This is a genomic window from Micromonospora sp. WMMA1976, assembly GCF_027497335.1.
GTDB classification, from domain to species: domain Bacteria; phylum Actinomycetota; class Actinomycetes; order Mycobacteriales; family Micromonosporaceae; genus Micromonospora; species Micromonospora aurantiaca.
Genome location: NZ_CP114912.1, coordinates 4,147,703 through 4,204,139 on the forward strand (window position 1 = coordinate 4,147,703; position 56,437 = coordinate 4,204,139).

Annotated in this window: 54 protein-coding genes (2 of these 54 cut by a window edge); 26 read left to right on the forward strand and 28 right to left on the reverse strand. The window is 72.4% G+C overall.

Annotated features, from left to right (window positions below; genetic code table 11):
• Positions 1–908 carry the 3' portion of a lytic polysaccharide monooxygenase gene (locus O7546_RS18915; RefSeq protein ID WP_194803046.1) on the forward strand. Its footprint begins 229 nt before the window's first position, so 908 of the gene's 1,137 nt are visible here — the last part of the coding sequence; its start codon lies off the left edge, out of view; its stop codon occupies positions 906–908.
• Positions 909–968: 60 nt separating this feature from the next.
• Here the strand turns inward: O7546_RS18915 and asnB are convergent, their stop codons facing one another.
• On the reverse strand, positions 969–2,930 hold the full coding sequence (gene asnB, locus O7546_RS18920; RefSeq protein ID WP_194803045.1) for an asparagine synthase (glutamine-hydrolyzing): 1,962 nt from the start codon (positions 2,928–2,930) through the stop codon (positions 969–971).
• A 113-nt stretch (positions 2,931–3,043) separates the two neighbouring features.
• Here asnB and O7546_RS18925 point away from each other — a divergent pair, with 113 nt between their 5' ends.
• The 3 genes from O7546_RS18925 (at position 3,044) to O7546_RS18935 (ending at position 8,712) form a co-directional block, all read left to right on the forward strand.
• The gene (locus tag O7546_RS18925; RefSeq protein ID WP_194803044.1) at positions 3,044–4,519 is read left to right on the forward strand and encodes an aminopeptidase P family protein; all 1,476 of its coding nucleotides are present in this window, start codon (positions 3,044–3,046) and stop codon (positions 4,517–4,519) included.
• A 263-nt stretch (positions 4,520–4,782) separates the two neighbouring features.
• Positions 4,783–6,558, forward strand: a complete 1,776-nt coding sequence (locus O7546_RS18930; protein WP_281599823.1) for a hypothetical protein — start codon at positions 4,783–4,785, stop codon at positions 6,556–6,558.
• A gap of 291 nt (positions 6,559–6,849) precedes the next feature.
• On the forward strand, positions 6,850–8,712 hold the full coding sequence (locus tag O7546_RS18935; RefSeq protein ID WP_269697304.1) for a hypothetical protein: 1,863 nt from the start codon (positions 6,850–6,852) through the stop codon (positions 8,710–8,712).
• A gap of 70 nt (positions 8,713–8,782) precedes the next feature.
• On the opposite strand, the gene pulA is transcribed toward O7546_RS18935, so the two are convergent.
• Together pulA and O7546_RS18945 are read right to left on the reverse strand one after the other, a co-directional pair.
• Positions 8,783–14,278, reverse strand: coding sequence for a pullulanase-type alpha-1,6-glucosidase (pulA, locus tag O7546_RS18940; protein WP_281599825.1), 5,496 nt, complete (start codon positions 14,276–14,278; stop codon positions 8,783–8,785).
• A gap of 143 nt (positions 14,279–14,421) precedes the next feature.
• Positions 14,422–15,066 (reverse strand): cellulose binding domain-containing protein, encoded by a 645-nt coding sequence (locus O7546_RS18945; RefSeq protein ID WP_228533114.1) that lies wholly within the window; start codon positions 15,064–15,066, stop codon positions 14,422–14,424.
• A 196-nt stretch (positions 15,067–15,262) separates the two neighbouring features.
• Between O7546_RS18945 and O7546_RS18950 the strand changes: the two genes are divergently transcribed.
• Positions 15,263–15,862: a GNAT family N-acetyltransferase gene (locus O7546_RS18950; RefSeq protein ID WP_194803551.1), complete on the forward strand. Its 600-nt coding sequence runs from the start codon at positions 15,263–15,265 to the stop codon at positions 15,860–15,862.
• Between the two features lie 39 nt (positions 15,863–15,901).
• Here the strand turns inward: O7546_RS18950 and O7546_RS18955 are convergent, their stop codons facing one another.
• Positions 15,902–16,555: a GPP34 family phosphoprotein gene (locus O7546_RS18955; protein ID WP_128137146.1), complete on the reverse strand. Its 654-nt coding sequence runs from the start codon at positions 16,553–16,555 to the stop codon at positions 15,902–15,904.
• A gap of 198 nt (positions 16,556–16,753) precedes the next feature.
• On the opposite strand from O7546_RS18955, the gene O7546_RS18960 reads away from it, so the two are divergent.
• A complete protein-coding gene (locus O7546_RS18960; protein ID WP_194803552.1) occupies positions 16,754–18,265 on the forward strand; it encodes an APC family permease in 1,512 nt (503 codons plus the stop codon).
• Between the two features lie 52 nt (positions 18,266–18,317).
• On the opposite strand, the gene O7546_RS18965 is transcribed toward O7546_RS18960, so the two are convergent.
• On the reverse strand, positions 18,318–18,707 hold the full coding sequence (locus tag O7546_RS18965) for a hypothetical protein (protein ID WP_194803553.1): 390 nt from the start codon (positions 18,705–18,707) through the stop codon (positions 18,318–18,320).
• Positions 18,708–18,748: 41 nt separating this feature from the next.
• Complete coding sequence (locus tag O7546_RS18970; RefSeq protein ID WP_281599832.1) at positions 18,749–19,555, reverse strand: hypothetical protein; 807 nt, start codon at positions 19,553–19,555, stop codon at positions 18,749–18,751.
• Positions 19,556–19,574: 19 nt separating this feature from the next.
• On the opposite strand from O7546_RS18970, the gene O7546_RS18975 reads away from it, so the two are divergent.
• Both O7546_RS18975 and O7546_RS18980 read left to right on the forward strand, forming a co-directional pair.
• On the forward strand, positions 19,575–19,745 hold the full coding sequence (locus O7546_RS18975) for a hypothetical protein (RefSeq protein ID WP_208578428.1): 171 nt from the start codon (positions 19,575–19,577) through the stop codon (positions 19,743–19,745).
• 41 nt (positions 19,746–19,786) lie between these two features.
• Entirely contained in the window at positions 19,787–20,674 is an 888-nt protein-coding gene (locus O7546_RS18980; protein ID WP_281599835.1) for a hypothetical protein, read from the forward strand.
• 761 nt (positions 20,675–21,435) lie between these two features.
• Here the strand turns inward: O7546_RS18980 and O7546_RS18985 are convergent.
• Together O7546_RS18985 and O7546_RS18990 are read right to left on the reverse strand one after the other, a co-directional pair.
• A complete protein-coding gene (locus O7546_RS18985) occupies positions 21,436–22,089 on the reverse strand; it encodes a DedA family protein (protein ID WP_194803130.1) in 654 nt (217 codons plus the stop codon).
• A 23-nt stretch (positions 22,090–22,112) separates the two neighbouring features.
• Complete coding sequence (locus O7546_RS18990; RefSeq protein ID WP_194803131.1) at positions 22,113–22,469, reverse strand: VOC family protein; 357 nt, start codon at positions 22,467–22,469, stop codon at positions 22,113–22,115.
• Positions 22,470–22,625: 156 nt separating this feature from the next.
• On the opposite strand from O7546_RS18990, the gene O7546_RS18995 reads away from it, so the two are divergent.
• Positions 22,626–25,481: an aconitate hydratase gene (locus O7546_RS18995; RefSeq protein ID WP_194803132.1), complete on the forward strand. Its 2,856-nt coding sequence runs from the start codon at positions 22,626–22,628 to the stop codon at positions 25,479–25,481.
• Between the two features lie 65 nt (positions 25,482–25,546).
• Here O7546_RS18995 and O7546_RS19000 read toward each other — a convergent pair whose 3' ends face one another.
• Positions 25,547–25,861: a hypothetical protein gene (locus O7546_RS19000; protein ID WP_013475922.1), complete on the reverse strand. Its 315-nt coding sequence runs from the start codon at positions 25,859–25,861 to the stop codon at positions 25,547–25,549.
• Positions 25,862–25,949: 88 nt separating this feature from the next.
• Here O7546_RS19000 and O7546_RS19005 point away from each other — a divergent pair, with 88 nt between their 5' ends.
• Together O7546_RS19005 and O7546_RS19010 are read left to right on the forward strand one after the other, a co-directional pair.
• Positions 25,950–26,717, forward strand: coding sequence for a DUF5753 domain-containing protein (locus tag O7546_RS19005; RefSeq protein WP_269697307.1), 768 nt, complete (start codon positions 25,950–25,952; stop codon positions 26,715–26,717).
• Positions 26,708–26,893: a DUF397 domain-containing protein gene (locus O7546_RS19010; RefSeq protein ID WP_194803134.1), complete on the forward strand. Its 186-nt coding sequence runs from the start codon at positions 26,708–26,710 to the stop codon at positions 26,891–26,893. The genes O7546_RS19005 and O7546_RS19010 overlap by 10 nt, the downstream gene beginning before the upstream one ends.
• 6 nt (positions 26,894–26,899) lie before the next feature.
• On the opposite strand, the gene O7546_RS19015 is transcribed toward O7546_RS19010, so the two are convergent.
• A complete protein-coding gene (locus O7546_RS19015; RefSeq protein ID WP_281599840.1) occupies positions 26,900–27,415 on the reverse strand; it encodes a GNAT family N-acetyltransferase in 516 nt (171 codons plus the stop codon).
• 274 nt (positions 27,416–27,689) lie between these two features.
• Here O7546_RS19015 and O7546_RS19020 point away from each other — a divergent pair, with 274 nt between their 5' ends.
• Together O7546_RS19020 and O7546_RS19025 are read left to right on the forward strand one after the other, a co-directional pair.
• Positions 27,690–28,655 (forward strand): hypothetical protein, encoded by a 966-nt coding sequence (locus tag O7546_RS19020; RefSeq protein ID WP_281599843.1) that lies wholly within the window; start codon positions 27,690–27,692, stop codon positions 28,653–28,655.
• Positions 28,656–28,745: 90 nt separating this feature from the next.
• Positions 28,746–28,952: a hypothetical protein gene (locus O7546_RS19025; RefSeq protein ID WP_194803137.1), complete on the forward strand. Its 207-nt coding sequence runs from the start codon at positions 28,746–28,748 to the stop codon at positions 28,950–28,952.
• 144 nt (positions 28,953–29,096) lie between these two features.
• Here O7546_RS19025 and O7546_RS19030 read toward each other — a convergent pair whose 3' ends face one another.
• Positions 29,097–29,327, reverse strand: a complete 231-nt coding sequence (locus tag O7546_RS19030; protein ID WP_194803138.1) for a hypothetical protein — start codon at positions 29,325–29,327, stop codon at positions 29,097–29,099.
• Between the two features lie 95 nt (positions 29,328–29,422).
• Between O7546_RS19030 and O7546_RS19035 the strand changes: the two genes are divergently transcribed.
• Positions 29,423–30,124: a TetR/AcrR family transcriptional regulator C-terminal domain-containing protein gene (locus O7546_RS19035; RefSeq protein WP_269697309.1), complete on the forward strand. Its 702-nt coding sequence runs from the start codon at positions 29,423–29,425 to the stop codon at positions 30,122–30,124.
• Positions 30,125–30,137: 13 nt separating this feature from the next.
• On the opposite strand, the gene O7546_RS19040 is transcribed toward O7546_RS19035, so the two are convergent.
• Entirely contained in the window at positions 30,138–30,542 is a 405-nt protein-coding gene (locus O7546_RS19040) for an SRPBCC family protein (RefSeq protein WP_269697310.1), read from the reverse strand.
• A gap of 84 nt (positions 30,543–30,626) precedes the next feature.
• On the opposite strand from O7546_RS19040, the gene O7546_RS19045 reads away from it, so the two are divergent.
• Positions 30,627–31,097 carry a YfbM family protein gene (locus O7546_RS19045; protein WP_228532958.1) on the forward strand — a complete coding sequence of 157 codons (471 nt, stop codon included), beginning with the start codon at positions 30,627–30,629 and terminating at the stop codon, positions 31,095–31,097.
• A gap of 51 nt (positions 31,098–31,148) precedes the next feature.
• The gene (locus tag O7546_RS19050; RefSeq protein WP_281599846.1) at positions 31,149–31,925 is read left to right on the forward strand and encodes a hypothetical protein; all 777 of its coding nucleotides are present in this window, start codon (positions 31,149–31,151) and stop codon (positions 31,923–31,925) included.
• A gap of 10 nt (positions 31,926–31,935) precedes the next feature.
• Here O7546_RS19050 and O7546_RS19055 read toward each other — a convergent pair whose 3' ends face one another.
• Positions 31,936–32,667, reverse strand: coding sequence for an SDR family oxidoreductase (locus O7546_RS19055; RefSeq protein WP_281599847.1), 732 nt, complete (start codon positions 32,665–32,667; stop codon positions 31,936–31,938).
• 95 nt (positions 32,668–32,762) lie between these two features.
• On the opposite strand from O7546_RS19055, the gene O7546_RS19060 reads away from it, so the two are divergent.
• Positions 32,763–33,611 carry a LysR family transcriptional regulator gene (locus O7546_RS19060; protein ID WP_281599848.1) on the forward strand — a complete coding sequence of 283 codons (849 nt, stop codon included), beginning with the start codon at positions 32,763–32,765 and terminating at the stop codon, positions 33,609–33,611.
• 8 nt (positions 33,612–33,619) lie between these two features.
• Here O7546_RS19060 and O7546_RS19065 read toward each other — a convergent pair whose 3' ends face one another.
• The 8 genes from O7546_RS19065 to O7546_RS19100 all read right to left on the reverse strand — a co-directional run bounded on the left by O7546_RS19065 (position 33,620) and on the right by O7546_RS19100 (position 41,931).
• Positions 33,620–34,102: a GNAT family N-acetyltransferase gene (locus O7546_RS19065; RefSeq protein ID WP_194803145.1), complete on the reverse strand. Its 483-nt coding sequence runs from the start codon at positions 34,100–34,102 to the stop codon at positions 33,620–33,622.
• Positions 34,103–34,131: 29 nt separating this feature from the next.
• Positions 34,132–34,740 (reverse strand): ATP/GTP-binding protein, encoded by a 609-nt coding sequence (locus O7546_RS19070; protein WP_013287415.1) that lies wholly within the window; start codon positions 34,738–34,740, stop codon positions 34,132–34,134.
• Positions 34,721–35,110: a DUF742 domain-containing protein gene (locus O7546_RS19075; protein ID WP_013287416.1), complete on the reverse strand. Its 390-nt coding sequence runs from the start codon at positions 35,108–35,110 to the stop codon at positions 34,721–34,723. The genes O7546_RS19070 and O7546_RS19075 overlap by 20 nt, the downstream gene beginning before the upstream one ends.
• Positions 35,107–35,532 (reverse strand): roadblock/LC7 domain-containing protein, encoded by a 426-nt coding sequence (locus O7546_RS19080; RefSeq protein ID WP_030503283.1) that lies wholly within the window; start codon positions 35,530–35,532, stop codon positions 35,107–35,109. Before O7546_RS19080 ends, O7546_RS19075 begins: the two co-directional genes overlap by 4 nt.
• Positions 35,533–35,598: 66 nt before the next feature.
• Positions 35,599–38,085, reverse strand: coding sequence for a nitrate- and nitrite sensing domain-containing protein (locus O7546_RS19085; protein WP_194803146.1), 2,487 nt, complete (start codon positions 38,083–38,085; stop codon positions 35,599–35,601).
• An 80-nt stretch (positions 38,086–38,165) separates the two neighbouring features.
• Positions 38,166–39,725: a prenyltransferase/squalene oxidase repeat-containing protein gene (locus O7546_RS19090; RefSeq protein ID WP_194803147.1), complete on the reverse strand. Its 1,560-nt coding sequence runs from the start codon at positions 39,723–39,725 to the stop codon at positions 38,166–38,168.
• Positions 39,722–40,597: a terpene synthase family protein gene (locus tag O7546_RS19095; protein ID WP_269697313.1), complete on the reverse strand. Its 876-nt coding sequence runs from the start codon at positions 40,595–40,597 to the stop codon at positions 39,722–39,724. The genes O7546_RS19090 and O7546_RS19095 overlap by 4 nt, the downstream gene beginning before the upstream one ends.
• Positions 40,594–41,931 (reverse strand): cytochrome P450, encoded by a 1,338-nt coding sequence (locus O7546_RS19100; protein WP_194803197.1) that lies wholly within the window; start codon positions 41,929–41,931, stop codon positions 40,594–40,596. The genes O7546_RS19095 and O7546_RS19100 overlap by 4 nt, the downstream gene beginning before the upstream one ends.
• Before the next feature lie 311 nt (positions 41,932–42,242).
• Here O7546_RS19100 and O7546_RS19105 point away from each other — a divergent pair, with 311 nt between their 5' ends.
• On the forward strand, positions 42,243–42,491 hold the full coding sequence (locus tag O7546_RS19105; RefSeq protein WP_013287422.1) for a DUF2630 family protein: 249 nt from the start codon (positions 42,243–42,245) through the stop codon (positions 42,489–42,491).
• Positions 42,492–42,537: 46 nt separating this feature from the next.
• Here O7546_RS19105 and O7546_RS19110 read toward each other — a convergent pair whose 3' ends face one another.
• From O7546_RS19110 to O7546_RS19120, 3 genes are all read right to left on the reverse strand, one after another.
• On the reverse strand, positions 42,538–43,467 hold the full coding sequence (locus O7546_RS19110; protein WP_281599849.1) for an RIO1 family regulatory kinase/ATPase: 930 nt from the start codon (positions 43,465–43,467) through the stop codon (positions 42,538–42,540).
• A 238-nt stretch (positions 43,468–43,705) separates the two neighbouring features.
• Complete coding sequence (locus O7546_RS19115; RefSeq protein WP_194803150.1) at positions 43,706–44,350, reverse strand: HAD-IA family hydrolase; 645 nt, start codon at positions 44,348–44,350, stop codon at positions 43,706–43,708.
• A 59-nt stretch (positions 44,351–44,409) separates the two neighbouring features.
• Positions 44,410–45,255 (reverse strand): carbon-nitrogen hydrolase family protein, encoded by an 846-nt coding sequence (locus O7546_RS19120; RefSeq protein ID WP_281599850.1) that lies wholly within the window; start codon positions 45,253–45,255, stop codon positions 44,410–44,412.
• A 105-nt stretch (positions 45,256–45,360) separates the two neighbouring features.
• Between O7546_RS19120 and O7546_RS19125 the strand changes: the two genes are divergently transcribed.
• From O7546_RS19125 to mug, 6 genes are all read left to right on the forward strand, one after another.
• Positions 45,361–45,933, forward strand: a complete 573-nt coding sequence (locus O7546_RS19125; RefSeq protein WP_194803152.1) for a TetR/AcrR family transcriptional regulator — start codon at positions 45,361–45,363, stop codon at positions 45,931–45,933.
• A 104-nt stretch (positions 45,934–46,037) separates the two neighbouring features.
• On the forward strand, positions 46,038–46,955 hold the full coding sequence (locus tag O7546_RS19130; protein ID WP_269697314.1) for a TIGR04222 domain-containing membrane protein: 918 nt from the start codon (positions 46,038–46,040) through the stop codon (positions 46,953–46,955).
• The gene (locus tag O7546_RS19135) at positions 46,952–47,770 is read left to right on the forward strand and encodes a DUF692 domain-containing protein (protein WP_194803154.1); all 819 of its coding nucleotides are present in this window, start codon (positions 46,952–46,954) and stop codon (positions 47,768–47,770) included. The genes O7546_RS19130 and O7546_RS19135 overlap by 4 nt, the downstream gene beginning before the upstream one ends.
• Positions 47,767–48,213: a hypothetical protein gene (locus O7546_RS19140; protein WP_281599851.1), complete on the forward strand. Its 447-nt coding sequence runs from the start codon at positions 47,767–47,769 to the stop codon at positions 48,211–48,213. Before O7546_RS19135 ends, O7546_RS19140 begins: the two co-directional genes overlap by 4 nt.
• Positions 48,214–48,244: 31 nt before the next feature.
• Positions 48,245–49,006 carry an SDR family oxidoreductase gene (locus tag O7546_RS19145; protein WP_269697316.1) on the forward strand — a complete coding sequence of 254 codons (762 nt, stop codon included), beginning with the start codon at positions 48,245–48,247 and terminating at the stop codon, positions 49,004–49,006.
• A 112-nt stretch (positions 49,007–49,118) separates the two neighbouring features.
• Entirely contained in the window at positions 49,119–49,739 is a 621-nt protein-coding gene (gene mug, locus O7546_RS19150; protein WP_194803157.1) for a G/U mismatch-specific DNA glycosylase, read from the forward strand.
• A gap of 81 nt (positions 49,740–49,820) precedes the next feature.
• On the opposite strand, the gene O7546_RS19155 is transcribed toward mug, so the two are convergent.
• The 3 genes from O7546_RS19155 to O7546_RS19165 all read right to left on the reverse strand — a co-directional run bounded on the left by O7546_RS19155 (position 49,821) and on the right by O7546_RS19165 (position 52,974).
• On the reverse strand, positions 49,821–51,803 hold the full coding sequence (locus O7546_RS19155; RefSeq protein ID WP_194803198.1) for an ABC transporter ATP-binding protein: 1,983 nt from the start codon (positions 51,801–51,803) through the stop codon (positions 49,821–49,823).
• A 132-nt stretch (positions 51,804–51,935) separates the two neighbouring features.
• On the reverse strand, positions 51,936–52,703 hold the full coding sequence (locus tag O7546_RS19160; protein ID WP_194803158.1) for an enoyl-CoA hydratase/isomerase family protein: 768 nt from the start codon (positions 52,701–52,703) through the stop codon (positions 51,936–51,938).
• Between the two features lie 43 nt (positions 52,704–52,746).
• Positions 52,747–52,974 (reverse strand): helix-turn-helix domain-containing protein, encoded by a 228-nt coding sequence (locus tag O7546_RS19165; RefSeq protein WP_007072022.1) that lies wholly within the window; start codon positions 52,972–52,974, stop codon positions 52,747–52,749.
• 467 nt (positions 52,975–53,441) lie between these two features.
• Between O7546_RS19165 and O7546_RS19170 the strand changes: the two genes are divergently transcribed.
• Complete coding sequence (locus tag O7546_RS19170) at positions 53,442–53,966, forward strand: cadmium resistance transporter (RefSeq protein WP_281599852.1); 525 nt, start codon at positions 53,442–53,444, stop codon at positions 53,964–53,966.
• Positions 53,967–54,164: 198 nt separating this feature from the next.
• Positions 54,165–55,217 carry an IS30 family transposase gene (locus O7546_RS19175; protein ID WP_228533124.1) on the forward strand — a complete coding sequence of 351 codons (1,053 nt, stop codon included), beginning with the start codon at positions 54,165–54,167 and terminating at the stop codon, positions 55,215–55,217.
• A gap of 91 nt (positions 55,218–55,308) precedes the next feature.
• On the opposite strand, the gene O7546_RS19180 is transcribed toward O7546_RS19175, so the two are convergent.
• A protein-coding gene (locus O7546_RS19180) for an ABC-F family ATP-binding cassette domain-containing protein (protein WP_064445312.1) crosses the window boundary here: on the reverse strand, positions 55,309–56,437 show its 3' portion. The gene runs 479 nt beyond the window's last position; the window shows 1,129 of its 1,608 coding nt (coding positions 480–1,608); its start codon lies beyond the right edge, outside the window; the stop codon is at positions 55,309–55,311.

Sequence of the window (56,437 nt, forward strand, 5' to 3'; positions counted from 1 at the left end):
CGCTGTACAACTGGTTCAGCGTGCTGCGCTCAGACGCAGGCGGGCGCACCGTCGGGTTCATCCCCGACGGCAAGCTGTGCAGCGGCGGCAACCCCGGCTTCAGCGGGTACGACGCGGCGCGCAACGACTGGCCGCTCACGCACCTGACGGCCGGGCGGTCGATCGAGTTCCGGTACAGCAACTGGGCCCACCACCCGGGCACGTTCTACTTCTACGTGACCAAGGACAGCTGGAGCCCGAACCGGCCGCTGGCCTGGAGCGACCTGGAGGAGCAGCCGTTCCTGCAGGTGACCAACCCGCCGCAGCGCGGCGCGGTCGGCACCAACGACGGTCACTACTACTTCACCGGCAACCTGCCGTCGAACAAGAGCGGCCGGCACATCATCTACTCGCGCTGGGTCCGCTCGGACAGCCAGGAGAACTTCTTCGGCTGCTCGGACGTGACGTTCGACGGCGGTAACGGCGAGGTGACCGGGATCGGCTCGGGCGGCAGCACCCCCCCGACGACCGCGCCCCCGACCACCGCGCCGCCGACGACCGCGCCCCCGACGACCGCGCCGCCGACCTCACCTCCGCCGGTGACGACCAGCCCGACCATGCCGGCCGGCTCGTGCATGGCGGTGTACAAGGTGGTCACCGCCTGGGGCGGCGGTTTCCAGGGCGAAGTGACGATCATGAACCACAGCACCCGAACCTACTCCGGATGGACCGCGAACTGGACCTGGCCCAGCGGCCAGACCATCAACCAGGTGTGGAACGGCACGTTGAGCGGCAGCGGGGCGTCGGTGAGCGTCTCCAACGCCGCCTACAACGGCAGCGTCCCGCCGGAGGGCACCACGACCTTCGGCTTCACCGCGAACTTCTCCGGCACCAACACCCTGCCGACAGTCACCTGCACCGGTCGCTGATCACGCGCTGAGAAGGGCCCCCGGGGAACATCCCGGGGGCCCTTCCTCGTCACGCTCGGGTCAGCGGACCATGCTGCCCACGACCGGCTTGGTGAGCAGCGCGGACTGGTTGCGCTGGATGCCCGGGTCGAGCGTCTTGGCCACGAAGATGGCGTGCCAGATGCAGAAGATCAGCACGGTCCACACCTTGCGGGAGTGGTCGGCCTCCTCCCGCTTGTGCTCGTCCAGCAGGCGCAGCGCGTACGACAGGTCGATCAGGTCACCCGCGCCCGAGGTGGACAGCACGTGCCGCGCCCACTCGTACATCTCGCCGCGCAGCCAGACCCGGGTCGGGGTCGGGAAGCCCAGCTTCTTGCGGTTCACGATGGCCGGCGGCACGACGCCCTGCAGCGCCTGGCGCATCGCGTACTTGGTGGCCTCGGAGCGCGGCGGCAGCTTCAGGTCGACCGGGATGCCGGCGGCGACGTTGAACACCTCCCGGTCCAGGAACGGCACCCGCACCTCCAGCGAGTGCGCCATCGAGATCCGGTCGGCCTTGACCAGGATGTCGCCACGCAGCCAGGTGTAGAGGTCGACGTACTGCATCTTGGTGACGTCGTCCAGCTCGGTGCACTCGGCGTAGATCGGCGCGGTCACGTCCGTGTAGCGCACCGAGGGGTCGTAGCGGCGCAGCAGGTGCTGCTTCTCCTCCTCGGTGAACATCCGGGCGTTGCCGTAGTAGCGCTCCTCGATCGGGGTGGTGCCGCGCTCCAGGAAGCTCTTGCCCTTGACGCCCTGCGGGATGGCCTTGGACACCGCGCGCAGGCCCTTCTGCACGCCGTCGGGCAGGCTGTTGACCGCGTTGAGCGACAGCGGCTCCCGGTAGATCGTGTAGCCGCCGAAGAACTCGTCCGCGCCCTCACCGGAGAGCACCACGGTGACGTGCTCGGCGGCCTTCTTCGCCACGAAGTACAGCGGCACCAGCGCCGGGTCGGCGACCGGGTCGTCCAGGTGCCAGACGATCTTCGGCAGCGCGTCGATCATGTCCTGCGGCCCGATCTTGGTCGGGATCGTGGTCACGTCGAGGTGCCGGGCCGAGTCCTGGGCCACGTCGATCTCGGAGTAGCCGGGCACGTCGTAGCCGACGGTGAAGGTGAGGATGTTCGGGTTGAACTCGCGGGCCAGCGCCACCACCGCGGTGGAGTCGATGCCGCTGGACAGGAACGAGCCGACCGGCACGTCCGAGCGCATGTGCATCCGGACGCTCTCGCGCAGCGTCTCCCGGATGTCGTGGTAGAGCCGCTGCTCGTCGGAGACCGGGGCCGGCCGGAACACCGGGCGGTACCAGCGGCGCACCTCGATCCGGCCACCAGGGGTCCAGGTCAGGTACTCCCCCGAGCCGATCCGGCTGATCCCCTTGTGCAGCGTGCCCGGCTCGGGAACGTACTGCAGCGTCAGGTAGTGGCTCAGGTTCGCGGTGTCGATGCCCGCGTCGCCCTGGTATGCCGAGTGCGCGAACGGCAGCAGCGCCTTCTTCTCCGAGGCGAGGTAGAGACCGTCCTGCGTCTGGAGGTAGTGCAGCGGCTTGATGCCGAAGTAGTCCCGCGCGCCGAAGGCCCGCCGCTCCTGCCGGTCCCAGATCACGAACGCGAACATGCCGCGCAGCTTGGTGAGCACCTGCTCACCCCAGTAGTGGTAGCCGGCGACGATCACCTCGCCGTCGCCGTTCGTGGCGAACTGGGCGCCGTAGTCGCGGATCAGCTCCTCGCGCAGCTCGATGTAGTTGTAGATCTCGCCGTTGAAGGTGAGCAGGTACCGCCCGCCCGCGTAGGGCAGGGGCTCGTGGCTCAGCGCCACATCGATGATCGCCAGGCGCTTGTGCGCGAACACGCCGTCCGCGTACCGGCCGGAGGCGTCGCCGACCACCTCGACCCCGGTCTCGTCCGGGCCACGGTGGTGCAGGCACTCCAGTGCGCCGGCGATGTTGTCGCGGTGGGCGGCGGCGTCGCCGCGCGCGCTGAAGAAGGCCAGGAGTCCGCACATGGCCGCCATCTTTCCACGCGCCGGAAGCCGCCGTCGCGGCACCGCAGGCACCTCCCGCTGTCGTGCGCGCGGTACCGTCGGGACCAGCGACGAGGCTCAGGGAGGGGCGGATCATGGCCGAGGAGCGGACCCGGCAGGGCAAGGCGGCGGACGGCACGGAGTCGCACGACCCGGATTTCCCGGAGGCGTTCCTGTCGTTCATGCGGCAGGGCTGGCGGGACACCGAACTGCCGGTCACCCCGCGCGCGGAGGTGCCCAACCACGCCAAGCGGCGGGCCGCGCTGGCCGAGGCCTTCCCGGGCGAGACGCTGGTCATTCCCACCGGCAACGAAAAGGTACGCGCCAACGACACCGAGCACCGGTTCCGGCCGGGCAGCGACTTCGCGTACCTGACCGGCGACCTGGAGCCGGACAGCGTCCTCGTGCTGCGGCCGGGCGGCGAGGCCACGCTGTTCATGCGGCCCCGGTCGTCGCGGGTGACCGACGAGTTCTTCCGCAGCCGCCACGGTGAGCTGTGGGTGGGCCGCCGGCCGACGCTGCGGGAGAAGTCGACCGAGCTGGGCCTGCCGACGGCCGACCTGAGCGAGCTGGACGCGGCGCTGGCCGACCTGGCCCCGGGGCGCACCCGGGTGCTCCGCGGTTTCGACCCTCGGGTGGACGCGGCGGTGCGTCAGTACGACGGCGCGCGCGCCGAGGGTCAGCCCGGCCGCGACCGGGAGCTGGCGATCGCGATCGCCGAGCTGAAGCTGGTCAAGGACGAGTGGGAGATCGCGCAGCTCCAGGAGGCGTGCGACGCCACGGTGCGCGGCTTCGAGGACGTGGCGCGGGCGCTGCCGGCCGACCGCGGGGTCTCCGAGCGGCTGCTGGAGGGTGTCTTCGCGCTGCGCGCCCGGCACGACGGCAACGACGTCGGCTACGGCTCGATCGTCGGGGCCGGCGAGCACGCCACGATCCTGCACTGGGTGCACAACCACGGCGCGACCCGTCCGGGTGAGCTGCTGCTGATGGACATGGGCGTGGAGAATCGCAACCTCTACACCGCCGACGTGACCCGGGTGCTGCCTGTCGACGGCCGGTTCACGCCGTTGCAGCGTCAGGTCTACGACGCGGTGTACGCCGCGCAGCAGGCCGGCATCGAGATGTGCCGGCCGGGCGTGGCGTTCCGGGACGTGCACCTGGCCTCGATGCGGGTGCTCGCCGAGGCGCTGAAGGATCTCGGGCTGCTGCCGGTGAGCGTGGACGAGGCGATGGACCCGGCCTCCACGGTCTATCGGCGGTGGACGCTGCACGGCACCAGCCACATGCTCGGTATCGACGTGCACGACTGCGCCAACGCACGCAAGGAGACCTACCGCGAGGGGCCGCTCGGCGAGGGGTACGTGCTCACCGTCGAGCCGGGGCTCTACTTCCAGCCGGAGGACGAGTTGGTCCCGGAGGAGCTGCGGGGCATCGGCGTGCGGATCGAGGACGACATCCTGGTCACCGCCGACGGCCCGGTGAACCTGTCGGCCGGGCTGCCGCGCGCCTCCGCCGAGGTGGAGACCTGGCTGGCCGAGCAGCGTGAGGCGGGCCCCCGCCTGCCCGGCTGATCCCCGCGGCCGCGAACCTTCGGGCCCCACCACCGCGCCTCGACGGCGGGTGGTGGGGCCCGCCGCCGTCTGGGCCGTTGCGGTCCCCCTGACGTGGTTGGTCACCGACCGCCGTTCGTGGGAGGAATGCGGGCTTTTTTCGGATACGTCTTCCTCGCGAGGAACCTTCTCATACGGTGCTGATCAGAGGCTACAACCGGTTTGTAGCTGGTCGCCCGGCCTGGGGCGGTGCGACCCGTTTGGGAAGAACCGAAAGGGCTCTCATGTCGAACGACGTAACGACACCCGACGGCGGCGCTCCGATGGCGCCCCCGCCGCGGACGAGCAAGCGGCGGGCGCTCTGGGTCGCCACCGGCGTGGCCGGGCTGACCGGCGTCGTCGGGCTGGCGGCACTCGGCGGGCTCGCCGCCCGCGACGACAAGTCCGGCACCGAACCGGTGGCGGAGAACCACGCCGCCGCGCCGCAGAACGCCGCCGACGACTCCCGCGCCGAGGGCGGGAAGGGCGGCGAGAAGGGCGAGGACGGGTACGGCAAGGACGGCAAGGACCGTGGCCAGGAAGGCCGCGACCGTGGCGAGTGGGGCCCGGACAAGGGCGAGTGGGGCAAGGACGGCAAGGACGACCACGGCAAGACCCGCGAGGTCCCCTGCAAGGACGACGCCCTGATCGACGCCCTCGAACTGGCCAACCGCGACCACGGCGGCACCATCAAGCTCGCCGAGAACTGCACCTACGAACTCGGCGTCAAGGACCGCAAGTTCGGCTCCGCCCTGCCCGAGATCAAGCAGGACGTCACCATCAAGGGCAACAACTCCACCATCAAGCGCGACGCCGAAGACACCTTCCGCATCTTCCGCGTCGTCGACGGCGGCGACCTCACCCTCAAGGACCTCACCGTCAAGGGCGGAAACGCCAACGAATTCAAGTACCCCGGACCGTCGGTACCGAAGACGGCCGGACCGGCCGACCTGGACGACGACAAGCGGTTCGAGGGCGACGGTGGCGCGCTCCTGGTCGAGCGTGGCGGCAGCGCCTACCTGGACAACGTGAAGCTGGTCGACAACAACGCCGAAGGTGACGGCGGCGCCATCGCCAACTACGGCCGCACCTGGCTCAAGGAGAGCAAGGTCGTCGACAACCACGCCCAGGGCGACGGCGGCGGCATCTACAACGAGGGCATCCTCAAGGTCGAGGAAACCCACGTCGACGACAACACCGCAGGCGGCAACGGCGGCGGCATCGCCAACGGCGGCGGTGAGCACCACGGCGGGCCGGTCGACCTGGCCTCGGCCGCGAAGCCCGGCAAGGGCGACAAGGGCGAGCACGGCAAGCACCGCGCGGGCACCGTCGAGATCATCGGGGCGCACGAGGGCAAGGACGCCTCGCTGAGCACGCTGAGCCACAACCGGGCCGGTCACAACGGTGGCGGTCTGTTCAGCAGCGGCGGCTGGGTCACCGTCTCGTTCACCGCGATCGGCGGCAACGTCGCCTGCGAGAACGGCGGCGGCGTCTACGCCGAGAACACGGACCTGCTCCTGGAGAAGGTCCACGTGGCGGGCAACCACGCCGACGGCGACGGCGGCGGCGTAGTGACGACCGGTGGCCGGGACTGGGCCGGCAACGGCGCCGAGAAGGACGGCCTCGCGGGAAGCGCCACGATCGCCGACAGCGCGGTGGTCGACAACACCGCCGGCCGGTTCGGCGGCGGCATCTTCAACGGTGAGTGGCTCATCAAGATCGAGGACGGCTTCCTCACCCGCGACCACGACAAGGACGACAACGCCACCCTCACCATCCGCGACACCGACATCAAGGGCAACACCGCCCTCAACGGCGGCGGCATCTTCAACAACAAGGCGAAGATCACCCTGACCAAGACCCACGTCACCAAGAACACCGCCACCGACTCCAGCAAGCTCCACCGGGTCGCCGGCGGCGTCCTCAACAACGAAGGACGCGTCAAGCTCGACGACAAGTCCCTCATCAGCAACAACGACCCCACCAACTGCGCCAACACCATCGAGGACTGCTTCAACTGATCGAACCACCACATAACCGGGGAGCCCTCCTCGCGCCGCTGACGGCGTGCGGAGGGCTCCCACCCCCGCCGGCGGCCCGACTGGCCGCGGTGTCCCCCGCCGGGGCGTCCGGACCGCACTGCGCCCGCCCATCCCACCCGCACCCTTATGCGGGTTTTTTTCGTATATGGCCACGAGGCGAAGAAGGTTCTCATACGGTCATCTTCAGCAGCTACAACCGATTTGTAGCGAAGGCCGCCTCGCCAGGGCGAAGCGACCTTGTCAGGTACAAGGAGAGGGCAGAGAGCTCCGATGTCCAACTACCTTCGCAATAACGATGACGCCACCAGCAAGACCATCTCCCCGCTCCGGCGTCGCCGGATGTGGCTCGCCACCGGCGTTGTGGGCCTGACCGGAGCGGTCAGCCTCGCCGGCGTGGCCTACGCGACCACCGGGGCCACCGGCCCGCACCGGCTCGCCGACGTCAAGTGGTCGACCACGCAGCAGCTCAGCGACGACGACCACGGCGACAAGGGCGCCGAGGGCGACTACGGCCGCGACGGCTACGACAAGGACGGGTACGGCAAGGACGGCAAGGACCGTGGCCAGGAAGGCCGCGACCGTGGCGAGTGGGGCCCGGACAAGGGCGAGTGGGGCAAGGACGGCAAGGACGACCACGGCAAGACCCGCGAGGTCCCCTGCAAGGACGACGCCCTGATCGACGCCCTCGAACTGGCCAACCGCGACCACGGCGGCACCATCAAGCTCGCCGAGAACTGCACCTACGAACTCGGCGTCAAGGACCGCAAGTTCGGCTCCGCCCTGCCCGAGATCAAGCAGGACGTCACCATCAAGGGCAACAACTCCACCATCAAGCGCGACGCCGAAGACACCTTCCGCATCTTCCGCGTCGTCGACGGCGGCGACCTCACCCTCAAGGACCTCACCGTCAAGGGCGGAAACGCCAACGAGTTCAAGTACCCCGGTGGCGGCCAGCCGCCGGCCGCCGCTCCGGCCGCCGCTCCGGCGGTGGCGGCCCCGGCCGCTCCGGCTGTCGCGGCTCCGGCCGCGGCGACCACGGCCGCCGCTGTCACGCCCGTCGCCGACGGCATGAACGGCGGCAAGGACGACGACAAGCGGGTGGAGGGTGACGGTGGCGCGCTGCTCGTCGAGCGTGGCGGCAGCGCCTACCTGGACAACGTGAAGCTGGTCGACAACAACGCCGAAGGTGACGGCGGCGCCATCGCCAACTACGGCCGCACCTGGCTCAAGGAGAGCAAGGTCGTCGACAACCACGCCCAGGGCGACGGCGGCGGCATCTACAACGAGGGCATCCTCAAGGTCGAGGAAACCCACGTCGACGACAACACCGCAGGCGGCAACGGCGGCGGCATCGCCAACGGCAGCGGCCTGTCCGGCGGGCACGGCCCGGCCGCCTCCGCCGCGCCGAAGGGCTACGACCCGAAGGGCAAGCACCACGAGGCCGGGATCGTCGAGATCTTCGGTTCCGACCACGGCAAGGACGGCGTCAAGTCCAGCCTGTCGGACAACCGCGCCGGCAAGAACGGTGGCGGTCTGTTCAGCAGCGGCGGCACCGTCACGGTCTCCTTCACCGCGATCACGGGCAACACCGCCTGCGAGAACGGTGGCGGCGTCTACGCCGAGAACACCGACCTGCTCCTGGAGAAGGTCCACGTCGCCAAGAACCACGCCGACGGCGACGGCGGCGGTGTGGTGGTCACCGGCGGCAAGCACTGGGGCTACCCGGAGAACAAGGAGCACGCCAGCGCCACGATCGCCGACAGCAAGATCGTCGACAACACCGCCAACCGCTTCGGCGGCGGCATCTTCAACGGTGAGTGGCTCATCAAGATCGAGGACGGCTTCCTCACCCGCGACCACGACAAGGACGACAACGCCACCCTCACCATCCGCGACACCGACATCAAGGGCAACACCGCCCTCAACGGCGGCGGCATCTTCAACAACAAGGCGAAGATCACCCTGACCAAGACCCACGTCACCAAGAACACCGCCACCGACTCCAGCAAGCTCCACCGGGTCGCCGGCGGCGTCCTCAACAACGAAGGACGCGTCAAGCTCGACGACAAGTCCCTCATCAGCAACAACGACCCCACCAACTGCGCCAACACCGTCGAGGACTGCTTCAACTGACCTGACGGCCCGGGGTACGCGACCGGCCCCCTGCCACGTGACGTGGCAGGGGGCCGGTCGGCCGTGCGGGTCAGCTCTGGACGAACACCGCCACGCTGCGCGCGGGCACGGTGAACGTGCCGGCGGCCCGGTCGAACGACGCGGTACGCAGCGCCGGGTCGGCCGAGTTCCGCAGCACCGGGTGCAGTGCCACGTTCGCGCCGCGCAGCCCGGTGACGGTCTGCTTCGCCGTCTCCGGCGTGGCGTTGAAGACGACAGTCACCGACTTCCACGTCCCGTCCAGCCCTCGCGCGTCGAGGGTCATGGTGAGCACGCCCGGGGTCTCAGTCGTCCCGGACAGCGGGAACGCCACCCGCTTCTGCACCTGCTCGGCGGTGTCGAGCCCGAACACCGGCGAGGACCGGCGTACGCGCAGCAGCTCCGCGTACCGGGCGTCGGCCAGGTCGATCGCCGCGCAGTCCGGCACCAGCGACGGATCGGCGAGCAGCGGCTTCGCGTACGACCACTTGTCCTTGTTGTCGGCCTCCGGCGGCAGACCCGCGCCGAACCCGTTGCCCTGGGCGCAGTCCCACCGGATCTGGTTGAACCAGTCACCGGAGTTGTACGAGTTGCGGTCCAGCGACTTCGAGCGCAGCCGCTCCGAGCCGGTGGTCACGAACCCGGCGCCCTGCCCGAGCGCTGTGGTCGCCAGTGCGAGCACCTGCATCCGGGCCCGGTCCTGCGCCGAGGTCCCCTGCGGCAGTTTGTACGCCAGTGCGTCGTACAGGATCTCGTTGTCGTGCGCGTCGACGTAGGTGACCGCCTCGCCGGGCGCGGCCGTGTATCCGGCCGGGGCGCCGTTGTAGTCGACCTGCGCCCCGGTGACCCGCTTGCCGGTGGAGTCGGTGAACCGGTAGCCGCGCAGGTTCCCGGTCAGCCCCACCTTGATCAGGTCGTGCTGGTGCAGCAGCCGGGCCCGCTGCTCGGCCGCCGAGCCGTTGACGTCGTCGCCGTTGGGGTCGGTGTAGAGGCCGGAGGCGAAGCCCTGCACCCGCGGGTTGGCGTCGAACGGGCCGCCGCCGCGCACCGCGTCGCGGAGCCGGTCGTTGAACGTGCCGAGGCCGGTACCGGCCATGTTGGCCTGGGTGGCCTGCGTGAACCGGGCGTCGTCGGCGACCTCGCCGAAGTTCCAGCCCTCGCCGTACAGCAGGATCTTGCGACCGTCCACGCCGTCGCGGGCGAGCGTGAGCTTGTCCAGCGCGGCCCGTACGGCCAGGATGTTCGCCTTCGGGTGGTGGCCCATCAGGTCGAACCGGAAACCGTCCACCTTGTACGCCTTGGCCCAGGTGACCAGCGAGTCCACCACGAGCTTGCCCATCATGGCGTGCTCCGGCGCGGTGTTGGCGCAGCAGGTGGAGTTGGCGACCGTCCCGTCCTCCAGGAGCCGGTGGTAGTAGCCCGGCACCACCTGGTCGAGCACCGACTTCGGGTCGGCGCCGGCGGCCGAGGTGTGGTTGTAGACCACATCCATGACCACCCGCAGGCCGGCCTTGTTCACCCCGGCGACCATCTGGCGGAACTCGGTGGTGCGCTTCGCGCCGTTCGGATCGGTGGCGTACCCGCCCTCGGGCACCGTGTAGTGCAGCGGGTCGTACCCCCAGTTGTAGCCGTCGGTGCCGGCGACCGCCGCGACGCACTTCTGCTGCTCGTCGGAGTCCGGCGGCAGCGCGGCCAGGTCGCAGTTCGGCCGGGCCTGGTCGGCCCGCTTCTCCGGGATGGTCGCGAAGTCGAAGGCCGGCAGCAGGTGCAGGTAATTGACCCCGGCGTCGCCGAGCTTGCGCAGGTGCTTCATGCCGGCGCTGTTCGGGTCGGTGAACGCCAGGAAGGTGCCCCGCTGGTCGGCGGAAACCGTGGTGTCGGCGATGGAGAAGTCCCGTACCGACAGCTCCGAGATCTGGACCTTCGACGCCGGCACCGGGGCCGGCTTGCGCAGGTTCGCCCAGCCGGCCGGCGCGAGCGCCGGGTCGGTCAGGTCGACGATCTGGCTGTGCGTGGAGTCCGCCGCGAGCGCCACCGAGTAGGGATCGGTCACCGAGGCGGTGACCATCTTCTGCGTGGCCGGCTGCCACGCCTGCACCCGGTAACGGTAGTAGCGGCCGTTCCACGCCTTCGTGCCGCGGACCGACCAGACGCCGGTGCGGTCGTCGCGGTGCATCGCCACTGTGGTCGGCCGGGCCGTGGGCGAGTCGAACAGCTCCAGCGACACGGTCCGCGCGGTCGGCGCCCACACCGCCAGGGTGGGCACCCGGCCGGCGAACGTCGGGCCGAGCTTCGCGCCGGTCGCCGCCGCGTAGACGTCGTCGAGCACGCCGGGAATCTGCACGCCGGTGGCGGCGAGCAGCACGCCCTCGGCGTCCCGCTCGGTCACCACGATCTGGCCGCGCAGCGCCGCCGGCACCTTGGCCAGGTCGGCGCGGTCCAGCGTGAAGGCGCGCGAGGCCCAGAGATGGGGGTACGCCTGCCGTTGCGCCTCGGTCAGCCCGTTGCGCTGGGCTCGCAGGCCGATGGTGGTGTACGTGCCGGTCAGCTCGCCGTCGGCGAGGCCGATTCCGCCGGCCGGGGCGACGGCGAGCGCATACCGCCTGCCGTCGGTCGGCCCGGTCGCCCAGGCGACTGTGGACCTGTCGATCCACTGCGCCTTCTGCTTGGTCAGGTCGAGGTCCTTGGCGGCGCCGGACGTGGTGGTCGGCAGCAGCCGGCCCTTCACGCCCGCGAGCAGCCACACCTCGCGCCCGGCACCGGCGAAGTCGAGCCGCTGGTCCTCGGGCTGATCCTTCTCGTCGCCTCGGTGGATGATGTAGCTCAGCCCGGTCGCCCCGGCGGCCAGGGGCACCCGGAACACCGCGCCGTACGCGTCGATCTTCTCCGGCTTGAGCGGGGCCGCCCAGTCGGTCGGGGTGGCCGCACCGTCCCACAGGTGCAGGCCCCAGCCGTCGTAGTTCCCGTCGGCCTTGCGCCAGTGGATCAGCGCGGTGTCCTGCGCCACCGGCGGGTCGGGCTCGCCGGTGGCGGCCTGCCGCGTCGGGTAGACCGCCGGGTCGCCCTGCTTGACCCAGACCTCGCCGGTCGCAGTCACGTCGATGGTGCGGTCGTTCGCCACGTCCTTGTTGCCGTCGCCGTCGATCACGAGGAACCCGACCGTCTTCGCGCCGGGCTTGAGCTTGACCCAGGCGAACCGGCCGTACGAGTCCTCACCGGCGAACGGCTGCCCGGCGGGCCACTGCGTCACGTACGCCGGGTCGATGTCGCCCCAGGCGTACAGCCGCCAGTCGTCGTACCCGCCGGCCGGGCGCTGGTAGTGCACGATCGCCCAGTCGCGTGACGCGCCCTGTGCGGGGGTGCCGACGGTGCCGGTGGCGCGGGCGGTGGCGGTGCGGCCCTTGCCGTCGCGGACCACCGCCTTGTACTCCACGCGGGTGCCGCCGGGCAGGCCGGTCAGGTCGTGGTGCACGGTGTACGGCGCGCGCTGCGCGCTGCCCAGCAGCGTCCACTTGCCGCCCGCGACCCGGGCGGCGAACGTGACGGTGGCGAGCGGGTCGCCGGTCACCTGGGCGGTGACGGCGGCCTTGCCGGGGACCGGGGTGTCGCCCGGCTCGGTGATCGTGATCGTCGGTGCCCCGGCCTGCGGGATCGCCCGGTCGGCCTTCAGCACCAGCGCCGACATCGCCGGCACGGTGACGCTCAGCTTGCCGTCCGCGCCGGCAGTCGCGCCCGCGGCGCCGCCGTACACGCCGGTGAAGCGGGCGCCGGCCGACCAGGTGTCCACCGTGACAGTCTGCGGCGTCGCGGCGTTGTTCACCGCCGCCACGTACTCGATCCGGTCGGCGGGCAGGACGCGGGAGAACGCGAACACGCCCGGCCCGTCGGCCGCGTGCCGGGTCACCTGCACGCCGTCGCGCAGCGCCGGGTGCGCCGACCGCAGCTCGCCCAGCTCGGCGATGGTCCGGTAGAGCGGGTGGCGGGTGTCGTACTGGTCGGCGGCGTGGGTACGGGTGGTGCCGATCAGGTCGTCGTCGAGGTAGTCGGCGGTCCGTGAGGCGAACATGTCCTGCCGGGCGTCCTTGTCGCCGCCCGGTCCGGTGAAGCCCTGCTCGTCGCCGGAGTAGACGACCGGCTGGCCCCGGGTGAGGAACATGAGCTGGTGCGCGAGCCGGCTGCGGTTCAGCTGGGTGGCGTCGTCACCGCCGGCGGCGGCGACGAACGAGCCGATCCGGCCCATGTCGTGGTTGCCCAGGAACGTGGTGAGCCGGTTGGCGTTCGTGTCCCGCGCGGAGTACAGGTCGTCCTTGGCGTAGACGTCGGCGAGCGCCTTGGCCGAGCCGTCGGCGGCGGCGTACCCGCGTGCCGCCTCCTGGAACGAGAAGTCGAGCGTGGCGGGCAGTCCGCCCTGCCGCACGTAGGTGGACTGGATCTCCTGCTCGGCGCTGTAGACCTCGCCGAACATGAAGAAGTCCTTCTTGCCGGCCCTGGCCGCGGCGGCTTCGACGCCGCGCGCGAACTGCGGCCAGAAGTCGAGGTTCGTGTGCTTGACCGTGTCGAGGCGGAACCCGTCCACGCCGGCCTTGCCGATCCACTGGGCGTAGATGTCGGTCATGCCGCGGACCACCTCGGGACGCTCGGTCCACAGGTCGTCGAGGCCGAAGAAGTCGCCGTACTCGCTGTTCTCCCCGGCGAACGTGGAGTCACCGCGGTTGTGGTACATGGTCGGGTCGTTCAGCCACGCCGGCACCTTGACCTTCGCGTCGGCCGGGGTGGCGAACACCGGGGTGTACGGAAACGACTTCTCGTTCACCGCCGGGAACTTCCGGGTGCCGTCGGCGTAGTTGCGGTCCTCGAAGGGGCGTCCCTGCGCGTCGCGGTAGGGGGCGGTCTTCTTGTCCACGTAGCCGTACTTGTCCTCGGCATACCGGATGACGTCGGCGGTGTGGTTGACGATGATGTCGAGGTAGACCTTGATGCCCCGCCGGTGGGCCAGGTCGACCAGCTTCTTCAGCTCGGCGTTGGTGCCGAAGTGCGGATCGACCTGGGTGAAGTCGGTGATCCAGTAGCCGTGGTAGCCGGCCGAGACGTCAGCGCCGGTGCCCTGCACCGGCCGGTTCTTGAAGATCGGCGCGAGCCAGATGGCTGTGGTGCCGAGGCCCTGGATGTAGTCCATCCGGTCGATCAGGCCCTTGAGGTCGCCCCCGTGGTAGAAGCCCTTGTCGGTCGGGTCGAGGCCGGTGGTGAGCCGCCCGCCGGTCAGGCCGCCGGTGTCGTTGCGCTTGTCGCCGTTGGCGAACCGGTCCGGCAGGACGAAGTAGAACTGCTCCGCCTTCTTGGTGCCGGCGGCGGCCTTGAGCAGCGCGTCGGGGGACGGCTCGCGGTTCCACTGCGGAGCGTTGCCGGCGGCCAGGACGTCGGGGGTGGCGGCCTGGCCGGTGGCGTCGGCGCCGAGCTGGTGGAGGGCCACCGGCACGCCGACGAGAGTGAGTACGAGGGAGGTGACCAGGGCGAGCAGCGCCTTGGGGGATATCGGCGGGGGTTTCATCGACGGCCTTTCTCTGGTCGCTGATTCGCCCGCACGCTAGCCCTTGCCGAAACATTCTGCAATACCTTGCAAACACTGCCGCAACAAAGCAGACAGCTTGCAAGAAGAGACGTGGACGCCGGCCCCGGTCCGGGGCGCCGGAACTACCGCTCGGCGCAGGGCGAGCGGTCGACGGTGCAGCTCAGCGGCCGGGTACCGGCCCGCTCGATGTGGAACCGCACCGGCAGGGACTGCCCGGGGGCCAGGTCGAACCCGCTGCGGTAGGTGAAGACGCCGTCGTCGAAGCCGAACACGCCCTGCTCGGCGCCCTCGACCCAGGCGGTGACCAGCCGGCCACCGGGGAACGTCGCGCGGACCGTCCAGCCGTGCGGCGTACGCGCCGTGTTGACGAGCAGCACCTCGCCGATGAAGCCGCCGTCGAAGGAGCTCATCACGCTGTACCGGCCGGTCACCGCCGACGGCGGCGGGGGCGGCGGAGACGGGGGCAGCACCGGCCGGGCCACGCCCCTGGGGCTGGGAGTCGGCGCGGCAGGCGTCGGCCGGGCCGGCACCACGGTGGACCGGGGCGACAGGCCCGGCACCACCGCGGCGGTGGCGGAGACCGGCGACGGACCGGTGGCGCCGACCTCCGTGGGGGTCAACGGCATGCCCGGCAGCGACATCAGCGGATCCGGCGGACCGGCCGCCGGGAACGTGCTGCGGCCCCGCACCGAACCGAGCGCCACCACCAGCAGGACCACCATGACGACCACGCCGGCGGCGACGAGGATCCAGGGGGACGAGGTCATGGCGGCTCCGGGCTGCGGGCCGGGGCGGCGCGTGCGGGACATGGTCCTCCTGTCGGGGTCCGAGCCAGCGTAGCCACCCGGGACGGGTCGCGGCGAGCGCCGGAGATCGGGGTCTGCCGCACGGCGTTGGCACCTGATACCTTGCACGCCGATCAATGACCACAATGGCTCGTCGAGCCGGTAGGACGGTTGGCCAGTGACTGAGTGGCAGGACAGTATCCGGCGGGCGTCCGCGGCGGACGCCGCCGTCGTGACCGCGATTCTCGCCGAAGCGTTCATGCGGGATCCGGTGAGCGGCTGGGTCTTCCCCGACGACGGCCACCGCGCGTCGGTCCACCGCGCCTTCTTCGGACCGTTCGTCGCGCTGGCGCTGCGCACCGGTGAGGTGTACGTCGCCGGTGACGGGCTGGGCGCCACGCTCTGGCTGCCCACCGGCGAGGGGCACGACGCCGAGGACGGCGGCGAGTTCGACGGGCTGGAGGCCGCGATCGGCGCGGAGGCCATGAAGCGGTTCGGCACGCTCGACGAGATGATGAGCGCCCGGCACCCCGCAGAGCCGCACTGGTACCTGCCCTTCATCGGGGTGCACCCGGACCATCACGGCAAGGGCGTCGGGTCGGCGCTGCTGCGTCACAGGCTGGCCGAGCTGGATCAGGCCGGCACGGCGGCGTACCTGGAGGCCAGTTCGCCGCGCAACGCCGCGCTCTACGAGCGGCTCGGATTCCGGCGCCGTCCGGTCACGCTGGACCTGCCGGAGGGCCCCAGCCTCTACCCGATGTGGCGCGACCCGTCCTGACCGGCACCGTCCCGCCCCGGCTCGGCCCGGGGCGGGACGTCATCGCCGTACCGTCGTGGTGGTGACGTCGAGCGCGCCCACGACGGCGGCGAGCAGCCCTTCGAGCTGAGCCGGCAGGAACCGGCGGCAGTCGCGCATCCGCGTGGCCACCTGCGGGTCGAAGATGTGCGCGGCCAGGCCGACCGCCTCGGCGAGCGTCGCCAGCAGCAGCGTGCCCGGGTCCAGCTCGGCCGGGGACGAGTGCATCAGCATCGCGGTCAGCCGCACCCGGGGCGAGGCCGCCTGGTTCGGGTCGATGGCCGGCCAGCGCACCGTACGGCCGATCAGTTTGCCCTGCTCACGACGGAGCACACCGGCGGTGACCAGCCGGGTGCCCACCCGCTCGTTGATGTTGAGCTGGGTCCGCAGGTAGCGGATCCACAGCCGGGCCGGATGCGCCCCCTCGCGACGCAGGATCTCGGTGATCAGCAGGTCGGTCAGCGGCTCCTGCCACAGCCGCGGATCGACGGCGGCGATCCCCCCTCCGTCGAGGGCGATCCGGCCCTCGAACATCAGCTCGGCGAGCGCGGCGCCGGCCAGCCCGCACTCCAGCCGGTCGACCGCGACGTGTGGCTTGCCGGTGAACTCGTCGTGTCCGATAAGGAACAGCGCATCCGCAAGCCGGTAAGTGGCCTGCGCCCCGGGGTAGGTCATGGTCCATCCTCGAACGGTGGCCGTGATCGTCGACACGGGACGGTACGGCATGACCACGCACAGCTCAATTCCGGCCGTTCAGGCGCACCCCAATCGATATCGAAGCGGGGTTGTCACGATACGTGATCACCAATACCCTGCTTCAGGTTGTTCCGAAGTAGACACATCAATCCCCTCACCCCCTCCCCGGGAGAAGCCTTGTCCTCCGATCCGTTCTTCTCCGACGGTGGGCTGCGCCGCGGTCGTCTCGGCACCGCTCACCTCGTCTTCTTCACCGTCGCCGCGTCCGCCCCGCTGACCGTTCTCGGCGGCGGTGTCACCACCATGTACGCGGTCAGCGGCAACATCGGCGCCGCGCTCGGATACGTGCTCCTGGCCGCCGTACTGGCCGTCTTCGCCACCGGCTACGCCGCGATGAGCCGGTACGTCGCCAACGCGGGCGCCTTCTACGCGTACATCGCCAACGGCCTCGGCCGGGCCGGCGGGGTGGCCGGCTCGGCGGTCGCTCTCGCGGCGTACAACGCGATCCAGATCGGTCTGTACGGCCTGCTCGGTGCGATCCTGGGCGACTTCATGGACGCCAAGACCGGCATCAGCCTCGACTGGTGGGTCTGGGCGCTGCTGGCCTGGGTGTTCATCGGCGCGCTCGGTGTGCTGCGCATCGACCTCAACGCCACGGTCCTCGCCGTCCTGCTCATCCTCGAGTGCGTAGCCGTGCTGATCTTCGACCTGGTCGCCTTCGCCAACCCCGACGGCGGCACCGTCACCACCGCCGGCATCAGCCCCGGCCACCTGTTCGGCGCCGGCTTCGGCGCGGTGCTCGCGTTCACCATCGCCTCCTTCACCGGCTTCGAAAGCGGCGCGATCTACAGCGAGGAGGTCAAGGACCCGCGGCGCACGGTGGCCCGGGCCACCTACATCGCGGTGGCGTTCACCGGCCTGTTCTACGCCTTCTCGGCCTGGGCGCTCACCGTGCTCACCGGTCCGGAGAACGCACCGGCGGCCAGCGCCGAGGCGGGTCCGGGCATCATCTTCGGCGCGCTCGACCAGTACACCGGCGCCGTCGTCGCCGACATCGCGAACGTCCTGTTCATCACCAGCGTGCTGGCCGCCCTGCTGTCGTTCCACAACGGCGTGGCGCGTTACCTGTTCGCGCTGGGCCGGGAGCGGGTGCTGCCGGGATTCCTCGGCGCCACCTCCAGCCGCAGCGGCGCGCCGGTCGCGGGCTCGCTGGTGCAGAGCGTCCTCGCCGTGGTGGTGTTCCTGGCGTTCGCGATGACCGGCCGTGACCCGGTCATCGACCTGTTCACCTGGCTGTCCGGCGCCGCCGCGGTGGGCGTCGTGCTGCTGATGACGCTCACCTCGGCCTCCGTGGTGGGCTTCTTCCGGGGCCGTCAGGGCCCGGAGAGCGCGTGGCAGCGGGCGATCGCCCCGGCGCTCGGCACGGTCCTGCTCACCGCCGTGCTGCTGGTGCTGCTGTTCAACTTCGACGCGCTGCTCGCCCCCGACACGGCGAGCTACCTGAAGTGGCTGCTCCCGGCGATCCCGGTGGCGGCGGGCGTGGTCGGCCTGATCTGGGGCGCGATCCTGCGCACCAGCCGCCCGGAGACGTACCGCCGGATCGGCCAGGTCACCGAGGAGGGCCTGCACGAGCCCGGCCTGCACCCGGCCCCCGAGGCCGACCGCTGGGCCGGCGCCCACCACCGCTGACGTCAGTCGGTGCGGCGGCCGGCCCGCGTGGCCGGCCGCCGCACCACCACGATCAGGCGGTACGGATGACGGTGCAGATCACCGGGCCGTCCTCGGTGGTGCGCAGCAGATAGCGGTATCGCTCGCCGGGGACCGCGCGGCCCTGACTGTCCAGGAACTCCCAGCGCACCGCCACCTCGGTGAGCAGCGCCGAGATCTGCTGCACGTCCTCGATCTGCGCGTTCGCCGCGACGAGTTCCCGCTCCTGGTAGTCCGGTGCGGCGCCGACGAAACTGAGCGCCACCGCCGCCGGCGAGGTGAACGAGAAGCTGTAGGTGTCGGCGACCACCAGCCCGGGCAGGGCGTAGCAGCCGGCGATGGCCGGCACGTCGGCGGTGGTCAGCGCCACGCCGTACCGGTCGAAGAAGTCGGTGAGCGTGTCGAGGTCGGTGGAAGCCGTCACGACGCTCCTCATTACCGGCGCGCCCTCGCGGCAAACCTTCCTCAGCGCGGCGGGATCCGCACCTCGATCTCGGCGCCGAGGTGCGCGCCGCCGCTGAGGTCCAGGTCGTCGCCGCTCCAGAACCGCCCCGGGTCGTACCAGTTGGGCCGCCGCCCGGCGGGCAGCAGACCCATCGCCTCGTAGGTCACGGCGACGACCTCGGCGCAGTACGCCGTCTCCAGCGCCGCCGCGTTCTCCCTGCTGGTGTCGCCGGTCTCGCCCTGGCCGCCGGTCTCGCCCTGGCCGCCGGTCTCGCCTCGGCCGCCGGTCTCGCCGGCCCCGCCCTGGCTGCCGGTCTCGCCCCTGTCGATGATCCTGCTCAGGATGCCGAGCTGGTTCCGGTCGCCGGTCCCGCCCCGGAGGCCGCCGAGGCTCAGGCGGCGCGGATGCGGCAGCCGGCCCCGCGCCCACCGCCAGGCGAGCTGCGCGGTGGACGGGAACGGCGTCCCGTCCAGACGCGCCACGGTACGCAGCACCGCCTCCTCCATCGCGGTGTCCGCCGGCGGTTCGAGCTGGCGCAGCCAGCCCCGCTGGCCGTACCGGTTGGCCCAGACGCAGACCGCGTCGCGCAGGTCGTGCAGCTGCACGCCGCGCTGATGCGTGCCGGTCCACATGTCCGGCAGCGAACGGCCCAGCTCGGCGTGCCACATCAGCGGCGGCATGTCGTCGAGCACCACGGCCATGCCCACGTGGTTCACCGGGCTGTTCGTGGTGAGCTGGATGGCCCGGTCGGGCACGCTGCGTCCGCGGAACACCCACAGATCGCCGGTGCGGGTCAGCTCCACGGCCTCGTCCAGGCTGATGCTCATGGAGGACTACCCTATGCGGATGCGACAACGGATGCGGTGGTGGAAGGTACTCGGTCTCGCGGGTCTCGCCGGCGTCGCGGCGACCGGCGTGGTGGTGGCGCGGGCCGAACGGCGGCGCCGGGCGTACACCCCGGAGGAGATCCGGGACCGGCTGCGCGAGCGGCACGCCAAGGCCTCGTCGTCCTCCTGACGGGACAGTCGAGGGCGGCGGATTCTCCTACCATCGCCATGATGGGAACCGTTTTCTGGGAGAGGCCGTTCGTCCTCGATCCTCCGCCCGCCGCCGTGGAGCGGCACAGCGACGTCGACCTGCACGTGCCCACCGGCGACGGCCGGCATCCCGCGGTCGTCGTCGTACACGGCGTACCGGGACCGCCCGAGGCCCCCGACGCGCGGGACTGGCCGCTCTACCGGGGCTACGGCGCACTGCTCGCCGAGGCGGGCGTGCTGGCCGCGATCCCCCGGCTCACCGTGGCGAGCCCGGACGACCTGTACACGGTCGCCGCCCGGGTGGCCGCCGCCGCCGAACTGCTCCGCGCCGACCCACGCGTCGACGCCGACCGGATCGGCCTGTGGTTCTTCTCCGGCGCCGGCCTGCTGATCGGCGACTGGCTCCGCGACCCGCCCGCCTGGCTGCGCGGCGTGGCGGCGACGTATCCGCTGCTGGCACCGCTGCCCGGATGGCCGCCGGTGGACCCGCGCTTCCGCCCGGTCGACGCCCTCGACCTGCCCACAGACCCGGACGCCGCCACTCCGTCCGGCACCGCCTCCCCCGACGACGCCGACATCGACGCCGCGCAGCCGGACGCAGCCTCCACCGGCGTCGACCCCACCCGGCCGGACGCGACCTCTCCCGACGCCGCGAACGTCGACGCCGCGCATGCGGAGGGCGCGGCGCGGCCGACGCTCGTGCTGACCCGGGCGGGGCGGGAACGGCCCGAGGTCGCCCCCACCGTCGAGGCGTTCACTGCGGTCGCGCGGCGGCGCGGCATCCCGCTGTGCGTGGTGGACGTGCCGAACGGGCAGCACGGATTCGACGCGCTGGACCACACCGAGGAGGCCCGGGCCGCAGTCCGTACCGCCCGCGACACCTTGATCGCCCTGCTCACCGCCCCCTGACAGCCGCCGCCCCGCCCATCGCCCACTTCCCGGGATCGCCGTCCCGCAGAGCGGAACCCACAAAGATCTTGGTAGGAAACGGCCCCTATGAGGGCCATTTCCTACCAAGATCTCCACCAACCCACGGGCTGACCGCGAGCAGGGGCGCCCCAGAAGCACCACAGCCCCAACCCCACCGCCCCCACCGCGTCGATCATGAAGTTGGCGGCGACAAATCGGGCACCAACCACCGCCAACTTCATGATCGACGGGGCAGGGCAAGCGCGGGGCATCGCGCGCATCCCGTTCACCCCAATCACCAGGCCCAGCGGTCCCCTGCGCCCTGCCCCAGTCACCCGGCCCATCGGTCCACCGCGCCCTGCCCCTGCCCCGCCGCCGGTCGCCCGCCCATCGCCCGTCCGGCCCGAACCGCCCCGCCTGCCCGGCCGGCTCCGGGCGGCCACGCCCCGCCCTGCCGACCCGACCCTCCCCCGTCCGCCCCGCCCCACTCGCCCGCCCTTACTCCGCGTCGGTGATCAAGGAGTTTGTGTCACTGCGGGAGCCCTCACAGGACACAAACTCCTTGATCACCGGACGAGGGCGGGACCGGACGAGGGCGGGACGACGCGAGGGCGGGACCGGACGAGGGCGGGACGGCGCGAGGGCGGGACGGCGCGAGGGCGGGACGGCGCGAGGAGAGCGCGCTGTTGCCCTGGCCGGTGATGTCCTGGGAGCGCTGGACTGGTCGTCCGCCTTCGGGCGGGGCGGGTGGGCGTCCGGCGTCAGCGGTCGGTGGCGGGGACCGGGGTGGGCTGATCGGGGGCTTCGGCCTGGGGCAGGCGCTTGGCGCGACGGCGCAGCCACGCGGTGCTCGCCACGCCGGCCAGCACGGCCAGCACCAGCCCGGCCCAGGAGATGTCCTTGAGCCAGTGCTCGGCGGCCTGCCCCACGTAGAACAACAGGTAGGTGGTGCCGAACGCCCACACCAGCCCGCCTGCGGCGTTCGCGACCAGGAACCGGCGGTACGGCACGCGCAGCGCCCCGGCGAGCGGGCCGGCGAGGATGCGCAGCAGCGCGACGAACCGCCCGAAGAACACCGCCCAGACGCCGTGCCGGGCGAAGCTCAGCTCGGCGCGGGCCAGGTGTGCCGGGCCGAGGTGTTTCGGGAAGCGCCGGCCGAGGCGTTCCAGCAGTGGACGGCCGCCGCGCCGGCCCACGGCGTACCCGATGGAGTCACCGAGGATGGCGCCGGTGGCCGCGGCGGCGGCCACCCACTCGGGCCCGACGACGCCGGTGGCGGCGAGCAGGGCGGCACTGACCAGCACGATCTCGCCTGGCAGCGGGATGCCCATGCTCTCCACGCCGATCACCACGCCCACGAGCAGGCAGATGAGGCCCGGTGGGAGGGCGGCGAGCCAGTGCTGTACGTCGACCACCAGCCGACCCTACCCGCGCCCGGTCACCCGGCGGGGGCCAGGAACTCCAGCCGGTTGCCGTGCGGGTCGTACGTGTGGAACCGCCGCATGCCGGGAATCTCGTCGTCGCCCCAGGTCACCGTGTACCCGGCGGCGTCCAGGCGGGCGGCCAGCTCGTCCAGGTCGGTGCGCAGCAGCGCGGGGTGTGCCTTGCGGGCGGGGCGGAAGTCGTCCTCGACGCCCAGGTGCAGTTCGGCGTCGTACCCGGTGAACCAGCAACCACCGCGGGCGGCGAGGGCCGGCGGTTTGGGCTTCTCGGTGAGGCCGAGCAGGCCGGTGTAGAAGGAGCGGGACGCGTCCTCGGAGCCGCGCGGGCAGGCGAGCAGGACGTGATGGATCATGGTGGCACCTCCTCGTCCCGCAGCGTGGCACGAGGTTGCGTGAATAGCAAGACGGACGTACGGTTTTGTAGAGACCGACGCAGGTAAGTGTCGCCTAACCACGGCGGCGTACCGGTCGGTGCGACAAACTGCTCAGGACTACTCACGGTCGCTGGTGTGAAGGAGTACGACGTGGCGAGCCTCGACACCTTCGGTGCGAAGACCCAGCTACGCGTCGGAGACGCGAGCTACGAGATTTTCAGGATCGACAAGGTGGAGGGCCACGAGCGGCTGCCCTACAGCTTGAAGATCCTGCTGGAGAACCTGCTGCGGACCGAGGACGGCGCGAACATCACCGCCGACCACATCCAGCAGCTCGGCGCGTGGGACGCCACCGCCGACCCGAGCGTGGAGATCCAGTTCACCCCGGCCCGGGTGCTGATGCAGGACTTCACCGGCGTGCCCTGCGTGGTCGACCTGGCCACCATGCGCGAGGCGGTCCGTGACCTGGGCGGCGACGCCACCAAGGTCAACCCCCTCGCCCCGGCCGAGCTGGTCATCGACCACTCGGTCATCGCCGACCTGTTCGGCCGCGAGGACGCCTTCGAGCGCAACGTCGAGCTGGAGTACGAGCGCAACAAGGAGCGCTACCAGTTCCTGCGCTGGGGCCAGACCGCGTTCAACGAGTTCAAGGTCGTCCCGCCGGGCACCGGCATCGTGCACCAGGTCAACATCGAATACCTGGCTCGTACGATCATGGAGCGCAACGGTCAGGCGTACCCGGACACGGTCGTCGGCACCGACTCGCACACCACGATGGTCAACGGCCTGGGCGTGCTGGGCTGGGGCGTCGGCGGCATCGAGGCCGAGGCCGCGATGCTCGGCCAGCCGGTCAGCATGCTGATCCCCCGCGTGGTCGGCTTCAAGCTCTCCGGTGAGATGCCGGCCGGCACCACCGCCACCGACCTGGTGCTGACCATCACCGAGATGCTGCGCAAGCACGGTGTGGTCGGCAAGTTCGTCGAGTTCTACGGCCCCGGCGTGAGCGCGGTGCCGCTGGCGAACCGCGCCACCATCGGCAACATGTCGCCGGAGTACGGCTCGACCGTGGCGATCTTCCCGATCGACGCCGAGACCGTGCGCTACCTGGAGCTGACCGGCCGCGACGCGTCTCAGGTGGCGCTGGTCGAGGCGTACGCCAAGGAGCAGGGCCTCTGGCACGACCCGGAGCGCGAGCCGGAGTACTCCGAGCGCCTGGAGCTTGACCTCGGCACCATCGAGCCGTCGCTGGCCGGCCCGAAGCGGCCGCAGGACCGGGTGCCGCTGGGCAGCGCCAAGACGCTGTTCCGTGCCGCGCTCAGCGACTACGTGGCCGCCGACGAGACCGGGGGCGACCCGGGCCGCAAGCCGGGCGTGCCGCAGCAGGAGAAGCCGTTCGGCGCCGACGGCCCGGCCGACGAGGCGTCGGCCGAGTCCTTCCCGGCCAGCGACTCCCCCGCCAACGGCGTGAACGACCCGGCGGACGCGCCGCGCGACCTGGAGACCGCCGCGGTGGGCGCGGGCGGCCGGGCGAGCAATCCGGTACGCGTGACCGGCGCCGACGGCGTCGAGTACGAGCTGGACCACGGCGCCGTGGTGATCGCCGCGATCACCTCCTGCACCAACACCTCGAACCCGCAGGTGATGATCGGTGCCGCGCTGCTGGCCCGCAACGCGGTGGAGAAGGGCCTGGCCCGCAAGCCGTGGGTGAAGACCACCCTGGCGCCGGGCTCGAAGGTCGTCATGGACTACTACGACCGCGCCGGGCTCACGCCGTACCTGGAGAAGCTCGGCTTCAACCTGGTCGGCTACGGCTGCACCACCTGCATCGGCAACTCCGGCCCGCTGCCGGAGGAGGTCTCGGCCGCCGTCAACGAGGGCGACCTCGCCGTCGTGTCGGTGCTCTCCGGCAACCGCAACTTCGAGGGCCGGATCAACCCGGACGTCAAGATGAACTACCTGGCGTCCCCGCCGCTGGTGGTCGCGTACGCGCTCGCCGGCACCATGGACATCGACCTGGCGAACGAGCCGATCGGCGAGGACGCCCAGGGCAACCCGGTGTTCCTGCGGGAGATCTGGCCGAACAGCGCCGAGATCCAGGACGTCATCGCCTCCGCGATCGGCGCGACCGGCTTCAGCGCCGCGTACGCCGACGTGTTCGCCGGTGACGAGCGCTGGCAGTCGCTGCCGACCCCGACCGGTGACACGTTCTCCTGGGACGGCGAGTCGACCTACGTGCGCAAGCCCCCGTACTTCGAGGGCATGCAGCAGGAGCCGGCCCCGGTGCAGGACATCGCCGACGCGCGCGTGCTGGCAAAGCTGGGCGACTCGGTGACCACCGACCACATCTCCCCGGCCGGCTCGATCAAGGCGGACTCCCCCGCCGGCAAGTACCTGGCCGAGCACGGCGTGGCCCGCCACGAGTTCAACTCGTACGGCTCCCGCCGAGGCAACCACGAGGTGATGATCCGGGGCACGTTCGCCAACATCCGGCTGCGCAACCAGCTCGTCCCGGGTGTCGAGGGCGGCTTCACTGTGAACCACCTGACCGGCGAGCAGACCTCGATCTACGACGCCTCGATGGCCTACCAGGAGGCGGGCGTCCCGCTGGTCATCCTGGCCGGCAAGGAGTACGGCTCCGGCTCGTCGCGGGACTGGGCGGCGAAGGGCACCATGCTGCTGGGCGTGAAGGCGGTCATCGCCGAGTCGTACGAGCGGATCCACCGCTCGAACCTGATCGGCATGGGCGTGCTGCCGCTGCAGTTCCCGGGTGGCGAGACCGCCGAGTCGCTGGGCCTGACCGGCACGGAGACGTTCTCGATCAGCGGCGTCACCGCGCTCAACGACGGCGACACCCCGCGCACGGTGAAGGTCACCACCGACACCGGCGTGGAGTTCGACGCCGTGGTCCGCATCGACACCCCGGGTGAGGCGGACTACTACCGGCACGGCGGCATCCTGCAGTACGTGCTGCGCCGCATGATCGCGAGCTGATTCGCGTACGGCTGACACAGGGCCGCTTCCCGCTCCGGCGGGAAGCGGCCCTCGCCGTACCGTGGTCATCGCAGCCGGAGCGCGACGGCGCGTGCCTCCGCGTCGGTGAGCGGCAGGAACCACAGGAAACGCCGCACGATCGCGATCGGGTCCGGGCCGTCGGGCCGGCCGCGCAGGTCGCGGATGGCCTGCCGGGTGAGCCGGGAGAACTCGGGGATCATCGTGGCGCGGCGGGCCGCGTCGGTGGGCGCGGCCCGCAGGGTCGGGCACGGCCAGGGCTCGCCGCAGCGGTCGCAGCGCCAGGCCGGACCGCACGCGCGGTGGCCGGTCAGCGGCAGCACCACCCGGGGGTACGCCGATGTGGGTGTCGGTTCGGTCATGCCTCCACCGTGCCGAGGGTGCCCGAACAATCACACAGCGTTGTGTAATCTCCTTCGGACGGTTCTTTTGCTCCGGGGAGGAACGGGCATGAACCATGCTTTCGTCACCGCGCTGGCCGGCGCCGGCCACACCGCCGAGAGCCTGGCGGAGCGGCTCGGCCTGCACCCGAAGACGGTGGCCCGGTGGGCGAACCCCGGGCACATCCCGCAGAGCCGGCACCGCGCGACTGTGGCGAACCTGCTGGGCCAGCCGATCGAGGCGCTCTGGCCGGACGCGGTCCGCCGCCGTGAGCCGGTCTGGTTCCGCCCGTGGGTGGACATCGAACGCGAGGCGGTCGCGCTGCGAGCCTTCCAACTGGCGTGGGTGCCGGGCCTGCTGCAGACCGAGGCGTACGCCCGGGCCACGTTCATCGGCCAGCCGCTGACCGCCGACGAGGTCACCGACCTGGTCACCGCCCGGCTGGACCGGCAGGGCATCCTCACCCGGCCGCGCGGGCCGCTGTACGTCGTGGTGCTCGACGAGCAGGTGCTGCGCCGCGCCGCCGCCGGCGACCGCGCGCTGATGGCCGCGCAGGTGACCCACCTGCTCACCTGCGCCGAGCTGCCGAACGTACAGCTCCACGTGGTGCCGGTGGACACACCGACCTATCCCGGGCTGGACGGGCCGTTCGTCATCGCGGAGCTGCGCGACGGCAACCGGGTGGCGCATGTGGACAGTCAGGCCCGCGCGCAGATCATCGAGCAGCCCTCGGAGATTGCTACCCTGGAGCGTCGGTGGGAACGCATCCGGGGCGAGGCGCTGCCCCGCGCGCGGACCCTGGAACTGCTGAGGGAAGTGGCGACGGCATGGACCTGAGCGGCGCCCGGTGGCGCAAGAGCACCCGCAGCGGTGGCAACGGCGGCGACTGCGTCGAGGTCGCCGGCAACCTGCCCGGCGTGGTCGGCGTCCGCGACTCGAAGGACCCGGCCGGTCCGGTGCTCACCTTCACCCCGGCCGCGTGGACCCGGTTCCTGGCGTCGACCCGCCGCTGAGCCCGGTCAGGCCAGGCGCGCGGCGTACACGTGCACCGGATCCCCCGATTCGGACGTGGTCGCACGCTCGAAGCTCAGCCCGATCCGCTCCGCGACCCGCTGCGAGGGCGTGTTGTCCGGGTGGATGATCGCGACGAGACGGTCGACGCCCAGCCGGTCGCGCGCGTGGTCGCGGCACGCGGCCGCCGCCTCCGTGGCGAATCCGCGACCCTGCATCCCGATCCGCAGGTGGTAACCGACTTCGACCTCCGTCACCCCGTCCACCGGCTGCGGAGTGAGACCGCAATCGCCGACGAACTCGCCTGTCGGCCGTGACCTGAGCACCCATAATCCGAAGCCGTGGTCGCGGTAGAGGCCCTCGTTCCAACGGATCCAGTCCAGTGCCTCCGCCCGGATCTTCGGTCGCGGGTAGTAGCGCATCACGACCGGGTCGCCGAGCATGGCGGCCATGTCATCGAGGTCGCCGACGGTCATCTCGGCGAAGGTCAGTCGTTCGGTGGCGGGCGGCGGATCAGCAGTCATCGTGGCCCCGGTCCCTTCGTCACGGCTTCGAGGCTACCGAGGCCGAGCGCCGCTCACGAACCGGCGGAATCGATCAGCCCGCGGGAGCCGGCAGCCCACTCATTGCTGAATTGGAATTCGATAATGTTCCCCGATCGCACATCCGACACTGCAAACAATCGACGTCCATGATTCGTTGACACGATCCGAAGCACGTCGATACGTTGCCGACATCGCGATGAACAACGGGGGCGCTCCAGTTTCGATCCGGGAATCGAACACTGGGAAGGATTTCATGAAGACGACGATCAGACTTCTGGCCCTGCCGGCCCTGATCCTGCCGGCGATCCTCGCCGGCGCTCCGGCGCTGGCCGGCACCGGCACCACCGCGGGCACGGCCGCTCCGGCCGCTGTCACGTCGATCGAGCGCAAGGCGGGGTCGTCCGCGCAGGCCAGGGCCTACTGGACGGCCGAGCGCATGGCGGCGGCCACTCCGGCCGACGAGGTGGAGAAGTCCGCCGGCCCGGTCACCCAGAGCCCTGCGGCGGAGCGGGTGCGGCGCTTCGCGGAGGCGGTGGCGCCGAAGGACGGCAGCGGCTTCGGCGCCCAGCTGAACGAGTCGATCACGGTGGGGAAGATCTTCTACACCAGCTCGACCGACGGCCTGGGCCACTACTGCTCGGCGAGCGTGGTGAACAGCCCGGCGCGCAACATGGTCTTCACGGCCGCGCACTGCGTGCACGACGGGCCGGGCCGGGACTGGCACACCGCAAACTGGATGTTCGTGCCGTCGTACCGCAACGGTGCGCAGCCGTACGGCACCTGGGACTGGTCCACGCTCGCGGTGCCGAGCGGCTGGATCAGCACCCGCGAGCGGCAGTACGACGTGGCTGTCGCGCTCGTCTACGGCAGCCGGTCGATCGTGGACGCGGTCGGCGCCAACGGGCTGCTCACCGGCGGTGGGCGCGCGTACCACTACGACATCTTCGGCTACCCGAGCAACAAGGACAGCGGCGAGATCCAGTGGGTCTGCTCGGGCACGTCGCGGGACGCGGGCAGCAACCGGATCGAGATGAACTGCGGCTTCGGGGGCGGTTCGAGCGGCGGCCCGTGGTACTACAGGTACGACAACACCACCAGGCGCGGTGACGTGCACGGGGTGATGAGTTACTCGAGCGGCTCGAACACGAACGGCTCGCCGTACTTCTCCGCCGCGGTGGTGGGGACGCTCTACAACACGTACGCGAACGACACCTGGTGAACGACGGTCCGCCTGGTGTGCCGCCCGGCGCACCAGGCGGACCGGCACCAGGCGAACCGGCACCGGCCCCCACGACCCGGAGGAGGCGACATGTCACACCGTGTGCTGATCGGCGCGGCCGCCGTCGCGGCGCTCGCCGTGGCCGCGGCCGTCGTGGTCGTCGCGGCGCGCGACGGCGGCTCGGCGCGGCCGGCGCCGCCCGGCCCGGTGGTTGCGACGCACAATCCGAGCCCCGGCGCCACCGACCCGTCCGAATACTGGACGAGGGAAAGAATGCGTGACGCGATCGGCGACTGAATCGCCGAATTGCGTCCGCCGGATCTGCGTTCGCCCGAATCGAATTCCGGCGCACCGGTACGCCGAATTCCTTCCGACTCACGGTCACCCGCCGAGCCCGAGGCGCAATTCCCATTCGCGGAGGGCGTAACTGGCGGCGAGTCCTCACGGAACGGTGTCGGAGTAGACCTCGACGTCGTAGAGCAGTTGCACGTTGCGGCGGCCGTTGGTGATGCCGACGAAGACCGGATCACCGGCCGGGGTGCGGCCCTGGCGCCACACCTGTTCCCGGGCCGCTTCCCGCGACTCGTGATGGACGCCGCCGTCACGATGCAGGTGCAGGACGCGGCGGGCCGTGGCCGGGTCGCTGTCGAGGTGGACTCGCAGCAGAGGCATGGCGTCCCTCCTTGCCCACTGTCGAGGCCGCACTTTCGTCTGTTCAATGAGCTTACCGACGTTAAGCTGCCTGTCCAGTGAACTAGAGTGGCTCCATGACGGCGACAGAGCCCGGTGCGCCGACGACGCCGGTGTGGCTGCGGGCAGGTCCGCCGCGGGCGCGGCGCAAGCCGCCGCTGACCCTCGAACGCATCGTGGAACTCGCGGTGACGGTGCTGGACGAGCACGGCGTCGAGGGCCTGACGATGCGACTGCTCGCCCAGCGGCTCGACGTGACGGCCACCGCCCTGTACTGGCACGTGAAGACGAAGGACGACGTCCTGGACCTGGCCGTCGACCGCGTCTTCGGTGACGTGCCGGTTCCGAAGGCCGGCGACGACTGGACGGAGGACATCCGCGTCCTGGTCCGGGCCTGGCGCGGCGTCATGCTGCGCCATCCCTGGGCACCGAAGCTCATCGGACGTCCGATGCTCGGGCCCAACGTCCTGGCCCGTACCGAGTTCCTGCAATCGGCGCTCGTGCGGGGCGGCTGTCACGGACTTCGGCTCGCGGTGGCCACGCGACTGCTCGCCAACTACGTCATCGGCGCCTCGCTCACGGAAGCCACGTGGCACCGGAGCGCGGACCCGGGCGCGAGAGCCGCAGCCCGCGACCACATCGCCGCGAACGCCGACGCCTATCCGACCCTCGACGCCTCCGGCCATCTCGACGACACCCGATGGGACGACGACCTGCTGTTCGAGGAGGGCCTCGACGCCGTCATCCGGGCGGCGGCACGGACACGGACGCCGGACTGACCACACGCGCCTCTCAGCCGGCGGCGCTCTCCAGCACGGCCTTGAGCCGAGCCAGGTCCGCCTCCACGAGCGCGGTGTCCCGGTCGAAGTCCGCGTCGCTCATGCCGGGCATCCGCCGCAGGCTGAACACCACCTCGGTGGCGTCGCCGTCGGCGATCGCGCGCAGCGGCACGTACACCGTCTCGCCGGACGGCGTCAGCACCTCGTGGTCGAGCACGCCGTACTCGTTCGCGGACGCGAACGTCAGCCGCGCCCGCCCTTCGGGCGTGTCCACATACCAGTGACCGTCGACCGAAACGACCGGGCCGCCGAGACCCGGCGCCCAGCGGGGCAGGTTCGCCGGGTCGGCGGCGAAGGCGTAGACGTCCGCTACCGGCCGGGCGATGTGGACGCTGAGATGCCGGGTGTCGGTGGCCATGCGCCGATGATGGCACGGCTGTCGGACGCTCGCGTTACGCTGCCGCCGATTCCCACCGGCCCTCCCGAGAGGCAACTCATGGGCATGATCTTCAACGCACGCCGGCTGTCCGCCGAGGAGCTGGCGGCGGTGCTCGCCGACCCGGAGAAGGTCGGCACGCTGTTCCCGGGCGGGCCGGACGAACTCGATCTCGACAAGGCGTGGCACGGGCTGCACTACCTGCTGACCGGCACCACGTACGAGATCCGGGGCGACGCCGGGCCGGCCATCCTGGGTGGTGACCCGATCGGTCCGGACCTCGGCATGGGCCCGGCCCGCCTGCTGATGCCCGACGACGTCCGCATCGTGGCCGCCGGGCTCGACGCGGTGGACGACGCGACGCTGCGGGCCAGCTTCGACCCCGGCGCCATGTCGGAGGCCGAGATCTATCCACACATCTGGGACGACGGCGACGACGAGTTCGACGGCTATCTGCTGCCGAACTTCACCGCGCTGCGCGACTTCTACCGCGACGCGGCGGCGAGCGGAGACGCCGTGCTGCTCGCCGTCACCTGACCCGCCGGAAACGGGTACGCGCCGACGGGAAGCCGCCGGTAGCGTGCCGGCGTGGGACTCGACGCGTTCGTGTACTGCCGGTGCTGGCAGGACGGCCTCGCCACGCCCTGCCCGGTCGAACCGGTCGGCATCGACGAGGAGGGCTACCTCGCGCTGTTGCTGCCGTGGAAGCGCCACGAGGCCGCGCACCGCACGTTCGACGCCTGGCAGGCGGAGGCGTGCCCGCACAAGGACATGGAGCAGGCGAGCGAGCACGTGTCCAACTGGGCCGGCGTGCGGCTGTTCCAGCAGGCGCTACGCGCCGCAGGCCCGGAGCGCTTCCCGACGCTCGCCACCGCGCTCCCGAACCTCAACGGCGGCTCGGTGCCGGCCGACCGGGCGGCGGTCGCGCTCGCCGAGCTGGACGCGTTCGCGCGCACCGACCGGATCACCGACGAGGTGGAGCTGGTCGACGAGGCGACCGGCCGGGTGCTGATGCAGTACGTCGAGAGCTACCACGGGGTGTTCATGCTGGGCCCGGATTTCCGGGCCGGGGTCGATCCGGACGGCTTCTTCGTTGTCGACACCGCCGACCCGCCCGCCACGCTGTTCCGGGCCGTGCGGTTCGGCCAGCGGCCGCTGCCCGGCGACCGGGTGGAGTTCACCGCCGGCGGGACGCGGACGGTGGTGGCGATGCGGCCGGTGGGCGAGCACGGTGAGCCGCCGCCCGAACGGCTCGGGGTGCGGACCAGGAGCCGGTCGGGCGGCGACTTCGCCTACATCGTGGAGCCGCTGCGCCGGCTGTGCGCGGCGTCGGTGGCGACCGGCAACCCGGTCATGTGGTGCTGACGAACGGCGCTCACCACGGGATCACGCCCGCGTCCTCGAAGTAGCCGCCGGTCGGCCCGTCGTCGGGCAGCGTCGCGAGCCGGATCGCGATCGCCGCGCCCTGTTGCGGGGTCCGCACACCGCGGAAGCCGTTCAGGTCGGTCGCGGTGAAACCCGGGCAGGCGGCGTTGATCAGGAGGCCCGTGCCGGCCAGCGCCCGCGCGTACTGGATGGTCACCGCGTTGAGCATGCTCTTCGACGGCGAGTACGCCACCGACAGCGGGCCGGTCTGGTGTTCGCCCTCCGAGGCGCTCTGCCGGGTCAGCGAGCCGACGCCGCTGGACATGTTGACGATCCGCGGCGTGGCCGAGCGGCGCAGCAGCGGCAGCATCGCCTCGGTCACCCGGACCACCCCGATCACATTCACCTCGACCGCCGTCCGGATGGTCGCGAGGTCCACGTCACCCGGGTGCTGGGGCACGCCACCTGTCACGCCCGCGTTGTTGACGAGCACGTCCAGGCCGCCGGCCTCCGTCTCCAGCAGCCGGGCGGCGGCGGTCACGCTCGCGTCGTCTGTGACGTCCAGCGGTACGCCGAACGCGTCCACGCCGCCCGCGCGCAGCTTCGCCACCGCCTCGGCGAGCCGCTGCTCGTTCCGGGCGCCGACGCCCACCCGCCAGCCCAGCGCGCCCAGGCCGGCCGCGATCTCGTACCCGATTCCCTTGTTCGCGCCGGTCACCAGCGCGATCGTCCGTTCGCTCATGGTCTCGATCCTGTCCGCGCGGCGGACGAGCCTCCAACACCGCCTCGGTAGCGAGCGATACCCGACGGGTATCGATCCGGCGGTACGGTGGCGGGATGGAGACGCGGGAGCTTCGCTACTTCGTCGCGGTCGCCGAGGAACTGCACTTCGGCCGCGCCGCGCGCCGCCTCGGCATCGCCCAGCCGCCGCTGTCGCGGGCGATCCGCCAGCTCGAACGGCGCCTCGGCGTGACGCTGCTGGAACGGGACAGCCGCCGCGTCGTGCTCACCCCCGCCGGTGCGGTGCTGCTCCGGGAGGGCCGGGCCGCGCTGGACGCCGTGGACGCCGCCGACCGCCGTACCCGCCGCGCCGGTGAGGCCGTGAACGGCGGCCCCGGACTCGTGCTGGCGACGAAGGCGGGTGCATCGAGCGAGCTGCTGCCGAAACTGCTCGACGCGTACGCGGCCGAGCCGGACGCGGTCCCCGTCGAGGTGCTGCTGTGCGGCATCGGCGAACAGGAACGGCTGCTGCGCGACGGTCGGGCCGACGTGGCGCTGCTGCACCTGCCGTTCGACTCGGCCACGGGGCTGGACACCGAGGAACTGGTCACCGAGCAGCAGGTGGCGGTCCTGCCGGCCGGACATCCGCTGGCCCGGCGGCCGCACCTGCTGATGGCCGAGGTGGAGACGTTGCCCGGCCTGCCGATGCCGCGCTGGCCCCGGGCCGACGGGTCGTACCCGGACGGTCCGGGCCCCGAGGTCCGGGACCACGCCCAGTTGTTCCAGCTCATCGCGCTCGGCCGCACCGCCGTGGTGCTGCCGGAGTCGGTCCGGTCGCTGCTGCTCGCCGACCTGACCGCCGTGCCGGTGCCGGACGCCCCGGCGGTGACCACTGTGATCGCGTGGCCGCCGCACAGCCGGTCCCGGCCCCTCGCCGCCCTGATCCGGACCGCCACCCGCCTCTGACCCGCCTCCTAGGCGGGCAGATCCTTGCGCATCTGCTGGGTCACCACCCGGTAGCCGGACGTCTCGTACAGCTTTCGCGCCGTCTCGTTGGCGCCGAAGACGTTCAGCTCCAGCGCCTGGGCGCCGTGCTCCCGGGCCGCCCGCTCCCCGGCCGCGAGCAGCGCCCGCCCGAGCCCCCGGCCCCGGTGCCCGGCGTCCACCTCGATGTCGTAGAGGAACGCGCAGTCGGCGAGACCGCGCGGGTGGGTGAGACCGATCCACAGGCGCCCCACCGGCGAGCCGTCGGCCAGCACGCCGAGCAGGAAGAGCATGCCGGGCGTGTCCATGCCCTGCGGCAGGAAGGCGGCGCTCTCCCGCCGGGCCCGGTCGAGCGCCTCCTCCGGAGTCCAGTTGCCGGCGGCCACGTGCTCCTGCGCGTAGCCGGCCGCCAGGTCGTCCTGCCAGCGCTCGAACTCCTCCGCCGACATCGCCCGTACGCTCACCTCGGTCATCGCCACTCCCCCGTCGATGTTGTGACCGCTCAGTCCTCGGCGGCGCGGCGGCGCGCCTCCCGCAGCTTCATGGCGTGCTCCAGCAGCGTGATCAGCACCTCCTTGGCCGACTCCCGCTTGCGTGCGTCGCACAGCACCACCGGTACGCCCGGGTCCAGGTCGAGCGCGGCCTGCACCTCGTCCAGGCGGAACGTCTTGGCGCCCTCGAAGCAGTTCACCGCCACCACGAACGGCGTACCGCGCCCCTCGAAGTAGTCGATCGACGGGAAGCAGTCGGCCAGCCGGCGGGTGTCGGCGAGCACCACCGCGCCGAGCGCGCCGAGCGCCAGCTCGTCCCAGACGAACCAGAACCGGTCCTGCCCGGGTGTGCCGAACAGGTAGAGCACCAGGTCGTCGCTGATGGTGATGCGGCCGAAGTCCATCGCCACCGTGGTGGTCGACTTCTCCTCGATGCCGGACAGGTCGTCGATGCCGATCCCGGTCTCGGTCAGCACCTCCTCGGTGCGCAGCGGCCGGGTCTCGCTGACCGCGCCGACCATCGTGGTCTTGCCGACGCCGAACCCGCCCGCGATCAGGATCTTGATCGCGGTGGGCAGCGGAGCGGCGCCCGCCGGCCGCTCAGAGCGCCCGTAGTCCATTGATTACCGCCTCGAAAACGTGCTCGTCGGGAAGGCCGGCGGTGGTCGCGCGCGGCTCGCGTACCTGTACCAGGCTGCGGGCGGCCAGGTCTCCGAGGAGGACCCGGACCGTGCCCACCGGCAGGTCGAGATGGGCGGCGATCTCGGCCACGGAGAGGATCCGCTGGCAGAGGCCGACGATCGCCACGTGCTCCGGGCCCAGCCCGGACTCCGACCCGACATCGGTGCGGGTCGAGGTGACCAGCGAGATCAGGTCGAACGTGCCGGTGACCGGGCGGGCCCGGCCTCCGGTCACCGCGTACGGGCGCACCACCGGGCCGGCGTGGTCGTCCACCCACTCCTGCTCCGCGGAGTCCCCCCGGCCGGTCATCGTGCCGCGTTCTCGCCGAGGGGCTGTTCCCGGGTCGGTGACGCGACGAACCGGCCGACCCGGGTGACGAGCATGGCCATCTCGTACGCGATCAGGCCGACGTCCGCGTCCTCCGAGGCCAGCACCGCCAGGCATGCGTTGCGCCCGGCCGCTGTGACGAACAGGAAGGAGGACTGCATCTCGATGATGGTCTGCTGTACCTGTCCGCCACCGAACCGCTTGCCCGCGCCGCGGGCCAGGCTCTGGATGCCCGCCGCCATCGCCGCCAGGTGCTCGCCGTCGTCCCGGCTCAATCCGCGGGACGAGGCCATCAACAGTCCGTCGGTGGAGAGCGCCACGGCGTGCTCCGCCTGCTTGACCCGGCCGACCAGGTCATCCAGCAGCCACGTCAGATCCGCGCTCGAAGCCGTCTTCTGCGCCACTCGTCGTCCTCATCTTCCCGGCTTGTGTGCCGTCAGCTTCCGGTTTCCGTCGCGTCGACGTCCCGGTCAGGTAACCTGCTCGTCCGCGTCGGCCGGCCCACCGCCGGCCCCCTGCGCTCCGCCGAGCAGGCGTGCGGCATCGGTACGGCCGCGTCGGGTGCCGCTCTGGTAGGAGCTCATCATCCGGCGCACCTGCTCCGGTGCACGCGCCGTGTCGTCGTCGGCGGCGTCGTCGTCCGCCGCGTTCTGGTCGTGCCGCAGCTCCGGCACGAGGCTGGCCTGGCGTACCCGGACCGGCAGTCCCGCGTCGGTGACCGGCGCCGTCTCCGCCTCGGTCTCCGGCTCCGTCGCCGGCGACGCCTCCGCCGCGTCGGTCGTGGCGGCGGGCCGCCGCTCCACCACCGCCAGCTCCGTGGTCGGCCCCGCCACCGCGGGCTGCCGCTTGCGGGTACGCGCCGGCAGCCCGGACGGGGTCAGCCGGGGCGCCCGCGTCACCGGCTCCGGCACCTGCGGGGCGGGCTCGGACGGCTGGTCCGATTCGGCGGCGCCGTCCGGACCGGGCGGGGTCGCCGGTCCGTCGCCGTCGCCGGCCGGCGTGCGCCGCACCGGGTCCGGCGCAGGTGCCGTGGGAAGGGCCGTCCCGGGTGCGGGCAGGGCGTCGGCCCCGTCGGCCCCGTCGGCGGTGATCAGTTCACGCGGGATCAGCACCACAGCGGTGGTCCCGCCGTACGCGGACTCCTTGAGCTGCACCTTGACGCCGTGCCGCTCGGTGAGCCGGCTGACCACGAACAGGCCGAGCCGGGCGGCGTCGGCGAGGTTCAGCTCGGACCGGTCCACGATGCGCGCGTTGGCGGCGGCCAGCTCGTCGGCGCTCATGCCGAGGCCACGGTCCTCGATCTCGATGGCGAAGCCGTTCGCCACCAGTTGACCGCGTACCTCCACCGTGGTCTGCGGCGGGGAGAAGGAGAGTCCGTTCTCGATCAGCTCGGCCAGCAGGTGGATGACGTCACCGACGGCACGGCCGGTGAGCGCCACCTCGCCGAGCGGGCGCACGGTGACCCGGGTGTAGTCCTCGACCTCGGCGACCGCGCCGCGCACCACGTCGACCATGGGGACGTTGCGCCGCCAGGCCCGGCCCGGCGTCGAGCCGGAGAGCACGATCAGGTTCTCCGCGTTGCGCCGCATCCGGGTGGCCAGGTGGTCGACCCGGAACAGGTCCTCCAGCTCCTCGGCGTCGTGCTCGCGCCGTTCCATCGCGTCCAGCAGCGTGAGCTGCCGGTGCACGAGCGCCTGGGTGCGCCGGGCCAGGCTCAGGAACACGTCGCGGACGCTGCGGCGCAGCTCGGCCTGCTCGACGGCGGTGCGGACGGCGGTCTCCTGCACGACGTTGAACGCCTTGCCCACCTGACCGATCTCGTCGTCGCCGAACTGCAGTGGTGGCGCCTCGCGGGCGACGTCCACCTCCTCGCCGCGGCCGAGCCGGTCCACCACGCTCGGCAGGCGTTCGTGGGCCAGCTTGAAGGCGGCCTCGCGGAGCCGTTCGAGCTGGCGGACGAGCGCCCGGGCCGTGGTGATCGAGACGACCACGGAGGCGATGACGGCGATCAGGCCGAGACCGGCGGCGAGCACCAGCCGTACGATGACGCCCACCGCGACCGGCGTGGCCCGGGACACGATGTCCTCACCGCCGGCGAGGATGACCTCGCGCAGGTCGGCCATCGCCTTCTCGGCGGCGGCCTGCCACGCCGCGGCGGTCACCGGGGGGCGCACCTCGGCACCCTTGGCCGCGAGCACCTGGTCCTGGAGCGTGCGGAGCTGCTGGAACGCCTCGCCCTCGACCATCCGCTCGAAGCGGGCACGGTCGCCGGGGGCGAGTTCGCGGGCGGTGCGGTCGGCGAGGAACCACTGCGCGCCGACCAGGCGGGCGAACGCGGTCTGCTCGCCGACGGTGATCCGGTTGGCCGCGATCGCGCCGGTGAGCAGCGCGTCCTGTTGGGACAGCAGCTCGCGGGACCGGTTGAGGTCGATCAGCGCGGCGGTGTCCTTGGCGATCTCGTCGTCGTCGAGGCCGCCGAGGGCGTCGAAGACCGCGAAGATCCCGTCTACCGCCTCGTCGTACGCGATGAGCGTGGTGGTCCGGTCGATGGTCTTGCGGCTGACGTCGGCGCGGATCTGGCCGAGCTGGTCCAGTTCGGTCTTCAGCTCGTCGAGCCGCTGCATCAGCTCCTCGCTGGCCGGGATCTCGGTGCGCCAGTCCCGCACCGAGCGCCACAGCGCGCCGGCGGTCTCGTCGGTACGCGCGCGCTGGGCCTCCAGCTCCTGCAGCCGGCTCGGGTCGGACTCACCGAGGTAGCGCAGCGACAGCCGGCGTTCGGCCTGCAACTCCTGCAGCAGCGGGTCGCTCGGCTCGAAGACGCGCGCGTTGAGCGTCTGCACGCCGAGCAGGTTGAATCCGTCCCGTACGGTCACCCACGCGGCGAACGCCCAGAGCGCGGTCAGCGACGCCAGCAGCGCGATGATCTTCGTACGGAGATTCGTACTGCGGGAACCCATCACACCGTCCTGGCCCGGTCTTCGGTCGGTTCGGAATCCGATCGACTCCGGCGCACGCTAGCAGCCGTCGTGAACCTCATTCAAGCGATCCTGATCATGGTAGGTGCGGCCCCGGTCCAGGCCGCCCCGGCACGGCCGGAGGCCGCCAGCACCGCGGCGCGCACGATCCGCGTCGGGCGGTAGAGGTCCTTGTCGTGCCATAGTGCCGGTTCACCCTCGGATCCGTCCAGCTCGGACAGTCGACGACGCCCCCGCACCAGCGCCGACGTGATCCGGGGGTCACCGGGCCGGCCCGCGTCGGCCAGGGCGAGCACCCCGTACGCGGTCTCCTCGGCGGTGCCGTCCCACCGTCCCCAGGAGCCGTCCGGGCGTTGCGTGTCCAGCAGCCAGGCCACCCCGCGCTCGACGGCGGTACGCGCCGCGCCGTCCGGCGCGTGGTCGGCCAGTGCCAGCAGCACCGCATACGTGGCGTAGTACGGCGAGGCGTGCCAGCGGTCCTCCCACCGCCCGTCCGGCTCCTGCCGCTCCAGCAGCCACTCGGTGACCCGGCGCCGGGCGCCGGTGACGCCGGGTGCGCTCGGATGCTCGCCGAGCGCGTCGAGCACGTGCGCGTTCGTGGTCAGCGAGGCGCCGTCCTCCCCCGGCCAGGTGCAGAAGTGCGCTCCGGTGTCGAACCCGGCCAGCGGCGCGACACCGGGTGCGCGGCCCAGCCGGGCCAGCGCATAGAGCGTGACCGCCGTGGTGTCGGCGTCGGCGGGCAGGCCGGGCGCGGTGGCCGCGCCGGACGGTCCGACCGCGGCGCGCAGCTCGGTCAGCACCGGCTCGGGCGCGCCGACCGGCACTCCAGCCCGGACCAGGATGCCGAGCACCCAGGCCCGCTCGAACACGGTGATCGGGCTCGCGCAGGGCACCGGGCCGGGCCGGGCGACCGTGTTCAGGTAGTCGAGCGCGGGCCCGGGCTCCGGGCCGCCAAGCCAGGCGGCGGTGGCGGCCGGTGAGGCGCCGACCGCGCCGCTGACCGAGGGGCGCACCCCGGGCGCCCGGTACGCCAGCTCGCCCGCCACCTCCAGCGCGTGCGCCAGCTTCTCCGGCACCGGGCGTCCGGTGGCGAGCAGTCCGCGTACCCGGTTCAGGCGGGCCGGGTCGAGACCGGCCGGCAGCGGCAGGCGGGGCCGGCCGGCCCACTCGGCCAGCCCGGGTGGCGGCCCGGCCGGGCCGCCGAGGTGCCGGTCCACGGCGGTCAGCAGCGCCGGCACGATCAGGTCGGTGGCCGGCAGGTCCGGCGGGGTGCCGTCGCGCAGCGCGCCGGTCAGGTACGTCAGGCCCCGGCGCGCGGCGTCGGCGGGCGCGACGGACGGCCCGTCGCGGTGCAGCACGGCGAGCAGGGCCTCGACCGCGCTCAGCGTCGGCACCAGCGCGTACCCGCCGGGACCGCCCCAGCCGCCGTCCGGGCGCTGCCGGTCCAGCAGCCAGGCCACGCGCCGGTCGTGGCCGTCGAGCCAGGGTGCGAGCGCGACCAGCCGTCCGGTCTCGTAGACCGACGCCGACGTCTGTCCCTCCGGTTCGCCGCCGAGCGCGGTGATCAGGTCATGCGTGGTCCCGGACCGGGTGGCGGGCACCGATCCGGCGGTGAGCGTCACCGCACGCCCCAGAAGTCGGTGTTCCGGTAGAAGCCGGCGGTGAAGCCGAGCTGCCGGGACAGGAAGCCGGCCTCCCGCGGCACCTCGCCGGCCAGCTTCGCCAGCAGGACGCGGCAGTGGTCGACCTGCTCGGCGAAGAGCCGCTCGACCTCGGCCGGATCGTCCACCAGCAGCAGCGCGTTGAGGTCGCCGGACTCGGCGTCGCGGCGGTGGGTGCCGAGGTCGTTGACCAGGCGCAGGGCCCGCTGCACCTCGTCGCCGACCTCGATCAGCCGCGCCAGCGTGGCGGCGTCGGACACCGATCCGGTGTGGATCCAGTGGGCCACGTTCACCACAGTGGCGGCGAGGTTGTCGGCGTTGGCGAGGTACTCGGCGAGCGTGGGACGGCCGGTGTGCCGCCAGTCCCACTCGCGGGCCATCGCGTCGAGCGTGCGGGCCATCGTGTCGCGCCAGAGGCCGCGCAGCGCCGGATATGCGGGTGCGGCGGCGACGTCGTCGCGCAGCTCGGCGAGGAACCGGCCCAGCGGGTCGGCGGACTCGCCGCCGTCGAGCACGTCCAGGCAGACGGCGGTGATCCGGTCGACCTCGGCCCGGCTGGTGGCCTGGTGGTCGACCAGCCAGTCGACGGCGAAGCCCCAGAGCACCGCGCGGTTGGTCACCGCCAGCTCGGCGGCGGTGTGCCAGGGGGCGCTGAACGCCATCGCCTGCGCGATGCTGCTGAACAGCGTCGCGTCGAACGGGTCGCCGGGGAACAGCTCGGGGTGCGCGGCGGCGGCCCTGCGCAGGCCGCGCTGGCCCTGCGCGGCGAGCGCGCAGACCCGGCCCTGCTCCGCGGCGACCGTAAGCGGATCGGGTGTCGGCCCGTCGGTCATGCCGGCTCCGTCCGCCCGGCGGCGACGAGCGTCAGCTCGACGCGTTCGCGCGGCCGCAGCGCCGCGGCCAGCCGCAGTCCGGGTACGCCGGGGCGGTGCAGCCGGAAGCGGTAGCGGCTGAGCATGGTGGCGAGGATGAGCTGGGCCTCCAGGTAGAACAGGTACATGCCGAGGCACTGGTGCGGCCCGCCGCCGAACGGGAAGTGGGCGTACCGGTGGCGGGTGCGGACGCGCTCGGGGCGGAACCGTTCCGGGTCGAACTCGTCCGGGCGGTCCCAGAACTGCCGCATCCGCTGGGTGATCAGCGGGCTGACCGCCATCGTGGCGCCGGGCTCGATCGGCACGCCGTCGATGACGTCCCCGGCGACCGCACGGCGCGGGATGATCCACCCGATCGGGTAGAGCCGCAGCAGCTCGTCCAGCACCATCCGGGTGTAGGTGAGCCGGCTCAGGTGCTCACGGCGTACCGGCTCGCCGCCGACCACCTCGTCGATCTCGGCGTAGAGCCGCCCGGCCACCTCGGGGTGCTGGTCCAGGTGCGGCCAGGCCCAGGTCAGCACGTTGATGGTGGTCTCCGTGGTGGCGGCGAACATCGCCACTGTGTCGTTGCGGACCTGCCGCTCGTCGAGCTGCCGCCCGTCGTCGGTGCGGGCCTGCCAGAGCGTCGAGATGACGTCGTCGCCCTGGTCGGCGGACTCCCGCGTCTCGCGGACGATCGGCACCAGCACGTCGTCGACGATGCGGACGGCGCGGGCGAACGTGCGGTCGCCGGGCATCGGCAGGGACAGCGGCGCGAACGGCACGATGATCCGGGGGATGACGGCGGTGGCGATGCGGTCCTGCGCCTCGATGACGCGCATCGCGTCCGGCACCGAGATCCGGTCGGCGAACAGCACCTTCATGATCGCCCGGCTGACGATGCGCGCCTGCTCCACGCCGATGTCGACCGGCTGGCCGGCGCGGGCCGGCTCGTCCAGCTCCTCCACCGCGTCACGGATCGCGTCGGCCATCCCGTCGACCAGCGCCTCGACCCGCTTGGCGGTGAACATCGGCTGGAGCATCCGGCGGCTGGCCGACCAGATCTGCCCCTCGCCGAGGATCCCCTCGCCGAACAGCCGCTTGACCGGGCGCCAGAACAGCCCGTCACCTGCTCGTTCGTAGTTGTCCGCCCGGTCACGCAGGACGTGCTGCACGTGCTTGGGGTGGGTGACCAGGTAGGGGCGGAACGAGCCGAGGTTGAGCCGGACCAGTTCACCTTCGGTACGGTTACCGATGTCGATGAGTGCGCGGGCGGGGTCGCGGAGCACCGCCGGCAGGATCTGCCGCAGCGGCACGGTTCGGGGTCGGCCGGTGGGCCTCGGTGTGTCCGTCGGTTCGGGCACCTGAACGCTCCCTCGGTTGACTCAGGGTCGCGACTCCGTATCGACCCGTGACGTTGCTCGCGAGCATGCCATCCTGAGCCGCAGATCAAAAGGCAGGTCGGAGGATATTTCACGTAACAACAATCTCTTTGTCGAGAATGGAGCCCGTGGGATATGCGTCACTCGCGTACACAGTGGCCGTTGCGGAGAGCGAGCAACGCTCACCTCTGACGGACGGCGGCGGAACGCGGGCGCGGACCCGTCCGCTGTGCCAAGCTTCGGGCATGGACGACAAGACCATCCTGAGCCGGATCTCGGAACTCGTCGACGAGGAGCACCGGCTGCGTGCCGACGCGCAGCAGCACGAGGCCGGCACCGACGACGAGGCGCGGGAGCGGCTGCGCGCGCTGGAGGAGTCCCTGGACCAGTGCTGGGACCTGCTGCGCCGCCGCCGCGCGGCCCGCCAGGCACACGGCGACCCGGACGCCCAGGGCGAACGCCCGGTGCCCGAGGTCGAGCGCTACCTGCAGTGACCCGGACCGGCGTCCCGGGCGGTCTCCCGCCCGGGACGCCGGCCGGTCAGCGGACGCCCGCCTCCCGCAGCAGCGCCTCGGTCAGCGCCATCGGGTCGGTCACCGTCGCGGGCATCCCGCGGGCGGTGAACCAGGCGGCCACCACCCGCACATCGCGGGCCAGGAAGTCGGCCCCCTGCGGGTTCGCCACCACGTCGACCACCTGGGGCAGGTCGATCATCACCAGCCGGCCCGCGTGCACCAGCAGGTTGTACGGGGACAGGTCGCCGTGTGCGTACCCGGCCCGGGCGAGCACCGTCAACGCCTCCACGAGCTGGTCCCACAGGTCGCGCAGCTCGTCGTCGTCGGGCCGGACCTGGGCCAGCCGCGGCGCGGCCTCCCCCACCTCGGCGTCGCCGACGAACTCCAGCATCAGCTCGGTGCCGAGCAGCTGCACCGGGTAGGGCACGGCGATCCGCCCGGAGGCGGCCCCGATCTCCCAGAGCTGGGACAACGCGGCGAACTCGGCCGCCGCCCACTGCCCGGCGATCATCTGCCGGCCGAACGCGGTGCGGCCGGTCATCGCCCGCATCTCACGGGACCGGCGTACCCGGCGGCCCTCCAGGTAACCGGCGTCGCGGTGGAACAGCCGGTGCTGGGCGTCGCGGTAGCGCTTGACCGCGAGCAGGCAGGCGCGGTCGGTACCCGGCACGGCACGGCGGACCAGGTGGACGTCCGCCTCCTTGCCGGTCTTGAGTACCCCGAGCTCGGTGTCCCGGGCGGCCAGTTCGGTGACCAGCCACTCCGGGTGCGGCTCGGGGCCGTGGACGGCCTGGTCCCAGGAGGACCAGGCGTCCTCCGCCTCGGGCTCGGCGTCCGGGTCGGTGAGGGTCGGCGGGGTACGCCGCCCCCGCTTCAGGAAGTCGGGTTCGTCGTCGTCGAAGCGGCTCTTGCCGCGGCCTCGGCGCTGCGGCGCCGGGATGTCGTGATCGCGCACGGGTGGATCTGTCCTTCGATCGAGGCTGGTGGAGGCAGGTGGTAAGACCCTGCGAAAACGGCCATGACCGACCCCCTCTCCTCGACCGGGCACACCCGGCTGCGCAGTCGCGCGGCACCATGCTCGTGCCCCGCCCGCGGCGGGTCAACGGATTTTCCGCGCGGTGCGCCACCGTGCCGCCGCGCCGCCTGCCGGCCCGCGCCGCCGTGCCGCCGCCGGCCCGCGCCGCCGAGCGCCGTCAGCCGGCCAGGACGGCCGCGACGGCGGCGATCAGACCGTCCTCGATCCGGGTGGGCGCGAACCTCGGATCGGCCCAGCGGCGTCCCCGGTGCAGCCAGACGCTGGGCAGGCCCACGGCTGTCGCGCCGCCGATGTCCGCCTCCGGGCTGTCGCCGACCACCCACGCGCCGCGCAGCGGCATCCGGGCCCGCTGGGCGGCGAGCGCGAAGATCCTCGGGTTCGGTTTGCTGACGCCCGCCTCCTCGGATATCACCCAGTCGGCGACGTAGCGGTCCAGGCCGGTCTTGCGGATCTTGGCGTCCTGTTGACGGGACGCGCCGTTGGTGACCACCACCGGCACCCAGCCGGCGTCCGCGGCGATCCGCAGCGCGCAGGCCACCAGCGGGTCCAGCCGCATGTGCGCCACCACGCCGTCGTGCAGCTCGTCGACCAGGTCGATCGAGGGGATACGCAGCGCGTACCGGTCACGGATCGCGTCCGCCACGTCCCACCTGTTGGTCAGCCCGTCCGCGTCCACGGACACCAACCAGTCGAGGTCGGCCGGCGGCGCGCCGATGCCGTCCAGGAAGCGTTCTCCCCAGGCGCGGAACGGCCCGTCGCGGTCCAGCAGGGTGTTGTCCAGATCGAGCAGGAGCAACGGCACCTGGGCACCCTACGGGACGGGCCGGAGCACCGACAGGGCCGAGGGCCCCGCCACGGCGATCAGGCCACGAGGACGGCGCGAGCCGCCCCGGCGTCGAGCGGGCGATCCCGCAGCATGGTGTGCGCCGCACGGGTGGCGGCCAGCGCGTCCGGGTCCAGCGTGGCCACCAGCACGTCCTCACCGGTGTCGGCGCCCCGGGCCAGCGGCCGGCCCTCCGGGTCGTACACCGCCGCGCCGCCGTTGAAGCGCCACGGATCGGCGCCGCCGACCGAGTTGGCGAACACCACGTACATGGTGTTGTCCAGCGCCCGCGCGGCGTAGTAGAGGTCGCGGCGGTGCGCCGAGCCGGCCAGGTACCCGCTCGGGCAGAGGTAGCCGTGCGCGCCGTCGCCCGCGGCGGCCCGCGCGTGCTCCGGGAAGCAGCCGTCGTAGCAGACGCCCAGTCCCAGCCGCCACGTGTCGACCTCGAGCGTGGCGCCCCGGCGGCCGGCGTCGAACAGCTCCCGCTCGCCGCTCCAGAGCTGCTGCTTGTCGTACGCGGCGGTGACCGTGCCGGCCCGGTCCACCACGAGCGAGGAGATGGTGCGCCGCCGGTCGGGGTGGCGGACGGCGGCGCCGATCACGACGGCGGCGCCCGCGTCGGCGGCGGCGGAGCGCAGCGGGTCCAGCCGGGCGTCGGTCACCCGGCCGTCGGCGTCGGCCGCGACGTCCGTGCCCTCCGGATCGGCGCCGAGCGTCGGCGGATGGTACGCCGGCAGGAACAGCTCGGGCAGCACCACGACGCGGGCGCCCTCGGACCGGCCGACGAGGCGGGCGGCGGCACGGGCGTTGCCGGCGACGTCGCCGGGGACGGGCTGGGCCTGGACGGCGGCGACGGTGAGCGGGTGCGCGGGCGGGGCGGTCACGCGCCGATCCTAACCACTCGGCGATGCGCGGATGATCATCCGGAATCGCATCTCAAGCCGTACGTACGGTTTGCATCGGCCGGTTCCACCTGCGACGATCCGTTCGTGCCCAGAGTAAGTCAGGACCAGCTCGACGCGCGCCGGCAGGAGATCCTCGCGGCGGCGCGGGCGTGTTTCGCCCGGCACGGCTACGAGGGCGCCACAGTGCGGCGGCTGGAGGAGGCCACCGGCCTGTCCCGGGGCGCGATCTTCCACCACTTCCGGGACAAGGACTCGCTGTTCCTCGCCGTGGCCGAGGACGACGCCGCCGCGATGGTGGAGACGGTGGCCCGTAACGGCCTGGTGCAGGTCATGCGCGACCTGCTCGCCCGGGCCGTCTCGCCGGACACCACCGGCTGGCTCGGTAGCCAGCTGGAGGTCTCCCGCCGGCTGCGCACCGACCCCGCCTTCGCCAAGCGCTGGGCGGAGCGCTCCGAGGCCATCGCCGCGGCCACCCGGGAGCGCCTGCTGCGGCAGCGCGAGGCGGGTGTGCTCCGCGACGACGTGCCGATCGACGTGCTGGCCCAGTTCCTGGAGCTGGCCTACGACGGACTGGTGCTGCACCTGGCGATGGGCCGGCCGGCCGGCGACCTGGCCCGGGTACTCGACCTGGTCGAGGAGGCCGTCCGCCGGCACTGAACCGGCGCCGGTCTCGGTCCGGTAACTACGCCCCTCCAGGAGATCGACTCTGGCGCGCCTGCTCCACAATGAGCCGCGACCCCTCCTCGCGACAGGAGCAGACGATGACCCCCTCCGACACCTGGGGCATCCCCGGCCCCGTATTCCTGCGCTGGTACCTCCTGCTCGCCGTCGTCCTGGTCATCGGTGCGATCGTGTACCGGCGGCGGATGCTGGCGGGCACGCCGGTGACCGCGTACGGCGACCTGGGTCCGCAGCAGGTCGCCTACCTCAACGGTGGCGACCAGCTCGCCGTCTGGGCCGCGCTCGGCGGGCTGCGCCACTGCGGCGCGGTCGGCGTCCGGCCGGACCGGCGGCTCACCACCGGCGGCCCGCTGCCGGCCGGCGCCACCCCGCTGGACCAGGCGGTGCACCACGCGGCCAGCCGCGGTCTGCGGACCCGGGAACTGGCCGCCGACGAGTGGGTCCGGCGGGCGCTCGACGAGCTGCGCGACGGCCTGGTACGCCGGGGTCTGGCCCTCGACCAGGAGCGGCGCCGGACCCTGCGGCGCGGCGCCCTGCTGGTCGGAGCCCTGCTGGTGATCGGCATCGTGCGCGCGGTCTCCGGGATGCTCAACGACCGGCCCACCGGCTGGCTGCTGCTCAGCCTGTTCCCGCTCGGCCTCGCGTTCGTGCTGCTCAACCGCGTGCCCTGGCGCACCCGGGCGGCCACCGCCGCGCTGAACGACATGCGCCGCCGGCACGCCTGGCTGCGACCGGCCGCCGGGCCCGCCTACTCCACGTACGGCGCGACGGACGTGGCGCTGGGCGTGGCCCTGTTCGGCACCGCCACGCTCTGGACGATGGATCCGGGCTTCGCGGAGCAGGCCGAGATCCAGCGGCAGGCGATGGGCAGCGCGGGCGGCGCGAGCACCGGCACCTCGTGCGGCGGCGGGGCGACCGCAGGCGGCAGCTCCTGCGGGGGCGGCAGCTCGTGCGGCGGGGGTGGTGGCTGCGGCGGGGGCGGCGGGTGCGGCGGATGAGCGGCCCGTCCGGCGTCGGCATCGGCTGGCGCCCCGAGATCGCCGGTTTCGTCGCCGGGCTGCCGGGGCTGCGCTTCGTCGAGGTGGTCGCGGAGGCGGTCGCCCCGGCCGGGCCGCTCCCGGACGGGCTCGCCGAGCTGCGCGGACGCGGCGTCGACGTCGTACCCCACGGGGTGCGGCTGTCCCTCGGCGGCGCGGAACCGGTCGATCCGGCCCGGGTGGCGCACCTGGCCGGGGTGGCCGCGGCCCTGGACGCGCCGCTGGTGAGCGAGCACATCGCGTTCGTGCGGGCCGGCGGCCTGGAGGCCGGTCACCTGCTGCCGCTGCCGCGCAGCCGCGAGGCGGTCGCGGCGGTGGTGGCGAACGTCCGGCGGACGCAGGCGGAGCTGCCGGTGCCGCTGGCCCTGGAACCGATCGCGGCGCTGTTCGACTGGCCGGACGACGAGCTGGACGAGGCGGACTTCCTCACCGAGATCCTCGACGCCACCGACGCGCTGCTGCTGCTCGACGTGGCGAACGTGCACGCCAACGCCCGCAACCGGGGCGGCGACCCGGCCGCGCTGCTGGACCGGCTGCCGCTGGAGCGCATCGCCTACGTGCACGTGGCGGGCGGTGCCGAACACGGCGGCTTCTACCACGACACGCACACCGACCCGGTGCCCGCCGCCGTGCTGGACCTGGTCCGCGAGCTGTGCACCAGGCGCCGGCCGCCCGCGCTGCTGCTGGAACGCGACGGGCACTACCCGCCCGCCGCCGAGCTGCGGGGCGAACTCGACGCGCTGGCCGCCGCCTCCGGCCACCCGGTTGTCACGTGAGCGGCGACCTGGCGGCCCGGCAGGCCGAGCTGGTCGCCGCGCTCGTCGCCGGTGGACCGCTGCCGTCCGGCTTCGCCCCGGCCCCGGTCGAGGCGGCCCGCCGGGCGCTGCTGCGCAAACGGGCCGGCGACGTGGCCCGGCACTGGCCGCTGCTCGCGGCCGGCCTCGGGTCCGCCTGGCCGGCCACGTTCACCACGTGGGCCGACGGCCGTCCCACGAACGGTTCCCTTCGCGACGGCTGGGACCTGGCCCGCGACCTGCGCGACCGTCACGCGCTGCCGCCGCTGGGCGCGGACGAGCTGGCCGCGCGGGAGTCCGCGAGCCGCTACGACGGCCACCGCCCGCCCCGGCCGCGCCGGCTGCCGGCCCTCGCCCGGACCGGCGGCGCCGTCGCGGTTCAGGTTCTCGGCCGGGTACGCCTGGTGCGGCCCGCCCCGCGCTGACAGGCACCCGCCGGTACGGCAGGATCGGTGCATGGATCTCGGACTCGCCGACCGGGTGTACGTGCTCACCGGCGCCTCCGGCGGCCTCGGCTTCGCCACCGCCGAACACCTCGTCGCCGACGGCGCCCGGGTGGTCATCTCCGCGCGTACCCCGGAACGGGTGGCCGCCGCGATCGAGGCGCTCGGTGACCCGCAGCGGGCGATCGGGCTGACCGCCGACCTCGCCGACCCCGCCACCCCGGAGCGGCTCGTCGCCGCCGCCCGCGAACACTTCGGCCGTCTCGACGGTGCGCTGATCTCGGTCGGCGGCCCACCGCCCGGCACCGCCGCCACCGTCAGCGACGAGCAGTGGCGGGAGTCGTTCGAGACGGTCTTCCTGGGCAGCGTCCGGCTCGCCCGCACGGTGGCCGGCGCGCTCACCGACGGCGGCGCGATCGGGCTGGTGCTGTCCACCTCGGTACGCGGACCGCTGCCCGGGCTCGGCATCTCCAACGGCCTGCGGCCGGGCCTCGCCGGCGTGGCCAAGGACATGGCGGACGAGTTCGGCCCGCGCGGCGTCCGCGTGGTCAGCCTGCTGCCGGGACGGATCATGACCGACCGCAACCGGGAGCTGCTGGCCGGTTCCGGCGATCCGGAGCGGGCCCGCGCGCAGGCCGAGGCGGCGATCCCGCTCGGGCGCATCGGCGACCCGGCGGAGTTCGGCCGGGTGGCCGCGTTCCTGCTCTCCCCCGCCGCCGGGTACGTCACCGGGATCACCGTTCCGGTCGACGGCGGCGCGCTGCGCGGGCTGTGACGGTGGGCGCGACGGCCGGGCTTCCCGCGGCGGTGGGCGGGCTTTCCGCGGCGGCCGGCCGGGTGCGGGTGGCCGCGCCTGCGGCGGGCCGTTCACCCGGGACGGTGGGCCGATGAGCGATCGACGGCGGCCGGGCGGTGGACGGCCCGAGGCCGCGCCCGGACCCGGCACGCCCGCCCGCAGCCATCCCCGGCCCAGCCGCGAGCAGCTCGCCGCGGCGGCCGACCGGCTGCTGCCCGATGTGATCGCACCCGGTCTGGACGTGCTGTTCGTCGGCATCAACCCGGGCCTGTGGTCAGCGGCCACCGGCTGGCACTTCGCCCGCCCTGGCAACCGGTTCTGGCCCGCCCTGCACCGCGGCGGCTTCACGCCGCGGCTGCTGCACCCCAGTGAGCAGGACATGCTTCCGGCGCTGGGCCTCGGCATCACCAACATGGTGGCCCGGGCCAGCGCCCGTGCCGACGAGCTGACCGCCGATGAACTGGTCGACGGCGCCGCCACGCTCACCGCGAAGGTCGAGCACTACCGGCCGCGCTGGGTGGCGGTGGTCGGGGTGACCGCGTACCGGATCGGGTTCGCCCGGCCGAAGGCCGGTTTCGGGCCGCAGCCGGAGACGCTCGCGGCGGCCCGGCTCTGGGTGCTGCCCAATCCGAGCGGCCTGAACGCCCACTTCACCCCGGAGACGCTCGGCGCCGCGTTCGCCGAGCTGCGCGCCGAGGTCGTCGCGGGTTAGGGCTTCGGTCGTCGCGGGCCGGTCGTCCGGCGCCGCCGCGCTGTCGACGGCTCGGCGCCGGGATGTGGTCTCGCCGGGCCGCTAGTTGGCGGCGGCCGGGGGCATGGCCTCGTGGGCGACGTAGGTGCCCATCGGCACCGTGGTCACCACCGGCTCGGGCTGCTCGGCCTCGGCGTGGGGCGCGGGCGAGTCGGTGACCGCGAACTGGGTGCGGTACAGCTCGGCGTACAGGCCGCCGACCGCCACCAGCTCGTCGTGCCGGCCGCGCTCCACGATCCGGCCCTCGTCGAGCACGAGGATCTGGTCGGCGTCGCGCACCGTGGAGAGCCGGTGCGCGATGACCAGCGCGGTACGCCCGGTCAGCGCCACCGACAACGCCCGCTGCACCGCCGCCTCGCTCTCCGAGTCCAGGTGGGCGGTGGCCTCGTCGAGGATCACGATCGACGGGGCCTTGAGCAGCAGCCGGGCGATGGCGATGCGCTGCTTCTCGCCGCCGGAGAAGCGGTAGCCCCGCTCGCCGACAGTCGTGTCGAGCCCGTCCGGCAGCGCCCGGACCAGGTCGGCGACCTGCGCGCCGGCCAGCGCCGCCCAGATCTCGTCGTCGGTGGCGTCGGGCTTGGCGTAGCGCAGGTTCTCCCGGATCGTCTCGTGGAACAGGTGCGAGTCCTGGGTGACCACGCCGATCTCGTCGCGCAGGGAGGCGAGCGTGGCGTCTCGTACGTCGACGCCGCCGACGAGCACCTGGCCGTCGCTGACGTCGTAGATCCGGGAGATCAGCATGGACAGCGTCGACTTGCCGGCGCCGGACGGACCGACCAGGGCCACCATCTGACCCGGCTCGACGGCGAACGAGACGCCCCGCAGCACCGGCTCGTTCACCGTCCGGTCGAGCGTCGAGACCTCCTCCAGGGAGGCGAGGGACACCTCGGCGGCGCTCGGATAGCGGAAGCGCACGTCGCGGAACTCGACCCGGCCGTTGCCGCGCGGCACCGGAACCGCGTCGGGCTTCTCGGCGATGGTCGGGCGCAGGTCGAGCACCTCGAAGACCCGGTCGAAGGAGACGAGCGCGCTCATCACGTCGACCCGGACGTTGGACAGCGCGGTCAACGGGCCGTAGAGGCGGGTCAGCAGCAGCGCCAGCTTGACGACGGTGCCGGCGCTGACCGCCCCGGTGACCGCGAGCCAGCCGCCGACGCCGTACGTCAGCGCCTGGGCCAGCGACGCGACGAGCAGCATCGCCACGAAGAACGTCCGCGAGTACATCGCGGACTGGATGCCGATGTCGCGCACCCGCTCGGCCCGGCGGGCGAACCGGTCGGCCTCCACCTCCGGCGCGCCGAACAGCTTGACCAGGAGCGCGCCCGCCACGCCGAAGCGCTCGGTCATCGTGGCGTTCATCTTGGCGTCGAGGTTGTACGACTCGCGGGTGATCTCGGCCAGGCGCCGGCCGACCCGGCGGGCCGGGATGATGAAGATCGGCAGCAGCACCAGCGCCAGCACGGTGATCTGCCACGACAGCACGAGCATCGCCCCGGCGGTGAGCACGAGCTGGATGACGTTGCTGACCACGCCGGACAGCGTCGAGGTGAACGCCCGCTGGGCGCCGAGCACGTCGTTGTTGAGCCGGCTGACCAGGGCGCCGGTCTGGGTGCGGGTGAAGAACTGCAGCGGCATCCGCTGGACGTGGTCGTACACCCGGGTGCGCAGGTCGAGGATGATGCCCTCGCCGATACGGGCCGAATACCACCGCTGGACCAGCGAGAACAGCGCGTCGGCCACGGCGAGCGCGGCGATGATCAGGGCGAGCCGGACGACGGTCGAGCGGGCGTCCGCGCCGCCGCCGGCGATCGCGTCGATGACGTCGCCGGCGAGCAGCGGCGTGGCCACGCCGATCACCGCGGCGATGACCACGGTGATCAGGAAGACGACGATGTCGCGCCGGTAGGGCCGGGCGAACGCGACGATCCGCCGGGCGGTGCCGCGTTTGAGCTCGTGGGCGGAGACCTCGTCGCGGTTGCGCAGCGACCGGAGCATGCTCCAGCCGCCCATGCCGCCGCCGGCCATCGGGTGGGACACTCGTCACCTCCGGGTCGTCGGGGCAGCATGAACCGTCGGAGTCCATTCTCCCGACGCCTGTGACAACCTCGCGAGTAACCCAGATCTTCCCGAACGGTCCTTACGAAATCGCCGTACCGGCTATTCGCCCCGCCCGGCCAGGTCCCGGATCCGCCGGGTCTGCGCCTCCCGCTCGGCGCGCTGCTGCTCGGCGTGCGAACGGTCGGCCGCGCCCGCGAGCAGCGCCTTGATCTCGATGATCGCGTCCCGGTTGTTGGCGAGCAGCCCGGCGGAGAGATCACGCACGGCGCCGTCCAGCTCGTCGTTCGGCACCACGAGCGTGGCCAGGCCGATCCGGTCCGCCTCGGCGGCGTCCATCCGCCGGCCGGTGGCGCAGATCTCGAGCGCCCGGGAGTAGCCGACCAGCTCGACCAGGCGGCGCGTGCCGGCCAGGTCGGGAACCAGGCCGAGGGTCACCTCGGCCATCGAGAGCTTCGCGTCGGCGGCGAGCACGCGCATGTCGCAGGCCAGCGCGAGCTGGAAGCCAGCGCCGATGGCGTGGCCCTGCACGGCGGCGATCGACACCACGTCCGGCCGGTGCAGCCAGGTGAACCCACCCTGGTAGTCGGCGATCCGGTCGGCGCACTCCGCCTCCGGCATCGCGGCCAGCTCGGCGAAGGAGCCCGGCCCGGTCGCACCGGCGACCGTCAGGTCCAGGCCCGCGGAGAAGGCGCGCCCCTCTCCGCGTACGACGACGACGCGCACGTCGCCGGGCAGGTCCCGGGAGAAGTCGCTCATGGCGCGCCACATCGCCGGGGTCTGGGCGTTGAGTACGTCGGGCCGGCACAACGTCACCGTCGCGACCGGCCCGTCGCAGTCGAAGCGCACTCCGGTCGTCTCGGCGGTCACCGGACGCCCCGGAACGCGCTGATGGACGACGCTGGGGGGCGGGTCACGCCTTCTTCCGGCGCCGGGCGCCGCCGCGCTGCCGCAGCTGCACCCCGGACTCGGTGAGCACCCGGTGGATGAACCCGTAGGAACGGCCGGTCGAGGCCGCCAGAGCACGGATGCTCTCTCCGCCGGTGTACCGCTTTACCAGGTCTTTGGCGAGCGTCTGACGCTCGGCCCCGACGATCCGGCGACCCTTCTCAGTGCTGGTGGCTGTGCCGGTGGCTGCCATGCTGATTCCTCACGTCCCAGACTGTGCGGTTCGGATACGGTCCCACCTATTAGACCGCCTCGGACGATCATGCGCCAGATATCAACTATTCGCCAACCGACACGCTACGCAATGTCAGCTTCCCGATAGAGTGATCCTTCCGGCCGGCTGATCCGTACCGCCCCGCCGGCGAGCCTGCACGCGGCAGTTCGGCGAGGTGGCGGCATCGCAGCGGGGGGACGAGCCCCACGCCCCGCCTCGTGACCGCTTGTCCATGCCGCCGAAAGCACGAGACGTACCCCCAACCGGCCCACCGATCGACAGGCGACGATTCACTTCGCCCTACTTCGGCGAAGTGGCGGCATCCTCCCGCATGATCGACACCACTTCCCCGAAGTGGCTGCATCACCATGCTCCGGACACCTCCACTTCGGCGAACTGGTGTGGATCATGCGATGGCCGGTGCGGCGGGCCGTATCGTGCGCGGGGTGTTTGACGTGATCACGGCCGCGGCGGGTGCCGCCGGTGTCTTCGCCGCCACCGATCTCGACGACACCGTCGTGCTCATGGTGCTGTTCGTGACCCTCCGGCACGCCGGACGCCCCCGGCCCTGGCAGATCGTCGCCGGGCAGTACGCGGGCATCGGCGCGCTCGTCGCGGTCGCGGTGGTGGCCGCCGCCGGGCTGCTCGTGGTGCCGGACCCGTGGCCCGGCCTGCTCGGCCTGCTGCCGATCGCGCTCGGCATACGCGCGCTGATGTCCCGCGGCGACGACGAGCCGCCGGCGGTGGTCGGCAGCCTGCTCGGCGTCGCCGGGGTCACCGTGGCGAACGGAGTCGACAACGTCGCCGCCTACGTGCCGGTGTTCCGCTCCCTCGACCCGGCCACCGGCCTGGTCTGGCTGCTGGCGCTCGCGCTACTGGTGGCCGTGTGGTGCGCGGTCGCCGCCGCGCTCGGCGGCACCCCCGGGTGGTGGCCCTGGTCGGCCGCGCCGGCCACTGGCTGGCGCCGGTGATATTCATAAGTCATCGGCGCGGCCATCCTGCTCACCTCCGGCGTCCTCCCCCACCTGGCCACCCTCCGGACCTGACCGACCCGCCCCGACCCACCCCGTCGATCATGAAGTTGACGGCGATCTGGATCTGGCGGTTTCTAGGCTTCAGTGCAACTGATCTTGGTTGGGCTGGAGGGGCTGGTGGCGAGGCCGGGTGTGATGACGTTCGGGCATCGGCAGGTGTTGGAGCATCTGTGGGGGTCGGGTCGGACGATCTCGCAGATCGCGGAGGTTCTCGGGGTGCCGGTGTGCACGGTGTCGCGGGAGGTGGCGCGGAACAACAGTGCGCGGCACGGGACGAAGAACCCGCTCGGGCGGTCACTGCCGTCCGGGCGGGCTCGGCGTCCGTATCGGTGGGGGTATCAGGCGCAGTGGGCGCAGCGGCGTTCTGACGGGGCCCGGCGGCGGCCGGTGGTCTCGAAGTTGGCGGCGGGCACGCGGCTGCGGCAGGTGGTGGCGGGGAAACTGGCGCGTAGGTGGTCTCCGAAGCAGATCGCCGCGTGGTTGCGGGCCACGTTCGCCGACCGGCCGGAGTTGCAGGTGTCCCACGAGACGATCTACCAGGCGATCTATGTGCAGTCGCGGGGCAGCCTGCGGGCGGAGTTGACCCGGCAGGTGGCGCTGCGCTCGGGTCGCACCCAGCGGCGCCCGCAGTCGCGGGCCGCGGGTGCCGCCCGTAGTCGGCGGCCCTGGATCGGGGACCTGCGGATCAGTAACCGGCCGGCTGAGGCTGCCGACCGGGCGGTGCCCGGGCACTGGGAAGGTGACCTGGTCATCGGCAAGGCCGGAGCCTCGGCGATCGTGACCCTGGTGGAACGGACCACCCGCTATGTGATGCTCGGCGCGCTGCCTCACGGCCGCGACAGCGAAGCCGTCATCGGTGTCCTCACCGCCCTGGCAGCCCGCATGCCGGCACACCTGCGCCGGTCGCTGACCTGGGACCAAGGCACGGAAATGGCCACCCACCCGGTGTTCACCGTCGCCACCGGCTGCCCGGTCTACTTCTGCGACCCCCACAGCCCCTGGCAACGCGGCACCAACGAGAACACCAACGGGCTCCTACGCCAGTACTTCCCCAAAAGCAGCTACGACTTCCGCGCCATCGACCAGCGCGGCCTGGACCACGTCGCCCACGAACTCAACACCCGGCCCCGCGAAACGCTGGGCTGGAACACCCCAGCCCAACGCCTCGCACAACTCATCACCACCTGACGATTGCACTCACCCCTTGACCCCGCCTCTCCAGAAGTGCCGTCAAGCTCATGATCAACAGGGCTGGCGCGGGGGAAGAGCGAGGGCGGGGTCAGGCCAGCTCGACCAGCTCCAGCAGGTCGTCGGACCAGGCGTCCTCGTCGCCGTCGGGAAGCAGGATGGCGCGGTCCGGCTTGAGCGCGCTGACCGCACCCGGGTCGTGCGTGACCAGCACGATCGCGCCCGGGTAGCGGGCGATCGCGTCGAGCACCTGCTCCCGGCTGACCGGGTCCAGGTTGTTCGTCGGCTCGTCCAGCAGCAGCACGTTGGCGCCGGAGCAGACCAGCGTGGCCAGGGCCAGCCGGGTCTTCTCGCCACCGGAGAGCACCCCGGCCGGCTTGTCCACGTCCTCGCCGGAGAACAGGAACGCGCCGAGGATCTTGCGCAGGTCGGTGTCGGTCTGGTCGGACGCGGCGCTGCGCATGTGCTCCAGGATCGTCCGGTCCACGTCGAGCGTCTCGTGCTCCTGGGCGTAGTAGCCGAGCCGCAGCCCGTGCCCGGGGCGCACCTCGCCGGTGTCCGGCTCGAGCAGCCCGCCGAGCATCCGCAGCAGCGTGGTCTTGCCGGCGCCGTTGAGGCCGAGGATGGCCACCCGGGAACCCCGGTCGACCGCCACGTTGACGTCGGTGAAGATCTCCAGCGACCCGTACGACTTGGACAGCCCGGTCGCGGTCAGCGGCGTCTTGCCGCACGGCGCGGGGCTCGGGAACCGTACCTTCGCGACCTTGTCCGCGACGCGGACCTCGTCCAGGCCGGAGAGCAGGCGCTCGGCGCGCCGGGCCATGTTCTGCGCGGCGACGGTCTTGGTGGCCTTGGCCCGCATCTTGTCCGCCTGCGCCATCAGGGCGCCGGCCTTCTTCTCGGCGTTTGCGCGCTCGCGGCGGCGGCGCCGCTCGTCGGTCTCGCGCGCCTCCAGGTACGCCTTCCACCCCAGGTTGTACGTGTCGACCACGGAGCGGGTGGCGTCCAGGAACCAGACCTTGTTGACCACGGCCTCCAGCAGCGAGGCGTCGTGGGAGATCACGATCAGGCCGCCCTTGTGGTTGGCGAGGAAGCCGCGCAGCCAGGTGATCGAGTCGGCGTCGAGGTGGTTCGTGGGCTCGTCGAGCAGCAGGATGCCGCCGCCGTTCTCGCCGGCGTCGCGGAACAGGATCCGGGCCAGCTCGATGCGGCGGCGCTGA

Coding starts and splice junctions, on each gene's coding strand:
- O7546_RS19045 (WP_228532958.1), top strand. CDS start 30,627: ATGATCTTCAACGCACGCCGGCTGTCCGCCGAGGAGCTGGCGGCGGTG.
- O7546_RS19105 (WP_013287422.1), top strand. CDS start 42,243: ATGGACGACAAGACCATCCTGAGCCGGATCTCGGAACTCGTCGACGAG.
- O7546_RS19165 (WP_007072022.1), bottom strand. CDS start 52,974: ATGGCAGCCACCGGCACAGCCACCAGCACTGAGAAGGGTCGCCGGATC.
- O7546_RS19030 (WP_194803138.1), bottom strand. CDS start 29,327: ATGCCTCTGCTGCGAGTCCACCTCGACAGCGACCCGGCCACGGCCCGC.
- O7546_RS19015 (WP_281599840.1), bottom strand. CDS start 27,415: ATGACTGCTGATCCGCCGCCCGCCACCGAACGACTGACCTTCGCCGAG.
- O7546_RS18990 (WP_194803131.1), bottom strand. CDS start 22,469: ATGATCCATCACGTCCTGCTCGCCTGCCCGCGCGGCTCCGAGGACGCG.
- O7546_RS19070 (WP_013287415.1), bottom strand. CDS start 34,740: ATGGACTACGGGCGCTCTGAGCGGCCGGCGGGCGCCGCTCCGCTGCCC.
- O7546_RS18945 (WP_228533114.1), bottom strand. CDS start 15,066: ATGACCTCGTCCCCCTGGATCCTCGTCGCCGCCGGCGTGGTCGTCATG.
- O7546_RS19065 (WP_194803145.1), bottom strand. CDS start 34,102: ATGACCGAGGTGAGCGTACGGGCGATGTCGGCGGAGGAGTTCGAGCGC.
- O7546_RS18930 (WP_281599823.1), top strand. CDS start 4,783: ATGTCGAACGACGTAACGACACCCGACGGCGGCGCTCCGATGGCGCCC.
- O7546_RS19025 (WP_194803137.1), top strand. CDS start 28,746: ATGTCACACCGTGTGCTGATCGGCGCGGCCGCCGTCGCGGCGCTCGCC.
- O7546_RS18970 (WP_281599832.1), bottom strand. CDS start 19,555: ATGAGCATCAGCCTGGACGAGGCCGTGGAGCTGACCCGCACCGGCGAT.
- O7546_RS19135 (WP_194803154.1), top strand. CDS start 46,952: ATGAGCGGCCCGTCCGGCGTCGGCATCGGCTGGCGCCCCGAGATCGCC.
- O7546_RS19035 (WP_269697309.1), top strand. CDS start 29,423: ATGACGGCGACAGAGCCCGGTGCGCCGACGACGCCGGTGTGGCTGCGG.
- O7546_RS18955 (WP_128137146.1), bottom strand. CDS start 16,555: ATGACCTACCCCGGGGCGCAGGCCACTTACCGGCTTGCGGATGCGCTG.
- mug (WP_194803157.1), top strand. CDS start 49,119: ATGAGCGATCGACGGCGGCCGGGCGGTGGACGGCCCGAGGCCGCGCCC.
- O7546_RS19005 (WP_269697307.1), top strand. CDS start 25,950: ATGAACCATGCTTTCGTCACCGCGCTGGCCGGCGCCGGCCACACCGCC.
- asnB (WP_194803045.1), bottom strand. CDS start 2,930: ATGTGCGGACTCCTGGCCTTCTTCAGCGCGCGCGGCGACGCCGCCGCC.
- O7546_RS18935 (WP_269697304.1), top strand. CDS start 6,850: ATGTCCAACTACCTTCGCAATAACGATGACGCCACCAGCAAGACCATC.
- O7546_RS19095 (WP_269697313.1), bottom strand. CDS start 40,597: ATGACCGACGGGCCGACACCCGATCCGCTTACGGTCGCCGCGGAGCAG.
- O7546_RS19075 (WP_013287416.1), bottom strand. CDS start 35,110: ATGACCGGCCGGGGGGACTCCGCGGAGCAGGAGTGGGTGGACGACCAC.
- O7546_RS19000 (WP_013475922.1), bottom strand. CDS start 25,861: ATGACCGAACCGACACCCACATCGGCGTACCCCCGGGTGGTGCTGCCG.
- O7546_RS18980 (WP_281599835.1), top strand. CDS start 19,787: ATGGGAACCGTTTTCTGGGAGAGGCCGTTCGTCCTCGATCCTCCGCCC.
- O7546_RS19040 (WP_269697310.1), bottom strand. CDS start 30,542: ATGGCCACCGACACCCGGCATCTCAGCGTCCACATCGCCCGGCCGGTA.
- O7546_RS19155 (WP_194803198.1), bottom strand. CDS start 51,803: ATGGCCGGCGGCGGCATGGGCGGCTGGAGCATGCTCCGGTCGCTGCGC.
- O7546_RS19175 (WP_228533124.1), top strand. CDS start 54,165: ATGACGTTCGGGCATCGGCAGGTGTTGGAGCATCTGTGGGGGTCGGGT.
- O7546_RS18975 (WP_208578428.1), top strand. CDS start 19,575: ATGCGACAACGGATGCGGTGGTGGAAGGTACTCGGTCTCGCGGGTCTC.
- O7546_RS19055 (WP_281599847.1), bottom strand. CDS start 32,667: ATGAGCGAACGGACGATCGCGCTGGTGACCGGCGCGAACAAGGGAATC.
- O7546_RS19145 (WP_269697316.1), top strand. CDS start 48,245: ATGGATCTCGGACTCGCCGACCGGGTGTACGTGCTCACCGGCGCCTCC.
- O7546_RS18925 (WP_194803044.1), top strand. CDS start 3,044: ATGGCCGAGGAGCGGACCCGGCAGGGCAAGGCGGCGGACGGCACGGAG.
- O7546_RS19020 (WP_281599843.1), top strand. CDS start 27,690: ATGAAGACGACGATCAGACTTCTGGCCCTGCCGGCCCTGATCCTGCCG.
- pulA (WP_281599825.1), bottom strand. CDS start 14,278: ATGAAACCCCCGCCGATATCCCCCAAGGCGCTGCTCGCCCTGGTCACC.
- O7546_RS19060 (WP_281599848.1), top strand. CDS start 32,763: ATGGAGACGCGGGAGCTTCGCTACTTCGTCGCGGTCGCCGAGGAACTG.
- O7546_RS19085 (WP_194803146.1), bottom strand. CDS start 38,085: ATGGGTTCCCGCAGTACGAATCTCCGTACGAAGATCATCGCGCTGCTG.
- O7546_RS19130 (WP_269697314.1), top strand. CDS start 46,038: ATGACCCCCTCCGACACCTGGGGCATCCCCGGCCCCGTATTCCTGCGC.
- O7546_RS19010 (WP_194803134.1), top strand. CDS start 26,708: ATGGACCTGAGCGGCGCCCGGTGGCGCAAGAGCACCCGCAGCGGTGGC.